Annotated in this window: 39 protein-coding genes and 1 pseudogene; 31 read left to right on the top strand and 9 right to left on the bottom strand. The window is 74.3% G+C overall.

Annotated features, from left to right (window positions below):
• Positions 1-158: 158 nt before the first annotated feature.
• On the bottom strand, positions 159-1,820 hold the full coding sequence (locus tag ACZ47G_RS30440; RefSeq protein WP_465748136.1) for a glutamate--tRNA ligase: 1,662 nt from the start codon (positions 1,818-1,820) through the stop codon (positions 159-161).
• A 263-nt stretch (positions 1,821-2,083) separates the two neighbouring features.
• Between ACZ47G_RS30440 and ACZ47G_RS30435 the strand changes: the two genes are divergently transcribed.
• The 12 genes from ACZ47G_RS30435 (at position 2,084) to hemL (ending at position 16,212) form a co-directional block, all read left to right on the top strand.
• Positions 2,084-3,262, top strand: coding sequence for an MFS transporter (locus tag ACZ47G_RS30435; RefSeq protein ID WP_465748134.1), 1,179 nt, complete (start codon positions 2,084-2,086; stop codon positions 3,260-3,262).
• Positions 3,259-4,182 carry a TIGR03619 family F420-dependent LLM class oxidoreductase gene (locus ACZ47G_RS30430; protein WP_465748132.1) on the top strand — a complete coding sequence of 308 codons (924 nt, stop codon included), beginning with the start codon at positions 3,259-3,261 and terminating at the stop codon, positions 4,180-4,182. The genes ACZ47G_RS30435 and ACZ47G_RS30430 overlap by 4 nt, the downstream gene beginning before the upstream one ends.
• An 89-nt stretch (positions 4,183-4,271) precedes the next feature.
• A complete protein-coding gene (locus tag ACZ47G_RS30425; protein WP_465748130.1) occupies positions 4,272-5,237 on the top strand; it encodes a LysR family transcriptional regulator in 966 nt (321 codons plus the stop codon).
• Positions 5,238-5,493: 256 nt separating this feature from the next.
• Positions 5,494-6,444 carry a DMT family transporter gene (locus ACZ47G_RS30420; protein ID WP_465748128.1) on the top strand — a complete coding sequence of 317 codons (951 nt, stop codon included), beginning with the start codon at positions 5,494-5,496 and terminating at the stop codon, positions 6,442-6,444.
• Between the two features lie 100 nt (positions 6,445-6,544).
• Positions 6,545-7,081 carry a helix-turn-helix transcriptional regulator gene (locus tag ACZ47G_RS30415; protein WP_465748126.1) on the top strand — a complete coding sequence of 179 codons (537 nt, stop codon included), beginning with the start codon at positions 6,545-6,547 and terminating at the stop codon, positions 7,079-7,081.
• 127 nt (positions 7,082-7,208) lie between these two features.
• Positions 7,209-7,958: a maleate cis-trans isomerase family protein gene (locus ACZ47G_RS30410; RefSeq protein ID WP_465748124.1), complete on the top strand. Its 750-nt coding sequence runs from the start codon at positions 7,209-7,211 to the stop codon at positions 7,956-7,958.
• Entirely contained in the window at positions 7,955-9,157 is a 1,203-nt protein-coding gene (locus tag ACZ47G_RS30405) for an FAD-dependent oxidoreductase (protein ID WP_465748122.1), read from the top strand. The genes ACZ47G_RS30410 and ACZ47G_RS30405 overlap by 4 nt, the downstream gene beginning before the upstream one ends.
• Before the next feature lie 59 nt (positions 9,158-9,216).
• The gene (locus ACZ47G_RS30400) at positions 9,217-10,017 is read left to right on the top strand and encodes an aspartate/glutamate racemase family protein (protein ID WP_465748120.1); all 801 of its coding nucleotides are present in this window, start codon (positions 9,217-9,219) and stop codon (positions 10,015-10,017) included.
• A 153-nt stretch (positions 10,018-10,170) separates the two neighbouring features.
• Positions 10,171-11,196 carry a porphobilinogen synthase gene (hemB, locus tag ACZ47G_RS30395; protein WP_380462368.1) on the top strand — a complete coding sequence of 342 codons (1,026 nt, stop codon included), beginning with the start codon at positions 10,171-10,173 and terminating at the stop codon, positions 11,194-11,196.
• Positions 11,197-11,314: 118 nt separating this feature from the next.
• Positions 11,315-12,631, top strand: coding sequence for a glutamyl-tRNA reductase (gene hemA / locus ACZ47G_RS30390; protein WP_380462367.1), 1,317 nt, complete (start codon positions 11,315-11,317; stop codon positions 12,629-12,631).
• Complete coding sequence (locus ACZ47G_RS30385; RefSeq protein WP_465748117.1) at positions 12,628-14,670, top strand: acetate--CoA ligase family protein; 2,043 nt, start codon at positions 12,628-12,630, stop codon at positions 14,668-14,670. The genes hemA and ACZ47G_RS30385 overlap by 4 nt, the downstream gene beginning before the upstream one ends.
• Before the next feature lie 213 nt (positions 14,671-14,883).
• The gene (gene hemL / locus ACZ47G_RS30380; RefSeq protein WP_465748115.1) at positions 14,884-16,212 is read left to right on the top strand and encodes a glutamate-1-semialdehyde 2,1-aminomutase; all 1,329 of its coding nucleotides are present in this window, start codon (positions 14,884-14,886) and stop codon (positions 16,210-16,212) included.
• 157 nt (positions 16,213-16,369) lie between these two features.
• Here the strand turns inward: hemL and ACZ47G_RS30375 are convergent, their stop codons facing one another.
• Entirely contained in the window at positions 16,370-16,792 is a 423-nt protein-coding gene (locus ACZ47G_RS30375; protein WP_465748113.1) for an organic hydroperoxide resistance protein, read from the bottom strand.
• 197 nt (positions 16,793-16,989) lie between these two features.
• Between ACZ47G_RS30375 and ACZ47G_RS30370 the strand changes: the two genes are divergently transcribed.
• The 10 genes from ACZ47G_RS30370 to ACZ47G_RS30325 all read left to right on the top strand — a co-directional run bounded on the left by ACZ47G_RS30370 (position 16,990) and on the right by ACZ47G_RS30325 (position 26,694).
• Entirely contained in the window at positions 16,990-18,066 is a 1,077-nt protein-coding gene (locus ACZ47G_RS30370; protein ID WP_465748111.1) for a CaiB/BaiF CoA transferase family protein, read from the top strand.
• 64 nt (positions 18,067-18,130) lie between these two features.
• Positions 18,131-18,757 carry a 2OG-Fe(II) oxygenase gene (locus ACZ47G_RS30365; RefSeq protein WP_465748109.1) on the top strand — a complete coding sequence of 209 codons (627 nt, stop codon included), beginning with the start codon at positions 18,131-18,133 and terminating at the stop codon, positions 18,755-18,757.
• A 64-nt stretch (positions 18,758-18,821) separates the two neighbouring features.
• On the top strand, positions 18,822-19,256 hold the full coding sequence (locus ACZ47G_RS30360; protein ID WP_465748107.1) for a tautomerase family protein: 435 nt from the start codon (positions 18,822-18,824) through the stop codon (positions 19,254-19,256).
• A gap of 281 nt (positions 19,257-19,537) precedes the next feature.
• Positions 19,538-20,629, top strand: a complete 1,092-nt coding sequence (locus tag ACZ47G_RS30355; RefSeq protein ID WP_465748105.1) for a vWA domain-containing protein — start codon at positions 19,538-19,540, stop codon at positions 20,627-20,629.
• 196 nt (positions 20,630-20,825) lie between these two features.
• Positions 20,826-21,245: a hypothetical protein gene (locus ACZ47G_RS30350; protein ID WP_465748103.1), complete on the top strand. Its 420-nt coding sequence runs from the start codon at positions 20,826-20,828 to the stop codon at positions 21,243-21,245.
• A gap of 214 nt (positions 21,246-21,459) precedes the next feature.
• Complete coding sequence (locus ACZ47G_RS30345) at positions 21,460-21,627, top strand: hypothetical protein (RefSeq protein ID WP_465748101.1); 168 nt, start codon at positions 21,460-21,462, stop codon at positions 21,625-21,627.
• Between the two features lie 54 nt (positions 21,628-21,681).
• Complete coding sequence (locus tag ACZ47G_RS30340; RefSeq protein ID WP_465748099.1) at positions 21,682-22,791, top strand: hypothetical protein; 1,110 nt, start codon at positions 21,682-21,684, stop codon at positions 22,789-22,791.
• Between the two features lie 129 nt (positions 22,792-22,920).
• On the top strand, positions 22,921-23,739 hold the full coding sequence (locus ACZ47G_RS30335; protein ID WP_465748097.1) for a maleylpyruvate isomerase family mycothiol-dependent enzyme: 819 nt from the start codon (positions 22,921-22,923) through the stop codon (positions 23,737-23,739).
• 140 nt (positions 23,740-23,879) lie between these two features.
• A complete protein-coding gene (locus ACZ47G_RS30330; RefSeq protein WP_465748095.1) occupies positions 23,880-24,692 on the top strand; it encodes a phytanoyl-CoA dioxygenase family protein in 813 nt (270 codons plus the stop codon).
• A 319-nt stretch (positions 24,693-25,011) separates the two neighbouring features.
• Positions 25,012-26,694: an FAD-dependent monooxygenase gene (locus tag ACZ47G_RS30325; RefSeq protein WP_465748093.1), complete on the top strand. Its 1,683-nt coding sequence runs from the start codon at positions 25,012-25,014 to the stop codon at positions 26,692-26,694.
• A gap of 67 nt (positions 26,695-26,761) precedes the next feature.
• Here ACZ47G_RS30325 and ACZ47G_RS30320 read toward each other — a convergent pair whose 3' ends face one another.
• The 4 genes from ACZ47G_RS30320 to ACZ47G_RS30305 all read right to left on the bottom strand — a co-directional run bounded on the left by ACZ47G_RS30320 (position 26,762) and on the right by ACZ47G_RS30305 (position 31,849).
• Positions 26,762-28,060 carry an MFS transporter gene (locus tag ACZ47G_RS30320; RefSeq protein WP_465748091.1) on the bottom strand — a complete coding sequence of 433 codons (1,299 nt, stop codon included), beginning with the start codon at positions 28,058-28,060 and terminating at the stop codon, positions 26,762-26,764.
• 159 nt (positions 28,061-28,219) lie between these two features.
• On the bottom strand, positions 28,220-29,515 hold the full coding sequence (locus ACZ47G_RS30315) for a hypothetical protein (RefSeq protein WP_465748089.1): 1,296 nt from the start codon (positions 29,513-29,515) through the stop codon (positions 28,220-28,222).
• Positions 29,516-29,954: 439 nt separating this feature from the next.
• Entirely contained in the window at positions 29,955-30,638 is a 684-nt protein-coding gene (locus ACZ47G_RS30310; protein WP_465748087.1) for a response regulator, read from the bottom strand.
• Entirely contained in the window at positions 30,635-31,849 is a 1,215-nt protein-coding gene (locus ACZ47G_RS30305; RefSeq protein ID WP_465748085.1) for a sensor histidine kinase, read from the bottom strand. The genes ACZ47G_RS30310 and ACZ47G_RS30305 overlap by 4 nt, the downstream gene beginning before the upstream one ends.
• Before the next feature lie 144 nt (positions 31,850-31,993).
• On the opposite strand from ACZ47G_RS30305, the pseudogene ACZ47G_RS30300 reads away from it, so the two are divergent.
• Positions 31,994-32,595, top strand: a pseudogene (locus tag ACZ47G_RS30300) (ABC transporter ATP-binding protein); the annotation flags it as partial.
• Positions 32,596-32,609: 14 nt separating this feature from the next.
• The gene (locus ACZ47G_RS30295) at positions 32,610-32,780 is read left to right on the top strand and encodes a hypothetical protein (RefSeq protein ID WP_465748083.1); all 171 of its coding nucleotides are present in this window, start codon (positions 32,610-32,612) and stop codon (positions 32,778-32,780) included.
• A gap of 154 nt (positions 32,781-32,934) precedes the next feature.
• Here ACZ47G_RS30295 and ACZ47G_RS30290 read toward each other — a convergent pair whose 3' ends face one another.
• Positions 32,935-33,591 (bottom strand): TetR-like C-terminal domain-containing protein, encoded by a 657-nt coding sequence (locus ACZ47G_RS30290; protein WP_465748081.1) that lies wholly within the window; start codon positions 33,589-33,591, stop codon positions 32,935-32,937.
• Between the two features lie 208 nt (positions 33,592-33,799).
• Between ACZ47G_RS30290 and ACZ47G_RS30285 the strand changes: the two genes are divergently transcribed.
• Together ACZ47G_RS30285 and ACZ47G_RS30280 are read left to right on the top strand one after the other, a co-directional pair.
• Positions 33,800-34,417 (top strand): NAD(P)-dependent oxidoreductase, encoded by a 618-nt coding sequence (locus ACZ47G_RS30285; protein ID WP_465748079.1) that lies wholly within the window; start codon positions 33,800-33,802, stop codon positions 34,415-34,417.
• Positions 34,417-35,382, top strand: coding sequence for an amidohydrolase family protein (locus tag ACZ47G_RS30280; protein ID WP_465748077.1), 966 nt, complete (start codon positions 34,417-34,419; stop codon positions 35,380-35,382). The genes ACZ47G_RS30285 and ACZ47G_RS30280 overlap by 1 nt, the downstream gene beginning before the upstream one ends.
• A 74-nt stretch (positions 35,383-35,456) precedes the next feature.
• Here ACZ47G_RS30280 and ACZ47G_RS30275 read toward each other — a convergent pair whose 3' ends face one another.
• Positions 35,457-35,585, bottom strand: a complete 129-nt coding sequence (locus ACZ47G_RS30275; protein WP_465748075.1) for a hypothetical protein — start codon at positions 35,583-35,585, stop codon at positions 35,457-35,459.
• A 468-nt stretch (positions 35,586-36,053) separates the two neighbouring features.
• On the opposite strand from ACZ47G_RS30275, the gene ACZ47G_RS30270 reads away from it, so the two are divergent.
• The 5 genes from ACZ47G_RS30270 to ACZ47G_RS30250 are packed head-to-tail and all read left to right on the top strand — an operon-like array spanning position 36,054 to position 42,301.
• Entirely contained in the window at positions 36,054-36,674 is a 621-nt protein-coding gene (locus ACZ47G_RS30270; RefSeq protein WP_465748073.1) for a DNA-binding protein, read from the top strand.
• A gap of 5 nt (positions 36,675-36,679) precedes the next feature.
• Positions 36,680-38,902, top strand: a complete 2,223-nt coding sequence (locus tag ACZ47G_RS30265) for a hypothetical protein (protein WP_465748071.1) — start codon at positions 36,680-36,682, stop codon at positions 38,900-38,902.
• Entirely contained in the window at positions 38,899-39,606 is a 708-nt protein-coding gene (locus ACZ47G_RS30260; protein WP_465748069.1) for a helix-turn-helix domain containing protein, read from the top strand. Before ACZ47G_RS30265 ends, ACZ47G_RS30260 begins: the two co-directional genes overlap by 4 nt.
• Positions 39,603-39,869, top strand: a complete 267-nt coding sequence (locus tag ACZ47G_RS30255; protein WP_465748067.1) for a hypothetical protein — start codon at positions 39,603-39,605, stop codon at positions 39,867-39,869. Before ACZ47G_RS30260 ends, ACZ47G_RS30255 begins: the two co-directional genes overlap by 4 nt.
• A 59-nt stretch (positions 39,870-39,928) precedes the next feature.
• On the top strand, positions 39,929-42,301 hold the full coding sequence (locus ACZ47G_RS30250) for a helicase associated domain-containing protein (protein ID WP_465748065.1): 2,373 nt from the start codon (positions 39,929-39,931) through the stop codon (positions 42,299-42,301).
• A gap of 269 nt (positions 42,302-42,570) precedes the next feature.
• Here the strand turns inward: ACZ47G_RS30250 and ACZ47G_RS30245 are convergent, their stop codons facing one another.
• A complete protein-coding gene (locus ACZ47G_RS30245; protein WP_465748063.1) occupies positions 42,571-42,918 on the bottom strand; it encodes a hypothetical protein in 348 nt (115 codons plus the stop codon).
• Between the last annotated feature and the right edge of the window lie 132 nt (positions 42,919-43,050).

The following is a 43,050-nucleotide window of genomic DNA, read 5'->3' as shown; positions in this document are numbered from 1 at the left end:
TCCCCCCCCACACACCCCCCCCCCCCCCCCCCCCCCCCCCCCCCCCTACCCCCCCCCCCCCCCCCCCCCCCCCCCCCCCCCCCCCCCCCCCCGGGCCCGGTCCGGTCAGGTAGGCCAGGTAGGTCAGGTCAGGTCAGGTCAGGCCGGGTCCGGCCCGGTCAGACCAGTTCCGGCACCGCCGCGCCGCTGCGCAGCCCCTGGAGCCGGCTCAGGACCTCGCCCTCGCCGAGGAGTTGGGCCACCCGGAACAGGTCGGGGCTGTTGCGCGAGCCGGTCAGGCAGACCCGCAGCACGTTGGCCACCTCCTTGAGCGAGCCGCGGAAGTCCTGCGGCGCGGCCCGGTAGGAGCGGGAGTCGGTGGCGAAGCCGTAGTCGGTGGCCACCGACCGCAGCCGGTCCAGCCACTGCTCGTCGGGCCCCGCGTGCCGGTACTCGCGCAGCAGCGCGTCGGTGAGGTCGGCGACGCAGTCGGGCCGCAGCGGCGCGAACCGCTCGTCGTCGGCGCGGGTCACCGGGGTGTGCAGCCCCGGGAAGGCGAAGCCGAACTTGGCCCGGAACTCGCTCCAGCACGCCAGGTCCTTGCGTCCACCGCCCGCCCCGGCCAGCTCCAGCGCCCCCAGCGCGAGGACCCGGTTGGCGCGCAACTGCCCGGCCAACTCCGGGTCGTACTCGCAGGCCCAGGACTCCAGCAGCTCCAGGGCCCGTTCGGAGGGCAGCGAGGCGATGTGGTCGCGGCTGACCGAGCGCAGCTTGGCCAGGTCCACCATGGCGCCGGACAGCCCGGCCTCGTCCAGGGCGAGCGCCTGCTGGGCGGCCTTGTCCACCGGCAGGTCGGCCAGCCGGTTGTTGGCCAGCCCCCGCAGGTAGTGCCGTACGGCCGCCGCCGGGTAGCCCGCGGCCATGTAGTACGCGACGCCCGCCTCCGGGTCCTTGCGCTTGCTGAGCTTGCGGCGGCTGGAGCCCTCCACCTTCATCAGCGGCGCGATGTGCGCGTACCGCGGCGGCTTGAAGCCCAGTGCCTTGTGGAGCTGGTGGTGCAGCGGCAGCGAGGAGATCCACTCCTCGCCGCGCACCACCAGCGTCACCCGCATCAGGTGGTCGTCGACGACGTGCGCGAAGTGGTAGGTCGGCAGACTGCGGCCCTGCTGGGGCGACTTGAGGATGACGACGTCGTTGCCGTTGTCCAGCATGGTCAGCGAGCCGCGCAGCCGGTCCTGGAAGCGCACCCGCCCGGGGATCCCCACCGGGCAGCGGAAGCGCACCGTGAACGGCTCGCCGGCCCGGATCCGCCGGTCCGCCTCCTCGACGCCCAGCCCGCGGCAGCGCGCCCACTTGCCGTAGTAGCCCAGCGGGGAGCGCGACTGCTGCTGCCCGGCGGTGTTGGCGGCCAGCTCCTCGGATGAGCAGAAGCACGGGTACGCCTGGCCCCGGCGCACCAACTCCCTCACGTAGCTGAGGTACACGTCCTCCCGCTCGGACTGCCGGTAGGGCCCCCAGGCCCCGCTGCCCTCCAGCTCGTCGGGCACCAGGTCGAAGTAGCGGAACGCCTCGGCGAAGGCCTCCGCCGCCCCGGCGACCTCACGGCCGGTGTCGGTGTCCTCCACCCGCACCAGGTACGTCCCGAAGGTCTGTCGGGCCAACTCCTTGGACAGCAGGGCCACATAGAGCCCACCGAGGTGGAGCGAGCCGGTCGGGCTGGGGGCGAAGCGGGTCACCTCGGCCCCCGGCGCAAGGTCACGTTCGGGGTAGCGCTCCTCCCATTCCTGCACCTCCGGCAGGCCCGAGGGGAACCACGAGTCTGCGAGCGCACGGTCCAGCATTGCGGGGTCCTTCCGTAGCCGAGTTGTGTCCGCGGTCGGGCGCGGCGTCGGCAGCGAGCTGCTCCGACTGCCTTCGCTCTCGAAGCTAGGACAGCTTCCGGCGCCGGGAGCCGGCCCGGCCGCCCGGCGGTGCGGGATCCCGAACAGCCGACCCGTCCCGGTGCGCTTCGGCGGGCCCGGCTGGGACAGGCTGATCCACGAAGCCCGGCACCGGTCCGCAGGAACCCGCGGCGGCCGGGCCTGCACCGAACCAAGGAGGTCGCGTGTTCCGCGCGTTACTGCTCGGCCTGGGGGCGCTGTCCATCGGCACGGACGCCTACCTGACGGCCGGCCTGCTGCCCGACATCTCCCACGACCTGAACGGGTCGATGGCGCAGACCGGCCAGCTCGTCACGGCCTTCACCCTCTGCTACGCGCTGCTGGCGCCGCTGCTGGGAGCCGCCCTGGGCCGCTGGAACGTGCGCACCGTCCTGCTGGCGGCCCTGAGCGTCTTCACCCTCGCCAACGCGGCCAGCGCCCTGGCCCCCTCCCCGCTCGTGCTGCTGGTGCTGCGCGGAGTCGCCGGCACCGGAGCGGGCGTCTTCATGCCGGTGGCCGCCACCGCCGCCTCGGCCCTGGCCGGCCCCGAACGCCGGGCCCGCGCCCTGGCCATCGTGCTCGGCGGCCTCAGCTCCGGCACCGTCCTGGGCGTGCCCGCCGGACTCCTGCTCGCCGGACACCTCGGCTGGCGCGTCGCGTTCTGGCTGGTCACCGCCCTCGGCGCACTCGCCTGGGCGGGCACCGCCCTGTGGCTGCCGCGCGTCGACGGCGCCGCCATGCCCGGACTGCGCGCCCGCGCGGAACAACTGCGCGACGCCCGGGTGGGCCTGGCCGTCGCCGCCACCTTCGGCCAGACCGTGGCCAGCCTGGGCCTGTACACCTACCTGGTGCCGCTGCTGAACGCCCACCACGCCGGCTCGCCCACCCTGGGCCTGTGGCTGTGGGGCCTGGGCGGCGTCATCGGCAGCATCGGCATCGGCCCGCTGCTCGACCGCCTCGGGCGCCCCGGCCGGGTCGCCGCGATCCTGCTGGTCGTCCTCGCCCTGACCCTGCTGGCCCTGGCCGCGGCGCCCGGCGCCACCGCCCTGCCGCTGCTGTTCGTCTGGGGCGCGGCCGGCTGGGCCTTCGTGGTGCCCCAGCAGCACCGGCTGCTGGACCTCGGCCCCACCGCCGGGGCCGGCGCCCTGGCCCTCAACAGCTCCGCCACCTACCTCGGCGGCGCCGTGGGCGCGGCCGCCGGCGGAGCCGTCCTGGCCGCCGGCACCGACGTCCGCCTGCTCCCGGTCCTGGCAGCCGCCGGCGCACTGGGCTCCCTCCTCCTCCACACGGCCGCGCTACGGCTGCGCCCCGCCGGCCCGGAGGCCGTCCACCCCATTCAGTCCATCTCCCGGAGGCCGCGGTGAAGTTCGGCGTCAACGTCCCCAACTACGGTGAATCGGCCACCCCCCAGGGGATGAGCCGGTGGGCGGCCCGGCTGGAGGAACTCGGCTACCACCAGCTGATGGTCTCCGACCACGTCGCCCTGACCCCCGAGGTCCAGCGGCTGTTCGCCGCCCCCTTCTACGACCCGTTCACCGTGCTGGCCTGGCTGGCCGGCACCACCACCCGCATCGGCCTGGGCACCACGGTGGCGATCCTGCCCTACCGCCACCCCCTCCTGGTCGCCCGCACCGTCGCCAACATCGACCAGCTCAGCGGCGGCCGCTTCACCTTCGGCGTCGCCGCCGGCTGGGCACCGGGGGAGTTCGCCGCCCTCGGCGTCCCGTACAACCAGCGCGGCGCCCGCAGCGACGAGTACCTCGCCGCCATCAAGGCCTGCTGGGCGGGGGAGCGGGCCTCCTTCCAGGGCCGCTACGTCTCCTTCAGCGACCTGAGCACCGGCCCGCTGCCCGTCCAACCCGCCGGCCCGCCGGTGTGGGTCGGCGGCCACAGCCGCGGGGCACTGCGCCGCGCGGTGCGCTACGGCGACGCCTGGCACCCCACCTCCGTCACCGCCGAATGGCTGGTCAACATCGGCCTGCCGGCCCTGCGCGCCACCGCCAAGGAACTCGACCTGCCGGTGCCCGCCCTGGCCCCGCGGATCAAACTGCGCCTCACCGACCGGCCGCTGGGCCGCGAACGGGTGATGGGCATCGGCACCCCCGAGGAGATCCGCTCCGACCTGACCCTGCTGACGGACCTCGGCGTCGAACACGTCGTCCTCGACCCCACCATGCCCGGCGAGGCCCGCACCCGCCGCCGCGAGGAACAGGACCTCGCCGCCCTGGAGCTCCTCGCCCGCGACGTCGTCGACCTCGCCACCGGCACCGTCAACCCCGCCTGAGCCCGCACCCCGCCGCCGGACCGGGCGGGCAGGCGACCGCGCCCGCCCGCCCGGAACAGCGGCCCCACCACCGGACGTTGTGCCCTGACATGGAATCAGCCCCCGGACGCCTGCGGCACCCCAGCGAACTGGACCTGCGCAAACTCCAGCTCCTCGCCGAACTCGAACAACACGGCACGGTCAGCGCCGTCGCCGCCGCCCTGCACCTGACCCCCTCCGCCATCTCCCAGCAACTCGCCGCCCTCAGCAAGGACTTGGGCGTACGGCTGACCGAACCGGTGGGCCGCAGACTGCGCCTGACCGCCCAGGCCCGACTGGTCCTGCAGCACACCGCCCGCATCTTCGACACCATCGAGACCCTCTACGACGACCTCGCCGCCCAGCGCGACGGCGAGGCCGGCCAGGTCTCGGTGGCCGGCTTCGCCACCACCCTGGCCCCGCTGATCCTGCCCGCCGCCGGCCTGCTCAAGCAGACCCACCCCCGGCTGCGCACCGCACTGGCCGAGGTCGACCCGCCGGACAGCTTCGAGCGCCTCTCCCGCGGCGAGACCGACGTCGCCATCGCGGTGGAGGCCCCCGACGCCCCCGCGCACGACGCCCGCTTCGACAAGGTCCCGCTGATGCGCGAGATCTTCGACGTCGCCCTGCCCACCGGCCACCCCCTCATCGACGCCCCCACCCTGGGCCTGCCCGACCTCGCCGACGAGGCCTGGATCTTCGCCACCGTCGGCATGTGCCAGGAGATCCCGCTGGCCGCCTGCGCGGCCGCCGGCTTCGTCCCCCAGGCCACCCACGCCATCGGCGACTGGGAGGCCACCTTCGCCGCCGTACGGGCGGGCCTGGGCATCAGCCTGGTGCCCCGCCTGGCCCGCCCGGTGGCCCGCGACGGCGTGGTGGTACGGGAGTTCACCGACGCGCCCAGCCGCCGGGTGTTCGCGGCCGTACGCCGCGGCGAACAGCGCGTCCCGCAGATCGCCGCCGTCCTGGACGCCCTGCGCGAGACCGCCGCCGCCGAGGAGTCGAACGCCCTGCGCGCCGCCGACCAGGACGCCTAGCCCTGTCCGGCCCCGGTCGCCGGCCGTTCTTAAGCCCCCACTTCAAGATCATCGGTAGCAGAGTTTGATGGACGCCGCAGGGACGCGGATGTGACGCTCTTACTCACAAGGGCCCGCGACCACGTCCCCGCGGAACCCCTCCCACACGGCAAGTCCGGGAGCAGCCACGCCTGCCCTCCCGCGATCCGCCGTGCCCGGAACGGATCCCCGTCCGGATCCCCACCATGCCGGGGCGTGTGTGAGAAGAGGGAATGTCATGTCGAAGGCCGCATTGATCCGTCTGAGCGTGCTCAGCCTCGTCTGGGGATCCGTCTTCCTCTGGATCAAGGTCGCCGGTGACGGGTTCTCGCCCGTCGAGATGGTCTTCGCCCGGCTCGTCCTGGGCGCCATCGTCGTCCTGGGCATCGGCTTCGCCAAGAAGCAGAGCCTGCCCAGGGGCCGCGACACCTGGGGCCACATCCTGGTCGCCGCCCTGCTCGGCAACGTCCTGCCCTGGCTGCTCTTCGCCTACGGCGAGCAGACCGGATCCAGCAGCATCGCCGGCATCCTCAGCGGCACCGCACCCGTGTGGACCATGACCGCGGCCGTCGCCCTCGGCTCCGAGAAGCGCCTGGGCCTGGGCCGCATCGGCGGCATCGCCCTCGGCGTGCTCGGCGTCGTCCTGGTCTCCGCCCCCTGGAGCCACGACACCCACGTCACCACCGAGAGCCTCATCTGCTGCGTCGTCGGCGCCATCAGCTTCGGCTCCAGCTTCGCCTACGTCGGCCGCTTCCTGGCCCCCCGCAAGATCCCGGTGTTCATGCTCGCCGGCAGCCAGCTGTCCACCGCCGCCGTCCTGAGCGCCATCGCCGCCCCGTTCCTGGGCCTGCCCGCCATCCACGCCACCACCAAGGCCACCATCGCCCTGATCGTCCTCGGCATCGTGTGCACCGGCTTCGCCGTCCTGCTCAACACCATGATCATCACCAAGGACGGCCCCGCCGCCTCCGCCACCGTCGTCTACCTGATGACCGTCGTCTCCGTCATCCTCGGCGGCCTCGTCCTCGGCGAGCCCCTGGGCTGGACCGTCATCGCCGGCACCGCCGCCGTCCTGGGCGCCACCGTCCTGCTGCGCCGCAAGCCCCAGCCGGCCGCCACCCCGGCCGCCACCGCCGCGGCCCCCGCCGCCACGGCCACGCCCGTCCCCGCCGCCGTCCCGGCCGAATAACCGCCCACCCCCACCCGGGCCCGGGGAAGGCCACCACCTTCCCCGGGCCCGACCCATGACCACCCCCGACCCGCCCCGCCAGCACACCCGGAGACCCCTCATGCCGTACATCGCCGAACGCACCTTCCGCGAGGGAACCAGCACCCACCAGGCCTGGACCCAGCACCGCGGCTTCCTGCACGGCCTGGAGACCCGCGGCCTGCTCATCGGCGGCGGCACCTGGGAGGGCGACGGCGGCGAACTCCTCGTCCTCAACGTCTCCGACGAGGTCTCCCTGCACCGCCTGCTGCGCACCGACCCGCTGGCCCGCCACAGCCTGGTCGCCCGCTCCCACGTACGCCAGTGGCACCTGGCCTTCGGCCACCCCGCCCTCACCGGCCGCCCCGAGACCGAGGACAAGAGCGCCGGCCACGGCCCGCTGACCCCCCACGAGAGCCGCATCGCCCAGCTGATGCTCGACGGCCACACCAACCAGGCCATCGCCGAACGCCTGGGCGTCGGCTGCCGCGCCGTCGAGCAGCACATCACCCGCATCTACCGCAAGCTGTCCATCCAGCGCCGCGCCCAACTGGCCAACGCCCTGCACGGCGCCACCGTCCACCGCCTGCCGATCCGCCCCGAACTGCTCACTGCGTGATTCCGTAGTGCCTCCCCAGCGGAGCGTTCCTAGTGTTGCACCGGCCGCCCAGGAAGGGCGCGGACACCTCCCGCGCCAGGGCCCGAGCCCTTCGGACGCATCTCCCACCGCTGAATGAGGTCCCGTCATGTCCCTGCACTCCGCCGCGCGCGTCGGCGTCGTCGTCCCCTCCGGCAACGCCGCGGCCGAGCCCGAGATCGCCCACCTGATGCGCCCCACCGCCAACGTGCACACGGCCCGGTTCCCGCAACTGCCGGGCCAGGGACTGCGCGAGCGTCTCGACACCTACAACGAGATCCTCCCGGAGGTCCTCAGCACCTTCGGCAAGCTCGCCCTCGACGCCGCCGTGGTGGCCTGCAGCGGATCGCACTACCTGCTCGACCCCCAGGGCGACCGCCGCCTGTGCGACCAGCTCGGCGAGAGCGCCGGCTACCCGGTGACCTCCTCCACCCTGGCCACCCTGGACACCTGCGCCGACCTCGGCATCACCGACCTCGTCCTGGTCTCCCCGTACGAGCCGTGGCTGACCGAACTCTCCCGCGGCTACTGGGAGCAGGCCGGCCTCAAGGTCTCCCGGGTGCTGCCGATCCAGGCGGGGGAGCGGTTCTCCCCCTACGACGTCACCACCGAGGACCTGGTGCGCCAGGTCGAGGCCGCCGGCATCGCCGACGACGCCGCCCTGCTGTTCACCGGCACCGGCATGTTCACCTTCGACGCCCTGCACACCCTGGGCACCGGCAACGACCGCGTCCTGCTGACGTCCAACATCTGCTCCGCCCGCTGGGCGTACAAGCACACCGGTGCCCCGGCCGGCGTCACCGAGCAGCCCTGGCAGCTCAACCGCCTCGCGGTCCAGGCCGCGGGCCGCACCGCGTGAGCGTCGCCCGCCGGCCCGTCGTCATCGTCGGAGCCGGCCCGGTCGGCCTCACCACCGCCCTCGTCCTGGCCCGCGCCGGAGTCCCGGTCACCGTCCTGGAACAGGCCCCCGCCCTCTCCACCGCCTCCAAGGCCTCCACCTTCCACCCCGCCACCCTCGACCTCCTCGAGGAACTCGGCGTCGCCGAGGACCTCATCGCGGCCGGCCGCCGGGTGGAGCACATCCAGTGGCGCAGCCTCGACCAGCGGGTCATCCACCAACTGCCCTACGCCCCACTGGCCGGCCACACCCGCCACCCCTACCGCGTCCACGTCGAGCAGTCCCGCCTCACCCCCCTGCTCCTGGACGCCCTGGCCACCCACCCCCACGCCGAGGTCCACTTCGACACCACCGTCCTGGACGTCCGCCCCCACGGCGACGCGGTACGGCTGTGGACCCAGGGCCGCGGCGGCCTGCGCCAACCCCTGGACGCCGACCACCTGGTCGCCGCCGACGGCAGCCGCAGCCTGGTGCGCACCGCCCTCCAACTGCCCTCCGAGGCCAGCCCCTACCCCTCCTACGCCCTGCGGGTGGTCACCGACACCCCGCTGGACGCCCTCATCCCCGGCCTGGCCCCGCTGGCCTACGTCCGCGACCCGGCCCAGTCCTTCAGCATCCTCGGCATGCCCGACCACTGGCGCCTGATCTTCCGGATGCCCCGCACCACCGACCGCGAACACGCCGCCGACCACGCCGCCGTCCGCGACCTCCTGCACCGCGCCCTGCCCGCCGTCGCCGACCGGGTCCGCGTCACCGACGCCCACACCTACCGGCTGGCCCGCTTCGTCCTGCCCGACTACCGCGCCGGCCGGGTGCTGTTCGCCGGCGACGCCGCCCACCTGACCTCCACCGCCGGCGGCATGAACATGAACTGCGGCCTGCACGACGCCGTCGCCTACGGCCGCACCCTCGCCGGCGTCCACGGCGGCTGGCTGCCCGACACCGCCCTGACCACCGTCGCCGCCCAGCGCCGCGCCGCCGTCCTGGACGCCGTCCTGCCCCGCAGCGAGGCCCGCACCGCCGGCCTCGACGACACCACCGCCCTGCAGCGCGCCCTGGACGACATCGGCCGCACCGCCGCCGACCCCGAGCGCACCACCGAGTACCTGATCAAGGCGTCCCTGCTCGACTGCGCCCCCCGTCCGCAGCCGATCCACTGACCCGCCCGCGCCACCCCCACCCCTCCCCGCCGTCCCCGTGACCCCAGGAGATGAGACACGTGCGCATCTGGTTCCACAAACACACCGTCGAGGGGCGCCTGCCGCTCCTGGACACCTGGTACCGCGAGCACCTCGACGCCATCAAGGGCCCCGACACCGAGATCGACATCAAGACCCTGCCCGCCCAGACCTACCCCTCCAACACCCCCTTCGGCCTGGTCGGCCACCACGCCGCCCAGGTGCTCTTCAGCGAGCACTTCGCCCACAGCGCCGTGGCCGCCGAACGCGCCGGCTACGACGCCTGGGTGGTCGCCGCCGGCCAAGACCCGGGCCTGCGCGACGCCCGCCACCTGGCCGCCATCCCCACCCTCGGCTACGGCGAGACCGCCTTCCACCTCTCCGCGATGTCCGGCTACCGCTTCGGCCTGCTCGGCTTCATGCCGCCGCTGCAGGAGCCGATCCGCGCCAACATCACCCGCTACGGCCTGGACTCCTCCCTCGCGAGCTACGAGGTGGTCCCCGGCGGCTGGGACGGCGTCCACCGCGCCCTGGAGGGCGACGACGACCTGTTCCTCACCACCTACACCGAGGCCGCCGAACGCGCCGCCAAGGCCGGCGCCGAGGTGATCATCCCGGCCGAGGGCATCCCCAACGAGATCCTCTGGAACCGCGGCATCCGCGAACTGCACGGCCTGCCCGTCGTCGACCCGGCCGGCCTGGCCGTCAAGTTCGCCGAACTGTCCGTCACCCTCCAGCGCCTGGGCATCTTCAACCGCTCCCGGGCCGGCTACTGGTTCCACCGGCCCGACCCGGAGATCACCCGCCACCTGGAGAAGGTCTTCCTCGGCTCCACCCTCTGAGACCCGCCCGCACCCCGTCCCCCCGTCCCCCGTCCCCACCCCCGTCCTCACCCCGTTCCACCGGGCCCCGACCCCACCGAGGCCCCGCCCACCATCCAGCCCCACCATCCAGCCCCGTCAAGGACCAGCCCCGCTAAGGAGCACCGACCCGCCATGAGCAACCACCAGTCGATCCTCGGCCCCTCCCCGTTCAGCACCCCGGCCGGCGCCCCGCTGCACCGCCCCCGCCGACTGCGCCGCACCCCCCACCTGCGCCGCCTCACCGCCGAGACCCAGGTCAACGCCAGCAACCTGATCCAGCCGCTCTTCCTGCGCGAGGGCCTCACCGAGCCGCGCGAGATCCCCTCCATGCCCGGCGTCTTCCAGCACACCCGCGACTCCCTGCGCAAGGCCGCCAACGACGCCGTGCGCGCCGGCGTCGGCGGCGTGATGCTCTTCGGCATCCCCGAGCACAAGGACCCCCAGGGCACCGGCGCCCTCGACCCCGAGGGCATCCTGCAGATCGCCCTGCGCGACGTCACCGCCGAGGTCGGCGACGCCACCGTCGTCATCGGCGACATCAACCTCGACGAGTACACCACCCACGGCCACACCGGCGTCCTGGGCCCGGACGGCGACGTCGACAACGACGCCAGCGTCCAGCTCTACGCCCAGGCGGCCGTCGTCCAGGCCGACGCCGGCGCCCAGATCGTCGCCCCCAGCGGCATGATGGACGGCCAGGTCCGCCACATCCGCGCCGCCCTGGACGCCGCCGGCCACGGCAACGTCGCCATCCTCGGCTACTCCGCCAAGTACGCCTCCCACTTCTACGGCCCCTTCCGCGACGCCGTCGAGTCCAGCCTGGAAGGCAACCGGCGCAGCTACCAGCAGCACCCCGGCAACATCCGCGAGTCCCTGCGCGAGGTCGCCCTCGACCTCGCCGAGGGCGCCGACATGGTGATGGTCAAGCCCGCCATGGCCTACCTGGACATCGTCCGCATGATCGCCGACCGCGTCGACGTCCCGGTCTCCGCCTACCAGGTCTCCGGCGAGTACTCCATGATCGAGGCCGCCGCCGCCAACGGCTGGCTCGACCGCGACGCGTCCGTCCTGGAGAGCCTGCTGTCCATCCACCGGGCCGGCGCCGACCAGATCATCACCTACTGGGCCACCGAGTTCGCCCCGCGCCTGGGCGCCTGAGCCCCCGCACCGAGACGACACCCGTCGGCCGCGCCACGGCCGGCCGACGGGCCGTCACCGCCCCCGGCCGGGCCCCGCCCCGGCCGGGCCCCGTCGGACTACTGAGGTGTGAAATACCGTGCAACGACCGACTCCCGAGAGCAGCACCCTCGTCGCGGTGGGGCTCAGCCACGCCACCGCCCCCCTGGAACTCCTCGAACAGCTCTACGAGACCCCCAACCCCCTCGACGACCTCGTCAGCGAGATCAACACCCAGGGCCTGGGCAACGCCGTCGTCCTGTCCACCTGCAACCGGCTCGAGGTCTACCTCGAAACCACACCCGGAGACGACCCCGCCCCCGCCCTCAGCGACCTGATCGCCCGCCACACCGGCGTCGACGCCGAGGACATCGCCCCCTACCAGTACGTGCGCACCGCCGACGACGCCCTGCGCCACCTCTTCCAGGTCGCCTCCGGTCTCGACTCCGTCGTCCTGGGCGAGGACCAGATCCTCGGCCAGATCAAGGAGGCCCTCGACCGCTCCCAGCGCGCCGGCGCCACCAGCGCCGGCCTCAACAAGGCCGTCCAGGCCGCCCTGCGCACCGGCAAGCGCGCCCGCAACGAGACCGGCCTCAACGAGGCCGGCCGCTCCCTGGCCACCGCCGGCCTGGCCTTCTTCGAACGCACCGTCGGCTCCCTCGACGGCAAGACCGCCCTGGTCATCGGCGCCGGCTCCTTCGGCGGCGTCGTCCTGGCCGCCCTGCGCCGCTCCGGCCTGACCACCATCCACATGGCCAACCGCACCCCGGAGAAGGCCCAGCGCCTGGCCGAGACCGCCGACGGCCAGGGCTACCCGCTCGAGGAGATCCCCCGGCTGCTCGCCGAGGTCGACGTCGTCGTCAGCTGCACCGCCGCCACCGAACCCCTGGTCACCCACGACCAGGTCGCCCAGGCGATGGCCCGGCGCGCCGGACGCGAGCTCTACCTGCTCGACCTCGCCCTGCCCCGCAACATCGACCCGAAGGCCGGCGAGGTGCCCGGCACCGTCCTGGTCGACCTCCAGCGCATCGCCCGCGACGGCGGCGACGACGAACTGTCCGTCTCCAGCGTCCAGGAGGCCCACCGCATCGTCGACGCCGAGGTCGACACCTTCAAGGCCGCCCAGCGCGCCGCCCGCGCCACCCCCATCCTCGCCGCCCTGCGCACCAGCGCCGCCGAGGCCACCACCGCCGAACTCGACCGCCTGGCCCGCCGCCTGGAGGCCCTCGACGACGGCGCCCGCGACGCCGTCGCCCAGAGCATCCGCCGCATCGTCGACAAGATGCTCCACCAACCCACCGTCCGCGCCCGCGAACTGGCCGCCGCCCCCGACGGCGACGTCTACGTCGAGGCCCTGCACGCCCTGTTCACCCCCGAAACCCGCGCCCCCGCCGGCGCCCAGGAGGCTCTCGTATGAGCGCGATATCAGCGCTGTGGAACGCCGACTCGATCGCCGTCATCGGCGCCACCGAACGCAAGGGCGCCCTGGGCCGCAAGCCCATGGACTACCTCCTGCGCTACGGCTACAAGGGCCGCATCCTGCCCATCAACCCCCGCGGCGGCGAGATCCTCGGCGTGCCCGCCTACCCCAGCCTGCGCGAGGTGCCCGGCCCGGTCGACCTGGCCCTGATCATGGTCTCCGCCGACCGCGTCGCCGGCGCCGTCGACGACTGCGTGGCCGCCGGAGTCCCGCTGGCCGTCATCGCCTCCTCCGGCTTCGCCGAGACCGGACCCGAGGGCGCCGCCCTCCAGGAGCGGATCGTCGCCACCGCCCGCGCCGGCGGACTGCGCCTGATCGGCCCCAACTGCATCGGCGCCGTCAGCTACAACACCCGCGTCCTGGCCACCTTCAGCCCGCTCTTCGGCGCCGACGACGTCCCCTTCGAGCCCGGCACCCTCGGCTTCGTCAGCCAGAGCGGCGCCCTGGGCTTCGGCGCCGCCAGCCTCGCCCTCCAGCGCGGACTGCGCCCCGGCTGGGTGGTCAGCACCGGCAACGACGCCGACGTCACCGCCCTGGAGGTGCTGCGCGAACTCGCCGACGAACCCCAGTGCACCGGCCTGGTCGGCTACCTCGAGGACATCCCCGACATCGCCACCCTGAAGGCCCTCAGCGCCTCCGGCAAGCCCGTCGCCCTCCTCAAGTCCGGCCGCACCGAGGCCGGCAGCCGCGCCGCCGCCTCCCACACCGGCGCCCTGTCCACCGACGACCGCGTCCTGGACGCCGCCCTCAAGCAGCTCGGCATCGCCCGCGTCGACGACATCGACGAACTCCTCGACACCGCCCAGGCCTTCGAGTTCCCGCTGCGCCCCAAGGGCCCCAAGGTCGCGGTGGTCACCACCTCCGGCGGCTCGGGCATCCTGGCCGCCGACGCCATCGACGCCGGCCTGGAGCTCAGCCGCCTCTCCCCGGAGAGCACCGCCGCGCTGGCCGAGATCGTCCCGGCCTTCGGCTCGGTGGACAACCCGGTCGACATCACCGCCACCGTGCTCAGCGACCCGACGCTGTTCGACCGCTCGCTGGACGTGCTGATCGCCGACGACGAGGTCGACATCATCCTCGCCTGCTTCTGCGTCATGGCCGGCCCCGACGTCGAGAAGGCCGTCACCGCGCTGTCCAAGGCCGCCCGCAAGGGCGGCAAGCCGGTGTTCGTGGCCCGCACCGCCGCCGACTTCCTGGCCCCCGACGCCGCCGAGCAGATGCGCGCCGCCCAGCTGCCCGACTTCCCGACCCCGGCCCGGGCGCTGCGCGCGGCCGCCAACCTGTGGCAGGTCAGCCGCCCGCGGGCGCAGGCCCAGGAGAGCGCCGCGGCCACCCCGGCCCCGGCCGAGGGCGCCAGCGAGCCGCAGCTCAAGCAGCTGCTCGCCCAGGCCGGCATCGCGGTGCCGCGCGGACGCACCGTCACCACCGCCGAGGACGCCGTCGAGGCGGTGCGCGAGGTCGGCGGCCGGGCCGTGGCCAAGGCCGTCGTCCCGGGCCTGCTGCACAAGAGCGAGGCCGGCGGCGTGAAGGTGGGCGTCACCACCGAGCAGGCCGCCCAGGCCTTCCAGGACCTCGCCGCGCTGGGCGGCGCCGTGCTGGTCGAGGAACTCGTCGCCGAGGGCGTGGAGTTGCTGGTCGGCGCCCGCAGCACCCCGCTGGGCACCGTGCTGACCGTCGGCCTGGGCGGCATCTTCGCCGAGATCCTCGACGACGTCAGCCACCGCCTGCTGCCGCTCGCCCCGGGCGAGGCGGCGCGGATGCTGGCCGAACTGCGCGGCGCCCCGCTGCTGGACGGCGCCCGCGGCACCGCGGCGGCCGACAAGGACGCCATGGCCGAGCTGCTGCAGCGCGTCGCCGACCTGGTCGCCGCCTGGCCGGACGGCTTCGAGCTGGACCTCAACCCGGTGCGGGTGCTGCCCGAGGGCGCCGTCGTCCTGGACGCCGCCTACACCGTCACCGCGCCCGCCCAGGGCTGACCCTCCCCGGCGGGGGGGGGGGGGGGGCCCCCCCCCCCCCCCCCCCCCCCCCCGCCCCCCCCCCCCCCCCCCCCCCCCCCCCCCCCGCCCCCCCCCCCCCCCCTCCCTCTCCCCCCCCCCCCCCCCCCCCCCCCCCGCCACCCACCCGCTCCGATCCTCCTCCGCTCTCCTCCCGAGCCCTCCATCCGGGCTCTCCTTCCGAAAGGCACCACGATGACCACGACGTCCCGGACCGTCGGCCCGGCCGGCGCCACCCAGCACTCCCAGACCCTGTTCGACCGTGCCAACGCGGTGACCCCCGGCGGCGTCAACTCCCCGGTGCGGGCCTTCGGATCGGTGGGCGGCAACCCGGTGTTCATGGCCTCCGCCAACGGCCCGTACCTCACCGACGTGGACGGCAACGAGTACGTCGACCTGATCTGCTCCTGGGGCCCGATGATCCTGGGCCACCGCCACCCCGCCGTCCTGGAGGCCGTCCAGCAGGCCCTGGCCCACGGCACCTCCTTCGGCACCGCCACCGAGGGGGAGATCGCCCTCGCCGAGGAGATCACCGGCCGGGTGGCGCCGGTGGAGAGCGTGCGCCTGGTCACCTCCGGCACCGAGGCGACCATGTCCGCGATCCGGCTGGCCCGCGGCTTCACCGGCCGCTCCAAGATCGTCAAGTTCGCCGGCTGCTACCACGGCCACGTCGACGCCCTGCTGGTGGCCGCCGGCTCCGGCCTGGCCACCCTCGGCCTGCCCGACACCCCGGGTGTCACCGGCGCCCAGGCCGGCGACACCATCGTGCTGCCGTACAACGACCTGGCCGCCGTCGAGAAGCTCTTCGCCGAGCGCGGCCAGGAGATCGCCTGCGTCATCACCGAGGCCGCCCCCGGCAACATGGGCGCCGTGCCCCCGCTGCCCGGCTTCAACGCCGGCCTGAAGGACCTGTGCCACCGCCACGGCGCCCTCTACATCTCCGACGAGGTGATGACCGGCTTCCGCGCCAGCCGCGCCGGCTGGTACGGCCGCGACGGCGTCGCCCCGGACCTGCTGACCTTCGGCAAGGTCATGGGCGGCGGCTTCCCCGCCGCGGCCTTCGGCGGGCGCGCCGACGTGATGGCCCACCTGGCCCCGGCCGGACCGGTCTACCAGGCCGGCACGCTGGCCGGGAACCCGGTCGCCACCGCCGCCGGCCTGGCCACCCTGCGCAACTGCACCGACGAGGTCTACGCCCGCCTGACCCACGTCGCCGACACCATCGGCGCCGCGGTCTCCGCCGCGCTGGACACCGAGGGCGTGGCCCACCGGCTCCAGTACTCCGGCACCATGTTCTCGGTCTTCTTCGCCGACCGGCCGGTCACCGACTACGACGAGGTCAAGGCCAGCCAGGCGTACCGCTACCGCGCCTTCTTCCACGAGATGCTGCGCCGGGGCGTCTACCTGCCGCCGTCGCCGTTCGAGGCCTGGTTCGTCTCCGCCTCCCACGACGACCGGGCGATCGAGCGGGTGATCGAGGCGCTGCCGTACGCGGCCCGGGCCGCGGCTGCCGCCACCGCCTGAGCCCGCCTGAGCCCGTCGGAGCCCGCTTGATCCCGCTTGAGCCGGGCCGTCCGGGCCGGCGCCGTCTGAGCCGGTGCCGGCCGGGCCGGCACCTCCCGGGCCACAACGGCGTGGCCCGGTGGCCGGGCGGGGGTCCTCGGACCCCCGCCCGGCGCCCTCAGGCTCCCGGCGCCAGGACGATCTCCACCCGCACGTTCCCGGTGATCGCCCGCGAGTACGGGCACCGGGCGTGGGCCCGGTCCAGCAACTCCCGTGCGGCGTCCGGCTCCACGCCGGGCAGCGCCACCAGCAGCCGGACACCGATCCGGTACCCCGACTCGTCCCGCTCCAGGTCCACCCGGGCGGTCACGGTGTCCCCGTCCAGCCGTACCCGGGCCTCGCGCGCGGCCATCCGCATCGCGCTGTGGAAGCACGCCGAGTAGCCGGCCGCGAACAGCTGCTCCGGATTGGTGGCGGTGCCCGGCCCGCCGACCTCCTTCGGCGCGGCGAGCGCGAGGTCCACGATCCCGTCCGACGAACGGACGGTGCCGTTGCGACCGTCTCCGGACGACGTCACCTCGGCGGTGTAAATGACAGCCATCACCCAACTCCCTTTCATATCGGCGTAAATCTCCGGCGGAAAAGCCTCGACGACCATAGGCCCGCCGGAAAAGCACCAGGAATACGGAAACCCGAATACCGGAGCCGGAATCCGGAACCCGACCGGGAAGCACCGGCCGGAAAGCACCGGCCGGAAAGCTCGAACCCAGCCGTCCGCAGCAGAAGGAGAAAACCACCGTGGGACCCTTGGCCGGAATCCGCGTCATCGAACTCGCCAGCACCGCCCCGTGCGCCTTCGCCGCCACCCTGCTCGCCGACCTGGGCGCGGACGTCGTGCGCGTCGAGCGCCCGGCCCGCCCCGGCGCCGCACCCGCACCCGACAGCGACCCGCTGGGCCGCAGCCGCCGCTCCCTGACCGCCGACCTGAAGAACCCGGCCGACCTCGCCACCGTGCGCGCCCTGGCCACCGGGGCCGACGTCCTGCTGGAGGGCTTCCGCCCCGGCGTCTGCGAGCGCCTGGGCCTGGACCCGCAGGGCCTGCTCGCCGACAACCCCCGCCTGGTCATCGGCCGGATCTCCGGCTGGGGGCAGATCGGCCCCTGGGCGCAGCGCCCCGCCCACGACATCGCGCTGCTGGCCGCCTCCGGCGCCCTGGACGCCGACCGCGCCGAGGGGGCCGCGCCCGCCCCGCCGTCCACCTACCTGTCCAGCTTCGCCGGCGGGGGCATGCTCCAGGCCCTGGGCGTGCTGGCCGCGCTGCACGAGCGGGCCGGCTCCGGGCGCGGCCAGGTCGTCGACGCGGCCATGCTGGACGGCGCCGCCGTGCTGGACGTGATGATCCGCCAGTGGCGCCAGGTGCCCGGCCAGGTGACCGTCACCGACGCCCCGCACTACACCACCTACCGCTGCCAGGACGGCCAGTACCTCGCGGTCGGCGCCATCGAGGACCGCTACTACGCCGTCCTGCTGGAGCAACTGGGCCTGGAGGACACCCTGGACCGCCAGGACCAGGCCAACTGGCCGGCCCTGCGCGAGCGCATCGCCGAGCGCTTCGCCACCCAGCCGCGCCACTGGTGGACCAAGGTCTTCGAGGAGCACGAGGCCTGCGTGGTGCCCGTCCTCACCCCCCAGGAGGCCGCCGAGCAGCCGGCCCTGCGCGAGCGCGGCACCTACGCGCCCGTCGGCACCGGCCACCAGCCCGCCCCCGCGCCGCGGTTCAGCCGCACCCCCGCCGCCGCCCCCCGGCCGGCGCCGCAGCCCGGCGAGCACACCGCCGCCGTCCTGCGCGACTGGGGCACCACCCCGAGCGCCTGACCCCGCCGACCCGGCCGACCCGGCCCCCACCGCCCCGGCCCCCACCGCCCCCACGGAGGACCCCATGCTGAACCCGGCGACCGCCTTCCACCGCCCCGACCCCGCGATCGGCGCCCACCTCACCGAGCAGCTGCTCACCGCCCAGGACGTCCGCGAGCTCAACGACACCTTCCCCGCCGACGACCGGTTCCAGAAGGTCGTCGTCGCCACCGAGGTCAAGCGCTTCCAGCTCGGCTCGCTCTGGCTGCACCGCGACGGCGAGCACCTGCCCGCCCTCAAGGAGCTGGACCCGGCCTGGACCAGACTGCTCGACCAGCTCGCCGGCCCGCAGTTCCTGGCCCGGTTGAGCGCCGAGGTCGACATGGACCTCGCCGCCCTGCCGCGCGACATCGGCCTGTTCACCCACGCCGAGGGGGAGTTCATCTCCCCGCACCACGACGAGCCGGAGAAGGCCGTCACCGCGGTCCTCTACTTCAACGAGGACTGGCCCGCCGACGGCGGCGGCCACTTCGAGGTCCGCGGCTCCCACCACACCGGCCGCCCGCCGGTGCGCTCGCTGCCGCCCACGGCCGGCTCCCTGATCGCCTTCGACTCCTCGGTGTGGCACGCCACCTCCACCGTCACCGCCCCGCGCACGCTGCGGGCGGCCGTCCTGGAGTTCTGGCGGGTGCGCCCGCGCCGCGCCGAGTGACCTCCGCCCACCTCCTGCCCCACCCTCCCCTTCGCCCCGCTGACGAGACGAATCGAGAACCCCCGTGCCCCTGGTCGACATCACCGCCCCCGCCGGCTCCATCGCCCCCGACCGCCTGGAAGGCCTCCAGCAGCAGGTCGCCGACACGGTGCTCCAGTGGATGGAGCTGCCGCTGACCGCCTTCTTCCGCTCCGCCACCTGGGTCTACGTCCACGAGGCGCCGGAGAAGTCCTCGGCCACCGGCGCCGCCGGAACCGCCCCGGGCTTCATCGTCAAGGTCACCGCCCTGGAGGACTTCCTGACCCCCGAGCGCACCGAGCAGCTCTCCGTCGAGCTCACCCGCCTGATCCAGTCGACGGCCACCCCGGCCACCGAGGCCGAGTCCACGGTCTGGGTCATCGTCCAGGAGGTCCCCGAGGGCTACTGGAGCGTCAACGGCGGCCTCACCCGCCGCGCCAAGATCGACGAGTTCATCGCCCAGAGCGCCGCCACCTCCTGACCCGCCCCACCCGTCCCGCCCCCTCGTGAGCCCCCGGCCGGGCCCTCGGCGCCACCCCCACGCCGAGGGCCCGGCCGGACCCGTTCACACCGGGGCCCCGCCCGCCGCCCGCCCCCGCCGCGTCGACCGGATTCCCGACCCCGACGGATTGTCAGTGCCCGCCCCTAGAGTGGAAACCACGCTGAAGGGAACGCCGAAAGGCCCCGATCAACGCACCGCGAAAAGCATCGCGAATTCAGCGTGCCAACACCGCGAAAAGACGCCGGAACCAGGGGAGAGCCATGTCCGTGAACAGGATCAAGCACAAGGTCAACCACGTCTCGCTGGTGGTCGACAAGTCCGGTTCGATGCGTCCGCACCAGGCCCAGCTCATCCGCGTCGTCGACGAATTCGTGAAGGGCCTGCAGGAGGAATCCGACCGCCTCGGCCACGAGACCCGCATCAGCCTCTACGCCTTCGACCACGAGGTGCAGAACCTCGTCTGGGACATGGACGTCAAGCACCTGCCCTCCCTGCGCGGCCTCTACCAGGTCGACAACGGCGCCACCGCCCTGATCGAGGCCGCCGTGAAGTCCGTCGACGACCTCAAGAACATCTGGGAGGGCTACGGCGAGCACTCCTTCCTCCAGGTCGTCGTCACCGACGGCGAGGAGAACGCCTCCGGCTGCTCCCAGAACGGCCTGATGCACACCCGCATGGGCGGCGGCAAGGGAACCGCCGTCCTGCGCGGCTGGATCGAGCGCATCCACGGCGCCATGGACGACCTCCCCGAGCACTGGACCTCGGCGATCCTGGTCCCCAACTCCCTGGCCAAGCGCACCGCCCAGGAGTACGGCTTCCCGGCCGGCAACATCGCGATCTGGGACGCCGACTCCAGCCAGGGCGTCGAGGAGGCCATCGGCACCGTCAAGTCCGCCGCCACCAGCTTCCTGCGCGGCCGCGAACAGGGCGTCCGCGGCACCAAGAACCTCTTCGCCATGGGCCAGGACCTCAACACCGCCGACGTCAACGCCACGTTGGACGCCCTGGACACCGGCAAGTACATCCTCGTCCCGGTCGACGAGCAGAGCCCCATCCGCGACTTCGTCACCAGCGCCGGCCACCCCTACAAGACCGGCTGCGCCTTCTACGAGCTCTCCAAGCGCGAGAAGATCCAGGGCAGCAAGCAGCTCGCCGTCGCCGAGAAGGACCCGGCCACCGGCCGGATGACCGGCCGGGTCTTCTCCGGCCCCGCCGCCCGCCGACTCCTCGGCCTGCCCACGGCCGAGGCCACCGTCAAGCCCGGCGAGAACCCGGCCTACACCGTCTTCGTCCAGTCCACCTCCGTCAATCGCAAGCTCGTCCCCGGCACCAAGCTGCTGGTCATGCTCTGACCACCGCCCGCGCGGCGGGGGCGGCGGCCCTTGAACTCCCGTCAACTCCCGCGAGCCTCGCGACTGTTACGCAACGGTGACGTTCCGCACACAACCAGTGGTGCCCGGTGGGTCGTCCTCAGAAAGACAGCACCCGAACGGCACCGACCGTGCCGTCGGGCGAAACGACCACCTCCCCCCTGAAAGGGGTGCACCCGTGATCGTCTCCAAGCGGAACTCCCTGCGCCTGGCCGCCGTCGCCACCCTCAGCGCGCTGCTCATCGGAACGGCCGGCACCGCCATGGCGGCCGCGCCGGCCACCCCGGCCGCCCCGGCCGCCGCGCCGGTGGCCGCCGCCGCGCCCGCCGCCTCCATCACCGCCAAGTCCTCGGTCGGCTCCGTCGGGGCCTGGCAGCTGTTCCGGGTCACCGGCACCACCACCGGCCTCAAGGCCGGCAGCACGGTGACCCTCCAGCAGAAGCAGAACGGCGCGTGGGTCACCCTGCCCGCCTCCGTGCAGACCACCCGCACCGGCTCCTACTCCCTCGGCGTCAAGCTCGGCATCAAGGGCCCGAACGAGCTGCGCACCGTCAGCGGCAACGCCGCCTCGCCCGTCTTCACCGTCACCGTGCGCTGACGCCCACGCCCACGCCGCGGGAGCCCGTCCCGTCCCCGACGGCGACGGGCTGCCGCACGACCACCCCCGGCAACCGCCGGCCCCCGCCGACGGACCCTCCCCGTACGCAGCGCCCGGTGGCCACCGTACGGCCGCCCGAACGCCGACCGGACCTTCACGCGCATCGGCTAGCCTGCCCCCGGCACAGCAACGCGCGGTGCGGAAGGGGGAGTTGATGTCCGGCATTCGTTCGGGGGCGACGCGTCGGGCCGCCACCGCCCACCTCGGCCGCACCCCCGGCTGCGCCGCCCCGTCCGACCCGCGGATCAGTGCCGACGGCACCTGCCACGCCGCCGGCACCCACGACGCCGCCACCGCCGGCCCGCAGATCAGCCGGCACTGACGGGCCCGGCCCGCGCCGCGCCACCACACCACGCGCTCCACGAGGGGGAAACCGATGTCCCGCCAGGCCGTCCGCACGACCACCCGCCGCACCGCCGCGGCACTCACCGCCACCGCCACCGCGGCCCTGCTCGCCCTGACCGGCGCCACCGCCCACGCCGACGCCCCGCTGTCCGGCAACGAGGCGACCGTCACCGTCGGCGCCCGGGGCGCCGCACCCGTGGTCAGCCCCGACGGCGCCACGGCCTACGTCGCGGTGACCGAGGCCGACAACACCTCCACCGTGAAGGCCGTCGACACCCAGTCCGGTGCCGTCACCGCACGGCTGGCCCTCGGCCCCCTCCAGTGGAGCGCCCACCCGGCGCTCAGCGCGGACGGCACCCGCCTGTACGTGCTCGACGGCCAGCGCCTCAGCATCGTGGACACCGCCACGCTGACCCTGCTCGCCACCGTCCCCCTGCCCGACCAGCCCCGCCCGGCCGGCTGGGGCACGGGCTCGACCTCCGGACTGGCCCTCAGCCCCGACGGATCCACCCTCTACGTCTCCCAGAACGGGCCCACCGCCTACCGGCAGAACGGCCAGAGCCGGATCCTGGCCTTCGCCACCGCCCAGCAGGCGTTCACCACCTCGGTCCAGCTCCCCGCCCCCTTCATCGGCGCCCCCGCGCCCCGCCCGGGCACCGCCGACGTGTACGCCGGCACCAGCCAGGGCGTGGTGCACGTGAGCGCGGCCGCCACCACGCCCACCGTGGCCGCCACCGTCCAGGGCACCGCCACCGCCCTGGACTACAACCTGGCGTTCACCCCCGACGGCCGGCGCCTGTTCGGCCTCGCCGAACTCGGCACCGGCGCGAGCACCCTCATCGACCCGGCCACCGACACCGTGACCGCCACCTTCCACCCCGCCGGCAGCGGCGACGTCCTGGAGGACCCGCAGGTCAGCGCCGACGGCACCCGGCTCTACCTCGCCGACAGCAACTACGGCACCACCACCGCCTCGGTGCTCGCCCTCGACACCGCCACCGGCGCCCCCGTCCCCGCCGACGGCGCCGGCGACCTCGACGAGGACAGCCTCACCGGCCTGGCCCTGGGCCCCGACGGCCACACCTTCTACGTCGGCGGCACCGTCGGACAGGACGCCGACCTGCAGATCGTCGCCCACTGACCGCCCACGCCCCGGCCCCCGCCCGCCCCCGCGCGGACGGGGGCCCGCGCCTTACCGCCCGCCCGCCGCACCACCCGGCCACGCCGCAACCCTGGACAGCCGTACGGGAGTCGGCCAGTCTTCACCACCATGGACCACCCGCCCCCCGCGCCCCGGCCCGCCCCCGCGCGCACCGCGCTCCTCGAAGCGGTGAGCGCGGTCGGCGACGAGGCACCCGCCCTGCTGGCCGGCTGCCGCGGCGACACCCCGGTCCCCGGATCCGAGTGGACGGTCGCCGAGGCCGCCGCCCACCTGGCGATGGCCAACGAGCTGATGGCCGCGCTGGCCGCCGGCGAACAGCGCCCGTACGGGGACGGCACCCCCGCCTCGCTGGCCGCCGCCAACGCCGCCGCACTCGCCCAGCGGCCCGAACGCGACCCGGCCGTCCTCGCCGGGCAGATCGCCCGGTGGGCCAGGGAGTTCACGGCCGCCGCCGCCCCGCGCACCGGCACCGCACCGGTGCGGACCCCGCTCGGCCCGATGGACCTGGACACCCTCGGCTCCTACCTGCTGACCCACATGCTGGCCCACCTCTACGACATCGCCCGCGCCCTCGGCCGCCCGCACCCGCTCGACCGCCGCCGCGTCGCCCTGACCCTGCCGTTCCTGCGCACGGCCATGCCCCGGGTGGTCGACGCCCGCGCCGCGGCCGGCCACACCGCCTGTTACCGGCTGCGGGTCGGCGGCCTGGAGGACTTCGCGGTGACCTTCACCGACGGCACCGCCGCCGTCAGCCGGCAGCCGCCGCGCCGCCCCGACTGCACGATCCGCACCGAGCCGGTGGCGTTCTTCCTCCTCGCGCTGGGCCGCTACGGCGCCACCGACGCCCTCCTGCGGGGCAAGGTGCTCGCCTGGGGCCGCCGGCCCTGGCTGGCCCCGGCCTTCCCCCGGCTGTTCACCGCCCCCTGACCCCCCTTCAAACGGCCCGGCCCGAACGCCCCAGCCGGCGCGCCATCGCGGCCGGCGCCGCCCGCCCCCGGTGACCGCCCGACAAAACCGGTGCGGGCACTGTCGGGTGCCCGCCACCGCCAACCCCGCACGATGGAGGCATGGACGACACGACCCTGGTATCCCGGTTCCTGCGCGACGGCTTCGTGAAGCTGGAGGGCGCCGTCGCACCGCGCGTGGCCGCGGACTGCGCGCGGCTGCTGTGGCAGGAGACGGGCTGCGACCCCGACGACCCGTCGACCTGGACGCAGCCCGTGCACTGGGTCGCCGGCATGGCCCAGGGCCCGTTCGCCGCCGCCCCCAACTCCCCGGCCCTGCACCACGCGTACGACCTCCTGGCCGGCGAGGGGCGCTGGGAGCCGCGCTACTCGCTGGGCACCTTCCCGCTGCGCTTCCCGCACGAGCAGGAGCCGGACGACGCCGGCTGGCACATCGAGGGGAGCTACCTGCCGGCGGGCGAGAGCTGGTACTTCACGAACCTGCACTCCCGGGACCGCGCCCTGCTGATGCTGTTCCTGTTCAGCGAGGTCGGCGAGCAGGACGCCCCGACCCGGATCCGGGTCGGCTCCCACCTGGACGTGCCGAAGGTGCTGGAGAAGTACGGGCCGGACGGGGCGAGCGGGCTGACCCTGGCGCCCGACCTGGTGGCGGCCTCCGCCCACCGGCCGCTCGCCCTCGCCACCGGCTCCCCGGGCGACGTCTTCCTGTGCCACCCGTTCCTGGTGCACGCGGCGCAGCCGCACCACGGCACGCGCCCGCGCTTCCTGGCCCAGCCGCCGCTGATGCCGGCCGCCCCGTACGAGCTGGAGCGGGCCGACGGCGCGTACTCACCCGTGGAGATCGCGATCCGCCGGGGCCTGGGACACCCCACCCCCGGCCCGGACGGCGACGGCCCCAGCCCCGGGACGGCCTGACGACGAGGGGCGGCGAGGGGCGGCGAGGGGGGATGGACGGGGGAGGGCGAGAGCACCGCACCCGACACCGCCCCGAACCGAACACCGCCGCCGGCCCGGCCCTCCTGGGCGGGACGGACCCGATGCCGGGCGACCAGGCCCCCTTCCCGCACGGCGGCGGGCAGGCGCCCTGTTGGCGGCCCCCACGCGGGGAAGCGAAAATCGAGGTGAAGCCGCTCCGGCGGCCGGCCGGTGTCACCGCGCGCCCGGGGCCGAGGGCCGCGGACACCGAGGCCGTCCGAGCCCCGCGCACCGGGCGATGAGGAGCAGGAGCCCGATCATGGCAACTGTCGACGTTCTCGTGGTGGGGGCGGGCCCGGTGGGCCTGACCGCGGCGGCCGAACTGCGACGCCACGGCGTCGAGTGCCGGATCGTCGACGCGCTGCCCGCACCGTTGCGGTACGCCAAGGCCGTCGGCGTCCAGCCGCGCACGCTGGAGGTCTGGGACACCATGGGCCTGGTCCGCGAGGCGCTGGACGAAGCCGGGCCGCTGTACGGCCAGTTGGTGTTCGCCGACGGCAGGCCCGTGTCGCGGCTCGAGCTGCGGCTGCCGTCCGACATCCCGTACGGCTTCGCCGCGCTCCCGCAGTACACCACCGAGCGCCTGCTCACCGAGCACCTGGCGCGCTTCGGCTCGGTGGTGGAGCGCGGGACCAGGCTCGAGAAGGTGGAGCAGCACCCGGACGCGGTCGTGGCCACGCTCACGGGCCGGGGCGGGGCCGAGCAGGTGCAGGCCCGGTACCTCGTGGGCTGCGACGGCGCGCACAGCCTGGTCCGCAAGGCCGCCGGGTGCACCTTCGAGGGCGATGCCTTCCCCGAGCAGTACATGCTCGGGGACGTCGAGGTCGACTGGGGGCTGCCGCCCGGCTACGCCGTGCGCTCGACCCACCTGGACGGGAGCGGCGCGGTGGACGACCTGCTCGTGTGCATCCCGCTGCCGGGGGAGCGCCGGTACCGGATGTCGATGCTGGTGCCGGGAACACTCCCCGGCCAGGACGCCGGCGCGCACTCCGCGGACGCGGTGGTGCACGGGCTGACGGGCGGGCGCGGACCGGACCTGGCGCAGATCCAGGCCGTGCTCGACCGCCTGTCCCCGGAGCCCGTGACCGCCTCCGCCCTGCGCTGGTCGTCCGTCTTCCGGATCGGCCACCGGCTGGTGGACCGGTACCGCAACGGGCGCCTGTTCGTCGTCGGGGACGCCGCGCACATCCACCCGCCCACCGGCGCGCAGGGCATGAACACCGGGATCCAGGACGCCTACAACCTCGCCTGGAAGCTGGCCCTGACGGTCCGTGGCCTCGCCGCCGACGACCTGCTGGACAGCTACCACGCCGAACGCCACCCGGTGGGCGAGGAGGTCGTCGGCCGCACCGTCCGCCACGCCCGCGCCGGATACGAGGACGACAGCACGGACACCCTCCTCCTGCGGGAGGCCCAACTGCTCGTGGGCTACCCGGCCGGCCCGCTGACCGACCCGCTGACCGACCCGCAGACCGACCCGCCGGCCGACTCGCAGACACCCCGGAGCCCGGCAGCGCCCGGCCCGGCCCCGGGGGAGCGCGCACCGGACTGCCGGGGCCTGGTCCGCGACCTCGCCCGATTCCCCCAGCGGCTCTTCGACCTGCTCCGCAGCCCCCGGCACACGCTCCTGCTCTACGCCGGGCCCGACCACGCCGACGGCCCCGGGGCCCGACGGCTCCGGGACTGCGCCACGGCGGCCGACCGCGCCGCCCACGGCCAGCTCGACGCCTACCTGCTGCTCGCCGCCGACGTCCCCGACGACGCCCGCCCACCGGGACCGCGCCCGCCCCGCGTCCGGGACCACGCCGGCGACTTCGCGCGCGCCTACGCCCCGCGCGACGGCGAGGCCATCCTCATCCGCCCCGACGGCTACCTCTCCGGCCGGTTCCGGCCGGCCGATCCGCAACGACTCGCCGCCCACCTGCGGCGCACCTTCGCCTGAGCGCGCGGCCGCCACGAGAACGCGGACCACCGCCCTCCTCCCCATCCGGCGAGGAGGGCCCCGCCCGTCAGTCGAGCGCCTGGGCCGGAAAGACCCGCAGCCTGCGGACGTCGCCGACCACGATCAGCGGCAGACAGGACAGGAGCCCGATGCCCGCGATCGCCCACAGCGTAGGACGGGTCCCGAGAACGGACCCGAGGAAGCCGCCGGCCAGCGCCCCGACCGGCCGCGCACCCCAGACGGCGAACCGGATCGAGGCGTTCATCCGGCCCTGCATCCCGGTCGGCGTGATCGTCTGCCGCAAACTCACCTGACCGATGTTGTAGACCGTGATGCCGCAGGCCATGATGCCGGTGGCGACGATCAGCGTGGGAACGGCGCGAGCCGGGGCCGCCGTCGCCAGGACGATCACCGCGATCCCCGACATGGACTTGGCCGCGATCAGGACCGGGCCCAGCCCCACCAGCCTGATCACCCGGTTGCTGAGCGCGGCACCCAGCAGCGCACCACAGTTCCCCACGGTCAACGCCAGCCCGAGCCCGCCCGGCGACAATCCCAGCTCGCGCAGCGCGTACGCGGTCAGCACGGCCCCCAGCGCACCGCCCAGCCCGACCAGGTTGCTGACGCCCGTCGCCAGGACCAGGGACCGCAGAGTCCGGTGACGGAAGACGAACCGCAGCCCCTCCGCGATCCGCGCCCCCATCCCGACCCCGGCCCCGCGCTGCGCCACCCGCGCCCGGGGCGTCCGGATGAGCCCGAGCAGCACCGCGGACACCAGATAGCTCACCGAGTTCAGCACGAGGACCAGCGGCGCCACGACCGTCTGCAGCAACAGCCCGCCGATACTGGGGCCCGCCAGCTCCGCCGCCGACCGGGAGAACTCCAGCCGGCTGTTGCCCTCCGGAGTCTGCTCCCGCGCCACGACGGTCGGCAGGAACGCCTGGTCGGCGATGTCGAAGAACACCGTGAACAGCCCCACCGCGAACCCGACCCCACCGAGCAGCGGCACGCTCAACAGCCCGGCGAGGTACCCGACGGGCAGCAGGGCGATGGCCACGGCCCGCCCGACGTCCGCCACGACCATCACGCGCCTGCGGTCCCACCGGTCGAGCAACGCACCCGCCGGCAGACCGACCAACAGGAACGGCAGCGTCTCCAACGCCGAGATGACGCCGAGCTGACCGGTCGACACCGACAGGGTCGTCAGCGCGAACACCGGGATGACGAAGAACGTCACCTGGGTCCCGAACTCACTGACGGTGTGCGCCGACCACAGCACCCGGAAGTTCCGCTGCCGCCACACGCCGACCGGCCCGGCGGCCGGGGCCGCCAGGCCGGGATCGGAGCAGACGCTCGCCAACTCCACCCTCCCTCGCTCCGCTTTCCCGAAGCTCGGACAGTAACAACGGCACGACGGGAGAGGGCGTCGCCGACCCGGAGCGGGCGGCCGGGTACGGCCGTACGGGCGAAGGCCGCCGCCAGGCCTAGCGGGGCGACGGACGGGCGGGGCGCCGGCCCGGCCGGCTCACAGGTACAACGGGTGCGGCCGCCCGGAGCCCGCGACATTGTGGCGCTCGCCGTGACTGGCCCGGGCGAAGGCGGAGACCAGCCGCCCGTCCACCGCACCGAGCGCCACGTCGTGCCGGGGCGCCGGGCCCGCCACCACACCACGCAGATGAGGACTGGTCACGTACTCCTGCACCAGCCACCCCTCGGCCGCCGCCAGCTCCACGGCCGCCTCCCAGGCAGGCCCGTCGGCCACCTCCCTGCCGATCACCACCCCGTGGCCGCGCGTGTCCAACGGCCGCTTCAGGACGTACCGCTCACGGTCGCGGACCACGGCGCGCAGCGTCGCGCCGTCACAGCGCGCGAGGTTGCGCGACCACGGGATCGCCGGCCGCACCCGACGGTAGTCCGCCGCGTCGAAGAGGTGGGCGAAACGCGGGTCCGACAGCACGGCCAGACACAGCTTGTTGTCGCCGATCAAACGCCCGCGCAACCCGTTCTGCACGAACAACCCGCCCTCGCGCACGGCCTCCAGGTACGGCGCCGCATCATCGCCCATCCGCAGCAGATCCTGGATGCCGACCTTCGCGAACCCGTGCCGCACCCGCTCCCCACGCACGGTGACACCATGACGCCCGTCGACCGAGACCTCGCGCGGATCCGCGTGCAGAACACGCACCCCCAAGGCCGTCAGAGCGGTGTCGTAGTCACGCGTATCGGCCCGGTACTTGCCGTCCGGGCAGAACAGCGCGACGACCTCCGGACGACTACCGGTGTGCTGCTCCGCCAGGCGCAGCAGCCAACTCCCCGGCCAGAGCGCGTCATCGGCCGGCAGCGGAGCCGGAAGACCGATGCCGTGCCCGGCCAGCAGCGGCCGCCAGGCCGAACGACCCCGCCCCGCCCCCGGCAGCCCCCCAGGACAGTTGGCATTGGTCTCCAACACCCGCAACGTGCCGTCGGGTTGCGGCAGCAGATCGATCCGCAGCAGATGCACCCGGGTGTCGCGGGCACCGGCCACCAGCTCACCCAGCACCCGGGGGAGCGTCAACACCTCACGCAGCCCGCGATCATGCTCCCAGGCGGCCACGACCGTCTCGATCACCCGGTGGTACGAGGCGACGAACGCGTCCAACTCGCCCCGCAGGTGCGGGCGCACCCGCAACGGCAACCCCTGCGCCTGCGGCTGCGCCCGGACGATCTCGAAGACCTGGGACTCGGCCACCTCCCGTCCCTCGGCCCTGCGCGCGATCGCGGCGACCGCCCGGGTGAAGTCCTCGTCCAGCCCGGCCCACGTGTACCCGGGCCCGTCGGCCACCTCCTCCTCGGAAGGGGGAGCGACGGGGTGGGACGGCATGACGGTGGTCGTGCTGGTCGCCCTGGCAGCGGAAGCCCGCTCGCTGCCGGGGCCACCGGGGCCGGGAACCGGGTGCATGGTCGAAGTCCTTCCGGAACGGGAGGCGTGCGGCAGCCCTGGAACGCCCTCGGCGGACCCGCACGTGATCCTGGAGTATCCAGCCACCCGCCGACGACTCGACGCACGCAACGCACGGTTCGCCGGAACGGGTGAGCCGGCCGAACACACGCGGCAATCGCACCCGCCCGCCCGCCCCCGCCCCGACTGCCCCCGCCCCGAAGGCAGAAGTACGCAGCTGCCGTGAACGACCCGCGCGACGCCCGGATCCGGGGCATGGAGATCGTCACCGACGACCCCGACCTCCTGCGGCCCGCTCCTCGATCGTTCTTCTCGTCCTGCCCTACCGCCGACGCGGCACGAGTCCGGCCTCGAAGGCGGTGATCGCCAGGTGGACGCGGTCCCGAGCTTCGAGTTTGGCGAACAGACGCGCGACATGGGTCTTCGCCGTCGCCGCGCTGATCACCAGCCGCTCGGCGATCTCGGCGTTCGACAGTCCCTGTCCGACCAGTGCCAGCACCTCGCGCTCCCGGTCGGTGATCCCCGCGATGAGACGTGGGTCCGCGGCGGGCTCGGGGTCCGGTTCGGGGGCCGCGGGGCCGGACGTTCCGGCGAAGTCCGCGATCAGCCGTCGGGTCACGCTCGGCGCGATCAACGCGTCGCCGGCCGCCACCACGCGGATCGCGTCCAGGATCGCGTCCAGGGCCATGCTCTTGAGCAGGAATCCGCTGGCCCCGGCGCGCAGTGCGCCGTAGACGTACTCGTCGTCGTCGAAGGTCGTCAGCACCAGCACCTTGGGCGGGTCCGGCTCGGCGGTCGCCTGCCGGGTCGCCTCGATCCCGTCCATGCCCGGCATCCGGATGTCCATCACCACGACGTCGGGCCGCAGCTCGCGCACCAGGCGCACCGCCTCGCGGCCGTCGCCGGCCTGGCCGACCACTTCCAGGTCGTCGGTGTCGCCGATCAGGATCGCGAACCCGACCAGCATCAGCGGCTGGTCGTCGACCAGCAGCACCCGCACGCTCATGCCGGGAGCCTCGCAGCCACCCGGAATCCGCCCTCCGGACGCCGGCCCGCGCTGAACTGGCCGGACAGCAGCGTCACCCGCTCGCGCATGCCGAGCAGGCCGAAGCCGCTCCCGCCGGCCGCTGCCGAGGGCCTCGGACGGCCGGGCCCGCCGGGACCGTCGTCCCCGTCGTCGACCACCTCGATCGTCACTCCGGTCGGCTCGTAGCCGACCGCGACCCGGCAGGTCCGCGCACCGGAATGCCGCACCACGTTCGTCACCGACTCCTGGACGATCCGGAACGCCGACAGCTCGATCTCCGGCGGCAGCGGACGCTGCTCGCCCCGCCAGGTCAGGTGGACCCGCACCCCGGCGTCGGCCGTGCGTTCGGCGAGCTGCGGGACGTCGGCCAGGCTGCCGGCCGGCGCCAGCGGAGCGGCCTGCGGCATGGCGTCGTCGGGCTCGGCGCTGCGTAGTGCTCCGAGCATGCGCTGCAGCCCGAGCAGCGTCTCCCGGCTGGTGGTCTCGATGCCGGTCAGCGCCTGCCGCGTCTGCTCGGGCCTGGTCTCCACGACCCGCGCCGCCGCTCCCGACAGCACCGTGATGATCCCGATGCTGTGCGCGACGCTGTCGTGCAGTTCGCGGGCGATCCGCAGCCGCTCGGCCATGACGGCGCGGGCCTCGGTCTGCTCGTGCAGGGCTCCGAGGTACTCGCGGCGTTTGCGGTACACCCCGCCGAAGACCCACGCGACCGCGAACAGGAACGCCAGCTGACCGGCCCACGGGGCCGCGTCGCCGACGGATACCCCGGGGGAGACGAGGGTGCGCTCGACGAACGCGGTCGCGACGGCCACGACGGAGCCGAGGGCGGCAGCCACCGGCCGCCGGGCGGCGAGGTACCCGGCCAGGACTGGGAGCAGGAGGAGCACGATCCAGGGCCGCGCGCCGAAGAAGTCGCCGAGGGCTGCTTCGCCCAGGACCGCCCAGAAGACCGCCGCGGGCAGCCGGCGCACCAGCAGGATCGGCAGGGCGAGCACGACGCAGAGGCCGATCATCTGCTCGGGCCCGAGGTCGGGGAAGCGGAACGGGCCGCCGGAGTGCCGGAGCTGACCGAGCGGCATCGTCCAGAAGAGCATCAGCGCGTAGAAGCAGGCGGTGGCCAGCACCGCGGCCTGTGCCGTCAGCCAGGTCACGGGTGCCGATGTCGAGAAACGCCGGAGCAGCTCTTCCATGCGGAGATCGTATGGACCGGCGTCGGCTCCGCGCGTCGCCCCGGGGATGTACGCGGGGTACGCCGCCGGGCCGATGGCCCGGGGGAGAGGTGACATCCGCCGGCCGACGCGAGGGACCACGGTCCGTTCCTAGGTTCATGGGCCATGACGAATGAGCCGATGATCGATCTCCAAGGCGCGACGAAGAAATACGATGACGGCCCGCCCGCGCTGGCCGGGGTGAGCCTGTCCGTGGCGGCCGGTGAGTGCGTGGCGATCCTCGGCCATTCCGGCAGTGGCAAGTCGACGCTGCTGAACCTGGTCGCGGGTCTGGACAAGCCCTCCAGCGGCACCGTGACCGTCAACGGAACCCGGGTCGACCAGCTCGGCGAGGCCGGTTCGGCGAGGCCGGTTCGGCGAAGTACCGGCGGGCTTCCATCGGCATGGTCTTCCAGTTCTTCAACCTGCTCGACGACCTGACGGTGCTGGACAACGTGATGGTTCCGGTGCAGTTGGCCGGGATGGGCAAGGGCGAGGTGAAGCGGCGGGCGACCGAGTTGCTCACCTCGCTGGGTATCGACCGGCACGCCAAGGCCTACCCGCAGCGGCTGTCCGGCGGTCAGCGGCAGCGGGTGGCGGTGGCCAGGGCCCTGACGAACCGACCGGCGTTGCTGCTGGCCGACGAGCCGACCGGCGCGCTGGACTCGCGCTCGGCCGAGGACGTGCGCCGGCTGCTGCTGGATCTGAACGCCGAGGGCCAGACCATCCGACGCTGACCCGGATGGTGAGCGCGGTCGGCAGGAACCTGCCGCCGAGCGTGACCGACGTCTACACCGCCGGGACACTGCTCCCGCTGCTGGCCGGCGGGATCGCGATCGCCCTGCTCGGGGCACTGCCGCCGGCCGGCTGGGTGGCGCGCTCCCGGACCGCCACCGCGCTGCGGACCGAGTAGAACCGGTCGCCCGTGGCACCGATGTTCCTCCGCCTTGACCGGCGGGCGGGGCCCGGGGGCCTTGACACACTTCCGGTCAAGGCCTCGGGCCCCGAGGGGTGGTCCGTCTGCCGCTACGGGCAGCTGCTCCGGCTCGGAGGGCGGGGGCCGGAGCTCACCGCGCCGCGAGGCGGGCCGCGACCTCCTCGGCGGGACGGCCGGCGTGGAGGCCGAGCACGTCGGCGATCAGCGCGTCGAGCGGCGGCCAGGGCAGCTCGCCGTGGTCGTTGTAGAGCACGACCAGGCCGTGCAGTGCCGTCCAGAGCAGCAGCCCGTCCTGCCACTGCCGGGCAGGGGCGGACTGCTCGCCGCCGCGCTGCCGGACGGCGGCGAGGGAGGCGATGACGGAGCCCAGCAGGGCCTGGCCGGCGCCGTGGTCCTGGAGGAGGGCGGGGTCGGAGGGCATCCGGCCACCGAAGAGCGTGCGGTACTCGCCGGGGTGCTCGACCCCCCAGCGCACGTAGGCGGCGCAGCGGCCGGCCAGGTCGTCGAGGGGGTCGGCGGCCGGTGCCGCGGCCTCGTCCATCAGGCGGGCGAGTTCGGCGTAGCGCAGGCGCAGCACGTGCTGGACCAGCGAGCCGAGGTCGGGGAAGTGGCTGTAGATGCTGGCGGGCGCGACCCCGACCTCGCGGGCGACCTGCCGCAGGGTCAGCGTCTCCGGCTGGTCGAGGGTGGCCAGCAGGTGGGCGGCGGCCGCGACCAGCTCGGCCCTGAGCACCTGCCCCTGCCCGCGGGGGTTGCGTCGGCGGCGCGGGGCCTCCTCACCGCCCATTCCCGGATCCTCCCTGTCGGCGACGGAAGATCACTTTACCTTTCGGCGTCGCGCGGCCGTCCCGCTCCAGCGCGGCCGTCCCGCTCCGGCGCGGCGGACCGCGGTCGAGCGCGGCGCAGTGCCGTGGAGTGCCCGGGCCGGCCTTGACAACCCGTAACCAACACCTGTTCACTCAAGTAACCAACACCTGTTCAGTTACGGAGTCGTCATGCGCATCGCAGTCCTCGGCGCGACCGGGCGGGTCGGCCGCCTGGTGGTGGAACAAGCGCTCGACCGGGGCCACCAGGTCGTCGCCCTCGTCCGCAGTCCGCAGCAGTACGACCCGCCCGCCCGGGGCGGGGTCGAGGTCCGGCGGGCGGACGTGACCAGGTCGCAGGAGTTCCCGGAGCTGGGCGACGTGGACGTGCTCGTCTCCGCGCTCGGCATCAGCAAGGGCGACGGCCCGGGCACCCTGCTCGCCGGCGCGCGGCTGCTGGCGGGCCTGCCGGTCCGCACGCTCTGGCTCGGGGCGCTCGGCTCGGGCGCCTCGACCGGCGCCGGCGGCGGGATCTACCAGGGCGTGATGAGGATGTTCGTCGGCAAGGAGCTGGCGGAGAAGGGCGAGGCCGACACGATCGTGCTGGCCGGCGGCGCCACCGTCTTCCACGCGCCCGAACTGTGGGTCGGCGAGCTCAGCGCGGCCCGCCGCAACGTTCCCCTGGCGCAGTACCCCAAGCCGCTGCTGCCGCCGCACGCCTCCCGCGCCACCGTCGCCGCGCTCATGCTGGACGAGGCCGAGCTGCCCACCGCCGGAGCCGGCATCCTCGTCCCGACGGCGGGCGCGTGATGGCGGACTACATCGCGATCGAGGAGGCCATCGCGATCCCGGGCCTCGCCGAACGCCGCCCCCCGTTCCCGGTGCCGGACGGCATGGACCCCGCCTTCGTCGCCGACGTGACCCGGCGGCTGCCCGACGTCACCGAACTGCGGCTGCCCGACATGGACGCCAACGGCATCGCCGTACAGGTCCTGTCGCTGACCGTCCCCGGCATCGAGGCGGACCCGGACCCGGCGCGCGCGGTGGCCAACGCCCGCTACGTCAACGACTCCTTGGCCGCGATCGTCACGGCGCACCCCGACCGGTTCGCCGCCTTCGCCGCCCTCCCGCTGCAGGACCCGGCCGCCGCGGTCGCTGAACTCCGGCGCGCGGTCGGGGAACTCGGCTTCAAGGGCGCCCTGGTCAACGACCACATCCAGGGCAGGTACCTCGACGACCCCGCCTTCGACGCCGTCTGGGCCGCCCTGGTCGAACTCGGCGTCCCGCTCTACCTGCACCCGGGCATGCCACCCGCCGACTCCTGGCACGTGCTGTCCGGGCACCCGGAGATGAACGGCGCGCTGTGGAGCTGGCAGGCGACGACAGGCGGACACGCCATGCGGATCGTGCTCTCCGGGGTCTTCGACCGCCACCCGCAGGCCCGGATGATCCTCGGCCACGCGGGGGAGTTCCTGCCGTTCCAGCTCTCCCGCTTCGACTCCCGCTACGCCACGCTGAGCGTCCCGACGCCGCTGCTGCGCAGCCCGTCGCAGTACTTCGGCAGCAACGTGCTGGCCACCACCAGCGGCGTGCTCTCGCCGGCCGCGGTCGAGGCCCTGGTGCACGTACTCGGCCCGGAGGCGGTGCTCTTCGCCGTCGACTACCCCTACGAGAAGTCCGGGGCCGCGGTCGCCGCCCTGGAACGGACCACCCTCCCACCGGAGGTCAAGCGCCGCATCGGCTCGGCGAACGCCCGCGCCCTGCTGCGCCTCTGACCGCCCGCCGGGGCCGCAGCGCCGCGGCCCCGGCCCCGGCCGACCGTCCGGCCTGGCACCGCAGCTGCGGTTCTTCAGCCCTGGTCAACGTTCCCGTTGGTCTGGCAGCGGGCGGCGGTGAGCAGGACGCGCTTGCCGTCGACCCGGCCGGGGACGCCGGTGGAGCAACGGCTGTCTGCGGCCTTCCGGGTGACAGAACGCATGGACGCCTCCGGACTGATGCGGGGTCGAGGGATCAGTGCCCCCACTCTCGGGCTCCGACGCACCGCCCCTCCGCCCTTCCGGTCCCCAGGGATGTCCCGCCCGTCCCGGGAAACGCGGCGGTGTCCGAGCCGCACCGCTGTCACCCCGACCCGCTGCGCCGGACCCGGCATGACGGCAGCCCTGCCCCCCGCCACGGCGCGGGCCTGGCCCGCGGCCGGACCGAGCGCGACGTCGGCGGCCTGGACGGATGGGCTGAGCGGGTGCCAGATGGGTGCGGACGGGCCCTGTCGGACGAGATCCTCGATCCGGGCAGCGCCCGACTCACCCTCCTGGTGCGCCATCACCCAGACCTTCACCCCCCACGCCCTGCTGCTGTTCCGTCAGACCACCGGCCCGGCGGCAGGGGGCGTAGAGTCGCTCTAGCATTTCAAGTTAGATGAATAGGCGTGGGGGTTGTGGGTGTGTTCGTGACGACCGGGCAGGCCGGGACGGCGCTGGGGTGTTCGATCCCGACGGTGAAGAAGCTGATGGCCACCGGCGTGGTCCCGGGCGTGCGCGACGTCGGCCGGCAGGTGTTCCCGCTGGCCGTGCTCCAGCAGTTGCAGGCCCGACCCGCCGCCGACCTGGCCGCGCTCGGCGCGCCCGAGGTGGCGGTGCTGCGCTCGGACGCCCCGGCCCGCGTGGAGGAGCCGGACCGGGAGTGGATCGGCTTCGGCACCGGCCTGGATGAGGCGCAGCTGCTGGCCTCGCTGTCCGGTTGGTGGCGGTGCGACCCGGCCCGCGTCGCGGCCGGCGCGGTGCTGCCGGTGACGGTGGCCGGGTTCGTGGTCGCGGTGCTGACCGGCCTGGCCGAGTGGGAGTCCGACGGCACGGTCGGCACCGCGGGCCGGTTCCGGTTCCCGAAGGCGCGTTTGGCCGGCTACCTGACCGACCTCACCGCTCCGGCCAACGCCGCCGCCCCGGCCGACCCGGAGGACGTCCGCCTGGCCGGCCTGCTGCTCGGCACCCGCCTGCCGTCCGTGTCCGGCGGCCCGATCGCCTACGTGACCGCCAACCCGACCACCGACACCGCCGACGAGGGGGAGTAAGCCTGATGGACCGCAAGACGTACACCGCCGAGCTCGCCGGTCTGCGCGAGCTGCGCGGCGAGATCACGGCCGCCGAGAAGGCCGTCGCCGCCGCGCAGAAGGAGCTGGACAAGCTCACCGCCCAGCGTGCGCGCCGGGTCGCCGGGCTGGCGGGGTACGAGGGCGCCCAGGCGCCGGCCATCGCGAAGGCCTCGGGCCTGTCGGTCGGCGACGTCGTGCGGATCGCCCCGCTGCTGGACCCGACCCCGGCCGCCGTCCGCGCCGCCAAGGCCGACGACCAGGCCGCCGCGCCCTCGCCCGCCCGGGCGCCGGCACCGGGGGCCACGCCGACCGCCGAGTCCGCCGTCGCCCCGGCGCTGACCCGCCCCGCCGCCGTACTCGAGCAGCCGGCCCCGGCCCCGGTCGAGGACCAGGCCGTCGCCGAGCAGCCCGCCCCAGCCGAGCCTGCTGCCGCTGCGCCGGTCGTCCCGGCTGCCTCGGCTGCCTCGGTCGCTCCGGTCGCCGCCGCGCCGCGCCGCGTGGTCGAGGCCGGGCCGCGTGAGCTGCCCACCCTCCCGGAGGGCCCGGCCGGTGCCCGGTTCGAGGCCGTGACCACCGGCCTGGTCTCCAAGCGCCCCAACTTCACGCAGCAGGCCCGTTCAACGGTGTTCCTGGACGTAACGGCCGGGATGCTCGCGGTCCGCGACCAGGTCGTCCGGGTCGACCTCGGCGCCCGCACCCCGGGCGAGATCCTGGACGCCGTCCTCGCCACCGCCCCGGGCACGGAGCGCGTCTACATCACGGCCGGCGCCCCGTGGCACGACGGCGCCGAGCGGTACTCCACCCTCAAGGACGCGGTCGCCGCGTGGCTGAACACCCCGTCCGAGCGGTGGACCACCGCCGTCGGCTCGGGCCGGGACAAGCTCGCCGGGCACTTCGTCCACCAGCGCCAGCCGGTCGGCCGCTACGCCCCGGCCGCCGCGCCGGACAGCGGGACGACGGAGATCCGGAGCATGGGGGAGTGGTTCGACCCGGGCGGCGCCGACGTCGTCACCTGCCGTCAGGCGTTCACGCTGCTGTGGCAGGCGCTGCGCCGCCACTGGGACGACGCGGTGCTGATGGGCTCGCCGTCGCAGACCGGCCGGGACCTGTGGTCGCGCACCGTCCCCACCACCGGCAAGTGGGCCGGGGGCTACCCGGTGCTATCCGAGGAACTGCGCGGGCTGCTGCACGCGACCGGCGGCCAGGGCCGCACCGAGCTGATCCTGCCGCCCCGGGTGCCGGAGCAACTGCCCGCGCTGGTGGAGTACGACCGGACCTTCGCCTACGCGAAGCACCTGTGGAAGTCCCCGGTGGGCACGCCCCGGCGGATCACCGCGGCCGCGTTCGCCGCGATGACCGAGCAGGAGCAGACCAAGGCCCTGATGTCCTGCTCGCACTGGAACGTGCGCGTGACCGTCCCGCAGGGCTGGGACCACGTCGGCCTGCTGCCCGCCCCCGTCACCGGCGACCGCGCCTGGATCTACCCGTCCGAGCCGGGCGCCACGTTCACCACCTGGGCGGGCGGCGCCGAGGTCCACCTCGCGCTGTCCAACCACCTGATGCCGTGGCGGATCGAGGTCCTCGGCGGTCTGCTCTTCGAGGACGGCAAGCCGCTGGACGAGTGGGGCAAGCGCCTCAAGGCCGCCTGGGCCGACCTGACCAACCTTTCCAAGCTGCACGGCGACGAGCGCCAGCGCACCGCCGCGTACCTCGCCAGCCGTGCCGTTCGGTCGGTGCTGCTGTTCGGCCTCGGCGGCTTCGCGCAGCGCCCGCGCCTGGTCTCCGGCACCACCCCGCTCGGCGAGGCCCTCCCCGCCGGGGTGGAGATCCTCGGCCAGGACGACCAGGTGGTGACCTGGCAGCGGCAGGCCGGCTTCTCCCGCGACCCGTACGCGCACCCGGAGTGGGCCGCCTACGTCTGGTCCGGCGCGCGGGCGGCGCTGCTGGACATGAAGTACCGCCAGGGCAAGGAGGTCACCGGCCACGCCGGTGCCCTCCACGCGAAGCCCGGCACGGTCGTCTACTTCGGCACCGACGGCATCGCCCTGACCGAGCGCCAGCCCTGGCCCTACCGGGGCGAGCCCGGCGACTACCTCCTCAAGGGCCACCTGACCGGCCCGGTGGAGCACCCGACCAGCCAGGAGCAGTACCTCGAGCTGCGCGGCCTGGGCCGCGCCGAACTCGCCGCGAAGGGGACCGACCAGTGAGCCCGGCCGACCCGAACCACCCCAACGAGGCCGCCCGCCTGACCCAGGAGCTGCTGGACCAGGGCTACACCAAGCGGCAGGTCGCCAAGATCCTGAAGCGGGACGCCAGCCTGGTGTCCCAGTTCTTCACCAAGGGCAAGGGCGCGAGCATGGTCGGCGCGCTGCGCCAGCTGGTCCGGGCGGTCCGGGGCGGCGAGCGCGACGAGGCAACCCTGTCCAGGATCGCCGAGGCGAACACCAAGCGGCGCACCACCAAGAGCGGCCAGAAGGCCCGGGTGCGCGGCAAGGACACCGTCGGCGAGGCGGGCGGGTCGATGGCCGGCCGGGCCGGGAAGCAGGCGATCAAGTCCGGGGCCTCCCACCTGGCCCCGGTGGTGCACGAGACCGGCCAGGCCGGTGGCCGCCTGGCGTTCACGGTGCGAATGAAAGCCGACCAGTACGTGTACTCGGCCGGGTCCGAGCAGGACTCCGGCGGGATCCGGCGCGGGTTCCTCCCCCGTGCGGACGGCACCGAGGAGCGCACCTACGGCTCCGCGTCCACCGGCGGGTTCGACGCCGCCGAGTGGTCCCAGCGGGTCGCCGACCACCACGGCGACGTCACCGAGGCGATGCGGGCCTGGCTGGTGGAGACCGATCGCGCCGTCGAGGACGCCGACATCGCCTACCTGGAGGTCCGCGGCTGGATCCCCGAGGAAGGCCGATGAGCCCCGAACACCTGAACCGTCCCACCTGGTTCACCGGCTCCGAGGAGAAGCTCGTCGTCCTGCGCCGCGCCGCCGAGGCGCGTGGTGTCCTCCTCGACCCGGCCACACCGCCCGGTGAGGAAGACGCCCAGGAACTGACCGACGCCCTCGCCGACATCCTCCTCACCGAGGGCGGCTTTGACGGCGACCGGCAGACCACGTCGTTCGGCGACCTGGTTGAGGACCTCATCGACGCTCTCAACCGCTACGCCTACCCCGACTGACCCACGCCCGCGCAACTCCGCCTCTCGTACCACCCGGCACCCGAAGGAGAAGGACCGCCGTGGGCACCACGACCACCACCGCCACCGAGGCCGACGTGTCGGCCGGGACGCGGCCCGTCCCGGCGCAGCCGTGCTCGGCGCTCAACCCGCTGCCGCTGCACTGGTTCCAGAAGGACGCGGTGGCGGCCGCGGTGCGCGAGGTGAAGGACGGCGGCCGCGCCACCGTCGTCGCGGCGACCGGCTCGGGCAAGACCCTCATCGCGGCCGGCTGCGCCCGCCGGCTGGCCGCTCGGGGCCGGGTGCTGGTGCTGGTGCCGACGATCGAGTTGCTGGAGCAGACCGCCGAGGCGTGGTCGCTGCGCGGCGGGCGTCGGGGTCTGGCGGTGGCGGCGTGCTCGCGGGAGGAGGCGCTGGAGAGCGCGGAGGCCGGCGGGCGCGTCCATGCCCGGGTGACCACGCAGCCCGCCCGGATCACCGACCTCGTCAACGGCGCACCCGACGACCAGCCGGTCACCGTGTACGCCACCTACGCCTCGCTGGAGCGCATCGTCGAGGCCCACCGCGACTTCGGCCTCCCGGCCTGGGACCTGGTCGTCATCGACGAGGCCCACCGCACCGCCGGCGCGGAAGGGAAGGCGTGGGCGGCCGTCCACAACGACGCCCAGGTCCCGGCGAAGCGCCGGCTGTACTTCACCGCGACCCCGCGGATCGCGGACGACCGGCGCGCGAAGGACGGCCTGGCCGACCTCGCCGACCTCGCCGACACCGACGGCGAGAGCGCGGAGAAGCTGCCCGCGCTGTGCTCCATGGACGACGAGACGATCTACGGCAAGACCTGCTTCACCTGGACCCTCGGCCAGGGCATCGAACACGGCTACCTCGCCGACTACCGCGTCCTGGTCCCCGTCGTCACCGACGAGGACCTGCGCGAACTCCTCAACCTCCCCGCGGTCGCCGACCTGCGCTCCCAGCGCTCCAACGAGGAACTGCTCCGCCTGGCGCTCCAGATCGCGGTGCTGCGCGCGGTCGCCGACCTCGGCCTGCGCCGCGTCATCACCTTCCACTCCCGGGTGTCGGCGGCGCGGGAGTTCGCGAACACCCTGCTGGAGGCCTCGGAGCTGCTGGAGGACGCGGAGCGCCCGGAGCGGATCCGGGCGAAGGCGGTGGCCGGCACGGACCGGCTCAAGGACCGCCGGGCCGCGTTCGCCGACTTCAAGGCCCACACCGGCGAAGACGGTGAGGAGTGCGGCATCCTCTGCAACAGCCGACTCCTGACGGAAGGAATCGACGTCGCCGCCGTGGATGCCATCTGCTTCGCGGACCCGAAGTCGAGCGTGATCGACATCGTCCAGGCAGTCGGGAGGGCACTGCGCCAGTCCTACCGCGAGGGCAAGGTGTCCTGGGTCATCATCCCGGTCTACCTGCCGACGCCGGCGGTCGGCGACGACACCGCCACCGCGCACCCGGCGGAGGTCCACGATGCCGGCGAGGCCGTGAAGGCCGAGGCCGACGCCGAGATCGAGGCGTCCTCCTTCCGTACGATCTGGCGGGTCCTGCGGGCGCTGGCGGCGCACGACGCCCGGGTGGTCGGCCGGATCACCGAGCTGCGCGCCCACCGTTCCCAGGGCATCGCGCACACCACCGTGGCCACGCCGGCCGAGGGCGAGACCGCCGAGGCCGGGGAGACCAGGGAGACCAGGGAGGGAGAGCAGCAGCCGGCCCCGGTCGAGTCGCCGATCGAGTGGCTGCGGATCGACGCGAAGCACCACGCGGCGCAGATCCTCCAGACCGTCAAGCTCCGCGCGTTCAACCCGCGTGCGGTCGAGTGGCAGCGCATGCACGCGGTCGCGGCGGTCTTCCACCTCCAGCACGGCCACCTCGACCCCACCGACAGGACCCAGCACGCCGAGCTGATCTCCTGGCTCACCCGCCAACGCCACCTCAACGGCCGGCACCTGCTCGACCCCGCCCGCGTCAGCGAGCTGGACGCACTCGGCATGATCTGGTCGAAGAACGCCAACGCCTGGGAACGCGGCTACGCCTACGCCGCCGCGTTCCACCACCAGCACGGCCACCTGGCGATCCCGGCGACCGCGAAGCTCGACGACTACGCCGTGGGGGCGTGGATGCGCCGCCAGCGCAAGGCCGACAACCTCAACCCCGGCCAGGCGGCCAAGCTCGACGCCCTGGACGAGCTGTGGCGCCTGGAGCCGGACTGGAACCGCTCCTACCGCCGCCTGCTCGCCTACCTCGCCGCCGGCGGCACCCTGGACGGCCCCGCCAACCGCACCGGCGGCGAGGCGGACCCGGCCTTCCGCCCCGGCACTTGGCTGCGCAAGCAGGACAAGGCCCGCACCGAGGGGAAGCTGACCGGCCACCAGGCCGTGCTCCTGGACGCGCTCACCCGGCACGCCGAGACCGTCACCGGCTGACCGCCCCGCAAGACCCCGCCGTCCCGGCCCACTCCGGACCGGGACGGCCACCCTTACCGCGTTCCCGACTTCGGAGGCACTGCGCGATGACCGACACCGCCCGCCCCGAGCCCGCCGCCGCCTCCGATCGGTTGGAGTTGGCCCCGTACAGCAGCCGGCCCGCGCCCGTGGACCGGGACCTGGGCCGCCCGATGCACGACTCCCCGCTGGTGCGCGGCGCGATGTGGCTGAGCTGGACCGCCCACGACGGGCTCCAGGTGGTGAGGAGGTCACCGGCCAGGGGTGTGAGGCGGGGTAGGTCGAGCGCGCGGGCGGTGTGGTCGAGGAAGGTGTGGACGGTCCACCGTAGGTGTGAAAGGCCGCCCCGGTGAGGCGGTGGCGGTGCAGGTGGCGTACACCTCGCCGAGGTGGGCGACGGCGGGGGCGTCGGCGGCCTGGATGCTCCGGTCGACGAGGGCGAAGAACGCCTCCTCGCCCTTGGCCTGCACGCCGTGCCCGGCCAGGTGGCCGTCGAGCTGCCGGTAGGCCGCGTCGACCTCCTGGTGGCGCCGGAGAGAGGCCGCCGCGGTGAACCACTGGACCTGCAGCGGGCCGTACAGGTCCTTCAGCTCCCGCATGGCCTTCGCGCCGTCCTCGAAGCACTGCTGCTGCTCGGGCCCGGGGGTGGAGCGGCCCGTGGCCGCGCCGCCGGCGGCGGTTCGGACGGCGGCGGCAGGCGGCGGCCGGGAAATTCGCTTTCGGCTGCCGGA

The sequence above is a fragment of the Kitasatospora sp. NPDC030952 genome, assembly GCF_055571335.1.
Note: the sequence above shows the minus strand (reverse complement) of the source record. Positions and strands in the feature narration are given on the sequence as shown.

Bases quoted from the DNA above. Each gene is read 5' to 3' on its own strand.
- ACZ47G_RS30440 (WP_465748136.1), bottom strand. From the start codon at position 1,820: ATGCTGGACCGTGCGCTCGCAGACTCGTGGTTCCCCTCGGGCCTGCCG.
- ACZ47G_RS30425 (WP_465748130.1), top strand. From the start codon at position 4,272: ATGGAATCAGCCCCCGGACGCCTGCGGCACCCCAGCGAACTGGACCTG.
- ACZ47G_RS30420 (WP_465748128.1), top strand. From the start codon at position 5,494: ATGTCGAAGGCCGCATTGATCCGTCTGAGCGTGCTCAGCCTCGTCTGG.
- ACZ47G_RS30415 (WP_465748126.1), top strand. From the start codon at position 6,545: ATGCCGTACATCGCCGAACGCACCTTCCGCGAGGGAACCAGCACCCAC.
- ACZ47G_RS30410 (WP_465748124.1), top strand. From the start codon at position 7,209: ATGTCCCTGCACTCCGCCGCGCGCGTCGGCGTCGTCGTCCCCTCCGGC.
- hemB (WP_380462368.1), top strand. From the start codon at position 10,171: ATGAGCAACCACCAGTCGATCCTCGGCCCCTCCCCGTTCAGCACCCCG.
- ACZ47G_RS30385 (WP_465748117.1), top strand. From the start codon at position 12,628: ATGAGCGCGATATCAGCGCTGTGGAACGCCGACTCGATCGCCGTCATC.
- hemL (WP_465748115.1), top strand. From the start codon at position 14,884: ATGACCACGACGTCCCGGACCGTCGGCCCGGCCGGCGCCACCCAGCAC.
- ACZ47G_RS30375 (WP_465748113.1), bottom strand. From the start codon at position 16,792: ATGGCTGTCATTTACACCGCCGAGGTGACGTCGTCCGGAGACGGTCGC.
- ACZ47G_RS30365 (WP_465748109.1), top strand. From the start codon at position 18,131: ATGCTGAACCCGGCGACCGCCTTCCACCGCCCCGACCCCGCGATCGGC.
- ACZ47G_RS30355 (WP_465748105.1), top strand. From the start codon at position 19,538: ATGTCCGTGAACAGGATCAAGCACAAGGTCAACCACGTCTCGCTGGTG.
- ACZ47G_RS30345 (WP_465748101.1), top strand. From the start codon at position 21,460: ATGTCCGGCATTCGTTCGGGGGCGACGCGTCGGGCCGCCACCGCCCAC.
- ACZ47G_RS30340 (WP_465748099.1), top strand. From the start codon at position 21,682: ATGTCCCGCCAGGCCGTCCGCACGACCACCCGCCGCACCGCCGCGGCA.
- ACZ47G_RS30335 (WP_465748097.1), top strand. From the start codon at position 22,921: ATGGACCACCCGCCCCCCGCGCCCCGGCCCGCCCCCGCGCGCACCGCG.
- ACZ47G_RS30330 (WP_465748095.1), top strand. From the start codon at position 23,880: ATGGACGACACGACCCTGGTATCCCGGTTCCTGCGCGACGGCTTCGTG.
- ACZ47G_RS30325 (WP_465748093.1), top strand. From the start codon at position 25,012: ATGGCAACTGTCGACGTTCTCGTGGTGGGGGCGGGCCCGGTGGGCCTG.
- ACZ47G_RS30310 (WP_465748087.1), bottom strand. From the start codon at position 30,638: ATGAGCGTGCGGGTGCTGCTGGTCGACGACCAGCCGCTGATGCTGGTC.
- ACZ47G_RS30305 (WP_465748085.1), bottom strand. From the start codon at position 31,849: ATGGAAGAGCTGCTCCGGCGTTTCTCGACATCGGCACCCGTGACCTGG.
- ACZ47G_RS30295 (WP_465748083.1), top strand. From the start codon at position 32,610: ATGGTGAGCGCGGTCGGCAGGAACCTGCCGCCGAGCGTGACCGACGTC.
- ACZ47G_RS30290 (WP_465748081.1), bottom strand. From the start codon at position 33,591: ATGGGCGGTGAGGAGGCCCCGCGCCGCCGACGCAACCCCCGCGGGCAG.
- ACZ47G_RS30285 (WP_465748079.1), top strand. From the start codon at position 33,800: ATGCGCATCGCAGTCCTCGGCGCGACCGGGCGGGTCGGCCGCCTGGTG.
- ACZ47G_RS30280 (WP_465748077.1), top strand. From the start codon at position 34,417: ATGGCGGACTACATCGCGATCGAGGAGGCCATCGCGATCCCGGGCCTC.
- ACZ47G_RS30275 (WP_465748075.1), bottom strand. From the start codon at position 35,585: ATGCGTTCTGTCACCCGGAAGGCCGCAGACAGCCGTTGCTCCACCGGC.
- ACZ47G_RS30265 (WP_465748071.1), top strand. From the start codon at position 36,680: ATGGACCGCAAGACGTACACCGCCGAGCTCGCCGGTCTGCGCGAGCTG.
- ACZ47G_RS30255 (WP_465748067.1), top strand. From the start codon at position 39,603: ATGAGCCCCGAACACCTGAACCGTCCCACCTGGTTCACCGGCTCCGAG.
- ACZ47G_RS30245 (WP_465748063.1), bottom strand. From the start codon at position 42,918: ATGCGGGAGCTGAAGGACCTGTACGGCCCGCTGCAGGTCCAGTGGTTC.